This window comes from Streptosporangium amethystogenes (assembly GCF_000721075.1).
Lineage (GTDB): Bacteria > Actinomycetota > Actinomycetes > Streptosporangiales > Streptosporangiaceae > Streptosporangium > Streptosporangium amethystogenes.
Window position 1 is genome coordinate 1 of sequence record NZ_JOEQ01000027.1, and the last position, 57,671, is coordinate 57,671.

A 57,671-nucleotide genomic window follows, 5' to 3' on the forward strand; every position below is an offset into this window, starting at 1 on the left:
CGAGGACATCTCACGGCTCGTCGGGCACCGGAACACGGTGGTCACGGAGACGGTCTACCGGAAGCAGATCCGGCTGGTGCTCATGCAAGGAGCCGAGGCCATGGACGACATCTTCGGGAGTCAGTCACCCAGTTAGTCACTCACGCCCCGTTCTGAAGATCAGGAACGGGGCGTTTTGGCTGGTGGGCACTACTGGGTTCGAACCAGTGACATCTCGCTTGTAAGGCGAGCGCTCTACCACTGAGCTAAGCGCCCGGGGTAATCCCGTAGGACAGACGGGACAACACCTTACGCCACCCGGGGGGATTTCAGCACATCGAGAGACCAGGTGGCCCCCGCGTCGGCGAAACCGGCGGCGCGCCAGCCGAGGAGGGCGGCGCCGAGCATGCCGGCTGATATGCCGAGGGCGGCCTGACGCAGAGGCGGGGCGTCGCGGAAGGCGAGGCGTTTCTGAAGGCGCTCGGCCAGCGGGACGGAGAGGAGGGGGCCCGCCTCGGCGAGGCCGCCACCGAGGACGATGGCCGAGGGGTCCAGCAGGAGCGTGTAGGTGGCCAGGGCCAGGGAGAGCGCCTCGACCGCTTCGCCCCAGATTTCCATGGCGAGAGGATCTCTGGAGGCGGTCAGGGCTGCGACCTGCTCGGCGGTGACGGGAGCGGGTGAGGCGGTGGTGGTGGCGGGCGAGGCGGTGGGGACGGTGACAGGCGGGGCTGGGGCGGGCGAAGCGGCAAGGGGGGTGGCAATGGCGGGCGACGCGGCAGTGGGCGAGGCGGGGGTGGCGGGAACGGTGTCAGGCGAGGCTGTGCCAGGTGAGGCGGGGGTGGATGAGGTGGCGCGGGTGGAGTAGCGACGGGCTACGGCGGAGGCGGAGGCGTAGGTCTCCAGGCAGCCGATCTGGCCACAGGCACACGGCTCACCCTCCGGGAAGACCGGGGTGTGGCCGATCTCGCCGCCCCAGCCGGCGTTCCCGCCGTACGGCTCGCCGTGCAGGATCACGGCGCCCGCGATGCCGGTGCCGATGGGCAGGAACAGGAAGTCGGAGAGCTCGCGACCGGCGCCGAGGACGCTCTCCGCGAGGCCTCCAGTGCGGACGTCGTGGCCGAGCATGACGGGGACGTCGAGCGGGACGAAATCCGTCGCGGGGACGTCCTTCCAGCCGATGTTCGCGGAGTAGAGGGCCGCATCGGTGGTGACCAGGCCGGGCACGGCGAGTCCGACACCCGCGGGGGTGCCGCCGCCCGCGGTGGCGAGGTCGTCGATGAACGATCGAATCGTCGCGACGACGGCGGCGGGGCCCCGATCCCGCGGGGTCGCGCGGCGGTCGGTGCGGATGATCTCGCCGGAACGGGTGACGAGGCCGCCCTTCATCGACGTTCCACCGACGTCAAGGGCAACAACGAAGGAGCTCATGCACCCATCCAGCGGCTCGAAGGAGCGGGACCGAGCCCGACCCTAGCGCACGGCATATGCGTTCGGATGAGGGAGATCCACCGATACGACCAGGAAGCCCGGCCACGGCCTCATGCGCGGCTTACGGGTATCCGAGGTGATCACCGACGGGGTCACACGCGGTGAAAGGACGGCGGAAGAACAGGTCGCGTCCATGGACGTGGGGGTATGCGCGTTCGGACCCGGGGGCCGGTCTCGCGTGAAGAGCGCGGCGAGGGAGGTGGGGCCTGGTGCCGCCTATCGGTGCTCACACCGTGTGGGAAGGTCAGCAGCACAGCGGTGATCAACCAGCCCGATCCCGAACACTCGTACACCAGGTACGCGGACGTGACCGGTCGGGTAGCCCCGGGCGAACGCGACCCCTCAGGGGACCCGGCGCAGCACCCTGGCCAGGGCGGCCTCCACCTCGTCGGCCAGGCCCGGGGCGCAGGCGACAGCCGGTCGGCCGTCGGCACGGGCGAGCCGCACCGAGCCGCAGGACCGGCACTCCACCTCGCCGAGCCTGCAGATGAGCGCGACGGAGCCGCAGGAGGAGCACGTGTCGAGCTCGACTTCATGGGTGCGCCGGCAGTCCGGGCAGATCAGCACCTGCGTCTCGTCGCGTACCCCGCGCGTCCACGGGCTGGCACCACGAATCGGGTCGGTCTGCCTGGCCCCGCAGGAGAAGCAGGGCATGATCGCCTCCGAGAGGTCGGACCGGCGGGCGCCGCGCGAACGGGCGGTCGCCGGATCACCGCTTAGGGAAGTTCGGCGAGCGCCTTGCGGTACTCGGCGATGTCGCGGGCCTGTGAAATCGGATTCACGACACGCCAGCGGACCACGCCCTCGCCGTCGATGATGAAGGTTCCGCGCCCCGCGAAGCCCTTCTCCTCATCGAACACACCGTACGCTCGCGCGACCTGTCCGTGCGGCCAGAAGTCGGAGAGCAGCGGGAAGGTGTAGCCCTTCTGATCCGCCCACGCGCGGTGAGCGAAGATAGAGTCAATCGAGATGGTGAGAACTTCAACGTCCTCGGGCATGTCGGCCAGGAACTCGTCGCGGATGGCGTCGAGTTCGCCGCCGCAGACGCCGGTGAACGCGAGAGGGTAGAAGATCAGCACGATCTTTTTGCCCCGGTGGTCGGAAAGCTTGACCGGGGTGCCGTGCTGGTCGCTCAGCTCGAAGCCCGGAGCCTGGGTACCCACCTCGATCGCCATGGCCGGGGTTCCTTTCGTCGCATGAGGCATGCGCCATCATCCTGCCGTACGGCTCACGCGAGCCGTACGGCAGGGCGGACCCTTAGCGGCGCGCCTTGGGCGTCGCCAGACGCGTCCCCGACCAGTCGGGGGCCGCACTGATGCTGCTGGTCTGCGAGAGACCCGCAGTGGTGGCGTCTTCCCCGATGTCGCTCGGCTCCACGTGCCCGTCCCGGCCGGCTTTGGGAGTGAGCAGCCAGATCTGGCCACCATCGGTGAGGTTGGTCACCACGCTGCTCAGGGCGTCGAACAGATCACCGTCACCGTCACGCCACCAGAGCAGCACGACGTCGACGACGTCCTCGAAGTCTTCATCGACCAGCTCGTTACCGGTCAGCTCCTCGACGGAGTCGCGCAGGTCGTCGTCAGCGTCCTCGTCCCATCCGACCTCCTGCACCACCTGACCCTGCTTGAGGCCGAGTCGTTCGGCCAGGCCGCGTTCGCCCTGGGCCTGACCCGCGGTCGCGCTCACGTTTGTCCCTCCTGCTTGGATGGCCCCGCAATCACACGGTGCTCAAAGTGCTTCGGCACAGTCCACACGCTGTGACCCTTAGTCGTCAACGGTCGCCACGGCAACGACTGGGCTACGTATGAATTAGTCCGACAAAAATGACAAACGGACCTGGCGTTCCAGATTGTCGACGTTGAGATCCACCACGGCGATGGACTGCCAGGTTCCCAGCGCGAGCCGCCCCGACAGGACCGGGACGGTGGCGTACGGCGGAATGAGGGCGGGCATGACATGCGACCGTCCATGCCCTCTTGAGCCGTGCGCATGCCTCCATCTGTCATCGGCGGGAAGCAGGGCCTCCAGCGCCACGAGCAGATCGTCGTCACTGCCTGAGCCCAGCTCCAGCAGCGCGACCCCGGCGGTCGCGTGGGGCACGAAGACGTTCAACAGGCCGTCGCCCCCGCATGACCGGACGAAGCTCTCGCACTCGGAGGTGATGTCGTGCACCCGTTCCCGGGAACCCGTTACCACCTCGATCGTCTGAGATCTCACATACCGATCCTACGATCCATCGTGAGCTGCGATGACGACCGCACCCGGCGCGGGGCGCATCAGGCGCCCCATCCGTCACGCGCCCGCACCGGGTAGATCACCTTATACGGGACGCTCCAGCTCTCCATGGGCGTACGAAAGGGGCGCGGAGGGCACTATGAGAGAGGGCCACTCGTTACACATATGCAAGGTTTCAGTCACCCTTCCCCACCCTGGGAGCCTCCCTCTCGTGAGGGTTCCGGACCAGGCCAGACGGCGGGACCCGGATTCACAGGGAGGGGACCTGTAAAAAAGAGGGAACCTCGATGTAACCTTTGACGACAATTCGTCCTACCATCGGTGGTCTAGGCCACTTTTGTACCCCTGCCAGCAGGGATCTCCTGGTTACCGGCAAGTAGAGATGCACTTTCCGGGGTAAGCGACCAGGATGGAAGACGACCTACACCAGACAAAAGTCCATCCTCGGAAGGCGAGACCCAGTGGCTTCCGGACGCCAGCGTTTCTCGATCATCAGCGACGGCCTACCCAGCCAGCTTCCTGATGTCGACCCCAGTGAGACCCAGGAGTGGCTCGAGTCGCTCGACAACGTCATCAAGACGGAAGGTCGCACTCGTGCTCGTTACCTGATGCTTCGGCTGTTGGAACGGGCCCGCGAGCACCAGGTCGGTGTGCCCGGCCTGCGTAGTACCGACTACATCAACACCATCCCGCCGGAGCGTGAACCCTGGTTCCCGGGCGACGAGTACGTCGAGCGCCGGATCCGCGCCTACACGCGCTGGAACGCGGCGGTCATGGTGACCCGGGCCAACGCCCGCACCAACGTCGGTGGGCACATCGCCACCTACGCCTCGGCCGCGTCGCTCTACGAGGTGGGTTTCAACCACTTCTTCCGCGGCAAGGACCACGGCGAGTCCGGAGACCAGGTCTTCTTCCAGGGCCACGCCGCACCTGGCATCTACGCCCGCGCCTTCCTTGAGGGCCGCCTCAGCGAGGCCCAGCTCGACGCCTTCCGCCAGGAGCTCTCGCACGGTTTCAAGGGCCTGCCCTCCTATCCGCACCCCCGCCTGATGCCCGACTTCTGGGAGTTCCCCACGGTCTCCATGGGTCTCGGCCCGATCGGGGCGATCTACCAGGCCCGGTTCAACCGCTACCTGCTGAACCGGAAGATCAAGGACACCAGCCGGAGCCACGTCTGGTGCTACCTCGGTGACGGCGAGATGGACGAGCCCGAGTCGCTCGGCGCGATCGGCCTGGCGGCCCGTGAGGAGCTCGACAACCTCACCTTCGTCATCAACTGCAACCTGCAGCGTCTCGACGGCCCGGTACGCGGCAACGGAAAGATCATCCAGGAGCTGGAGTCCTACTTCCGCGGCGCCGGCTGGAACGTCATCAAGGTCGTCTGGGGTCGCGACTGGGATCCGCTGCTGGCGGCCGACGTCGACGGCGTGCTGGTCAACAAGATGAACACCGTCCCCGACGGCCAGTTCCAGACCTACTCCGTCGAGTCCGGCGAGTACATCCGCGAGAACTTCTTCGGTGACGACCCGCGCCTGCGCAAGATGGTCGAGCACCTGTCGGACGAGGACATCCGCAAGCTGTCGCGCGGCGGCCACGACTACCGCAAGGTCTACGCGGCCTACAAGTCGGCCCGCGAGCACGTCGGCCAGCCGACCGTCATCCTCGCCCAGACCATCAAGGGCTGGACCCTCGGCAAGGACTTCGAGGCGCGCAACGCCACGCACCAGATGAAGAAGCTGTCCAAGGCCGACCTGAAGGAGTTCCGCGACCGGCTCTACCTGCCGATTCCCGACTCCGCCCTTGAGGCCGACCTCCCCCCGTACTTCCACCCGGGCGAGAACGACCCCGAGATCCAGTACATGAAGGAGCGGCGCGCGGCCCTGGGCGGTTTCCTGCCCAAGCGCGTGATACGGGCCAAGCCGGTCAAGCTTCCCGGCGACGCCGCCTACGCGCAGCTGAAGAAGGGCTCCGGCAAGCAGAACGTCGCCACCACCATGGCGTTCGTCCGCCTGCTCAAGGACCTCATGCGCGACAAGGAGATCGGCCACCGGTTCGTGCCGATCATCCCTGACGAGGCGCGCACCTTCGGTCTTGACGCGATCTTCCCGACGGCGAAGATCTACTCGCCGCACGGTCAGACCTACGAGGCGGTCGACCGCGAGCTGCTGCTGTCGTACAAGGAGTCGACCGAGGGTCAGATCCTGCACGAGGGCATCAGCGAGTCGGGCTCGATGGCCTCCACGATCGCGGTCGGCTCGTCGTACGCCACGCACGGCGAGCACATGATCCCGATCTACATCTTCTACTCGATGTTCGGCTGGCAGCGCACCGCCGACCAGATGTGGCAGCTCGCCGACCAGATGGGCCGCGGCTTCCTGCTCGGCGCCACCGCCGGCCGCACCACGCTGAACGGCGAGGGTCTGCAGCACGAGGACGGCCACACCCCGCTGATCGCCTCGACGAACCCGGCGGCGGTCTCGTACGACCCGTCGTGGGGGTTCGAGGTGGCCCACATCGTCAAGGACGGCCTGCGGAGGATGTACGGCGAGGAGCCGGAGAACGTCTTCTACTACCTGACCGTCTACAACGAGCCCTACCTTCAGCCCGTCGAGCCCGCGAACCTGGACGTGGCGGGCCTGCTCAAGGGTCTGTACAGGTTCGCCCCTGCTCCGGCCGTCTCGGGCCCGAAGGCCAACATCCTGTCGTCCGGCGTGGCCGGGCCGTGGGCCGTGGAGGCCCAGCGGATGCTGGCCGAGGACTGGGGTGTGGCGGCCGAGGTCTGGTCGGCCACCTCCTGGACGGAGCTGCGCCGCGAGGCGCTCGCCGCCGAGGAGCACAACCTGCTCAACCCCGAGGCGGACAAGCGCGTGCCGTACGTCACGCAGGCGCTGTCGAAGGCCCAGGGGCCGTTCGTGGGCGTGAGCGACTACATGCGGGCGGTTCAGGACCAGATCGCCCAGTGGGTCCCCGGTGACTGGAGCTCGCTCGGCACCGACGGCTTCGGCCTGTCGGACACCCGGTCGGCACTGCGCCGCCACTTCCACGTGGACGCGGCCTCGATCACCCTGGCCGTGCTCACCCAGCTGGTCGAGCGCGGTGAGCTCGACCCCGAGGTGCTGGGCGACGCCATCTCCATGTACCACTTGAAGAACGGCGTGACCGAGGCCGGGGGCGCCGAGAGCAACGACACCCAGTCCATGGGCGTGTGATCCTTTCCGGGCGGGTTCTCCTTTTCCATGGGGGCCCGCCCGGTTAGGGTGGAATCGCTTCCCCCGGCGAACGATTCCAGGGGGAGCTTTTTCATGGCAAGAATCCTTAGGGCGGCCGCGACGGTCGCGGCCCTGTCGACCGCGCTCGCCGCCTGCGGCGACGGTGGCGGAAACAATGTCGCCGCGGGCACCTCCGTGCCGACCGCCACCACGTCGACGGCCGCGCCCTCGGGGACGCCCTCGGCCGCGCCCTCGGGGACGATCGCATGGGGCCCGTGCACCGACATCAAGCGACCCGGCGGCCAGCCTCCCGCGCAGTCCGAACGCGCGCAGCAGTGCGGGAAGCTCAAGGTGCCGCTCGACTACGCCAGACCGGACGGCGAGTCCATCGACGTCGCCGTCATCCGCGTCAAGGCCTCGGGTCCCGGTAAGCGGATCGGCTCGCTGGTCTTCAACTTCGGCGGCCCCGGCGCCTCGGGGGTCGACACCCTGGCCCAGGCCGCCAAGGCCTTCACCAGTCTGAACCGCCGCTACGATCTGGTCAGCTTCGACCCCCGCGGGGTCGGCCGCAGTTCGGGCGTCCGGTGCGACGGCAACGCGATGATGGACAAGTTCACCTCGATGAACACCCTGCCCACCAACGACGCCGAACGCGCCGAGATCCGGCAGACCACCAAGGAGTTCACGACGGCCTGCGGGCAGACCTCGGGCAGGCTGCTGCCCTATGTCGGCACGGTGAACGCCGCCGCGGACATGGACCGCCTCCGCGAGGCCCTGGGCGAGAAGAAACTGAACTACTTCGGCATCTCGTACGGGACGCAACTCGGCGCGGTCTACGCGACCAGGTTCCCGAAGAACGTGGGCCGGTTCGTGCTGGACGCCCCGCTGGACCCGAGCGTGTCCCTGGCCGATCGCACGATGGTCCAGACCAAGGGCTTCCAGCAGGCCTACGACGCCTTTCTGAAGGACTGCGTGAAGGAGCCCGGCCAGTGCGAGATCGGCACCGACGTGACCATCGCGAACAAGAACGTCGAGAAACTCATGGACGATCTGAAGGACGAGCCGCTCAAGATCGGTGACCGTACCCTGACGCAGGGGCTGGCGGGCACCGGCATCGCCGCCGCGCTGTACTCGGAGATGACCTGGCCACTGCTTGACCAGGCGCTGGGTCAGGCGATCAAGGGTGACGGACGGATCCTGCTGGCGATGGCCGACAGTTACAACGGCCGCCTGCCCGACGGCAGCTACACGACGCTCATGAGCAGTTTCCCGGCGATCAGTTGCGTCGACACCGCGGAACGGCCCACCCCCGAGCAGCTGGCCGCGGTCGAGGCCGAGACGATGAAGGTCTCCCCGCTGTTCGGCGGCAGCGGGATGGGCCTGATCTGCTCGATGTGGCCGGTCCCGGGCAGTGACGAGGCCAGGCGGGTCAACGCCACGGGCTCGGCCCCGATCATGGTGATCGGCGGCACCGGCGACCCCGCCACCCCGTACGAGTGGGCTCCGAAACTGACCTCGGAACTCAAAACGGGCGTGCTGGTGACCTACAAGGGCGAGGGGCACGGCGCCTACCTGTCCGGTGACGCCTGCATCGCGAAGGTGACCGACGCCTACCTGATCGACGGGAAGGTCCCCGCGAAGGGGATCACCTGCTCGAACTCCTGACGTTTGAACCCGCTGCCCGCCGCCGGTCACCCTGGCGACGCCTCCCCGCGTTGCCAGGAGCGCGGGAGGGGGCCTAACAGGTCTCCAGGCGGGGCAGCGCGGTTTCGAAGCGGAAGTCGACCCTGCCCAGGTGACTTTCGAGCAGGCTCGCCAGGGTTCCGTCCGCGTACATGGACGTGATCACTTCGTTGATCTTCCGGCAGGCCACCGGATCGCCGGTTCGAAGTGCCACACCGTACCGTTCCGTGGTGAGCCTGACTCCGACGATCTTGACCTTGATACCGCGCAGGCGGGCGCCGAAGCCGGCGATCAGCAGGTCGTCGCCGACCATGGCGTCGGCGCGGCCGTCGGCCACCTGCACCGCGCACTGGGCGGGATCGTCGGCCCGCACCGCGACGAAGTCGACGCCCCTGTCCCGGATCATCGTGCCCGTGGTCTGGCCGGTCGACAGGCAGACCCTCCTGCCGCGCAGGTCCTTCAGATCGTCGATCTTCGCACTGGCGCGGACCAGCACGTCGCGATGGGCGACGTAGTACGGCCCGGCGAAGGCGGCCCGGCTGCGGTCGGCGTCGTCGATCGAGAGGTTGGAGATCACCAGGTCGACCTTGCCCCTCTGGACCGCCTCCTCCCTGGCCGCGTAGCCCACGGGCACGAATGTGAGACCGCCCGCGCGCACCGACAGGGCCTTCGCCAGGTGGGCGGCCACGTCGGCCTCGAACCCGCGGGGCGGGTCGTCGCCCAGTGAGATCCCCGGCAGGCCACCGCGGTAGCCCACCCGGAGCCTGCCGGTGGTCTTGATCCGATCGAGCAGGGGCGAGCCTGTGGAGACCTTCGTGACCTCGGCCGCGACCGAGGGGGGCGATGACGGCGGACGGGTGGGCTCGGCCCGCCCGCCGGGTGGGAAACCGAACTGGACGGCCAGGAAGGCGCCGACCCCGCCGAGAACGACGAGCCCGCCGGCGATCGCGACCCGCCTCCGGCCGCGACTGACCGGCTCCTGTGGCCGCGTCAGATCCACCGTGGCGGCCTGCACGCCCTCGGCCAGCACCTCCTCGGACGCCTCCGCCTCGTCCACCGGGTGGCCGAGCAGGCGTTTCAACAGCACGTCCGAGGTGGGCCTGAGCTTCTGGTCCTTGTTCAGACAGGCTGCGACGAGCTCGCGCAGCCCGTCGGGCAGGGCGCTCAGGTCGGCCTCGTGGTTGATGACACGGTTGAGCGTCGCCACGATCGTGTCGCTCCCGAAAGGCGCCTTTCCGGTGGCGGTGAAGACGATGGTCGAGCCCCAGGCGAACACGTCGGCGGGGAACCCCACCCGCTCTCCGGCGATCTGCTCCGGCGCCATGTAGGCGGGGGTGCCGACCGCGCGAGTGGTGATCGTCCCGCTCTCGTCAATGATCTTCGCGATGCCGAAGTCGACCACCCGGGGGCCGTCCGTGGCGAACATGACGTTGTCGGGCTTGAAATCCCGGTGCGCGATGCCCGCGTGGTGGATCGCGGTCAGCGCGGTGGCGGTGCCGATGGCCAGGCGCTCCAGTGCCTCACCGGACAGCGGCCCGTCGCGTTCGACGACCCGGCGCAGCGACGGGCCCTCGATCAGTTCGCTCGCGATGTAGGGCGTCTCGCCGTCGAGGTCGGCGTCGAGCACCCGGGCGGTGCAGAAGGGGGCCACCCTGCGAGCCGCCGCCAGCTCACGGGCGAAGCGGGCGCGCGCGTGGACCTCCTCGGTGAAGCGCACGTGCAGCAGCTTGATGGCGGCGCGCTCGCCGTCCTCGGACTCCCCGAGGTAGACGACCCCCTGACCGCCCTCCCCCAGTCTGCCCCTGAGCGAGTACTCCCCCAGTCGCGGCGGATCCCCCGGCCGCAACGGTCTGATCTCCGGCACCGCGGACCCCTCGTTCCCTGCGCTTTGCCAGAACATTACACATCGGACGGGGAACGATCATCCTTCCTCGCCGGGCCGATCGGACGAGATCTCCCAATGGGTGCACAGCGGTGATCCCCGCCATGGCTCCATCCGGCGGTTGAACCGACAAAACAGCATCGATAGCCTAGGGCGACGCATCTCATTGGAGCTCAATGGCCCGACCACCGGAACACCCACTGGCCGCACCGCAGAACCGTCCCGGCAAACCACCCGCCAAGCCCTCGGGGTTCAAGGCTTCCAAGGTGGTCACCATCACCGGGATCGGCGTCGTCTCCCTGCTTCTGGTCGGCTACTGCTCTGCGCAGCAGGACTACGAGGAGGTGGGCGCCGAGTGCGTCGATCTCAACAGCCGCCAGCCGGACGGCACGTACGAGGTGGTGGACGAGGACCTCTGCGACGACAACCACTACTACGGGTCACGAGGTGCCTACGGCTGGTACTACGGCGGCGTCAGGAGCGGCGTTCGTATCCGGCAGGGGACCACCGTGCGCCCCTCGGACGTCAGAATCACCAGCGGTAAGGGCACCGTGATCCAGCGGGGCGGCTTCGGCGGGCGCAGCGGGTCGGGTGGCGGGAGCTGATCCGGCAGAGATGAGACGCGAGACCTCGCTCCCCCGCGCCGACTGGGAGAGCATCATCGAAGGCCACGGCCTGGCCTACCACCGCTCGGCACACCCCGAAGGCCTCACCCGCCCGTACTGGGACGAGACCGTGCAGTACGTCTTCTCCATGGACGAGGTCCTGGACCTGGAGAACCAGGTCGAGGACCTGCACCGGATGTGCCTGCACGCCGTGGAGCACGTCGTCGAGAAGAACCGCTACGCCGACTTCGCGATTCCGGACTGGGTGGCCCCGGAGATCGCCGCCTCCTGGGAGCGGAGCGACCCGCATCTGTTCGGCCGGTTCGACCTGCGCTACGACGGGACCGGTCCGGCCAAGATGCTGGAGTACAACGCCGACACCCCCACCAGTCTGCTGGAGAGTTCGGTGGTCCAGTGGTTCTGGCTGCGCGACCGCTATCCCGACGACGACCAGTGGAACTCCATCCACGAACGACTGATCGCCAGGTGGCAGCAGATCTCGACCGGCCTGCCCACCGGACCCACGCACTTCGCCTGGACCACCATGGACACCTCAGGCGAGGAGGCGATGACCCTCGCCTACCTGCAGGAGACCGCCGACCAGGCCGGCCTCAAGACCGTCGCGTTGGCCATGGAGGACATCGGCTGGGACGACCTCAACCTCCGCTTCGTCGACATGGAGCGCCGGGTGATCCGCTCGCTCTGCAAGCTGTACCCGTGGGAGTGGGCGGTCGCCGACCCGTTCGGAACACGGGCGGTGCGCCAGCAGGTCTCGATGACCTGGATCGAGCCACTGTGGAAGATGCTGCTGTCCAACAAGGCACTGCTCGCGGTGCTCTGGGAGCTGTATCCGGACCACCCGAACCTGCTGCCCGCCTATCTCGACGGCCCCCGCGACATGTCCTCATACATCGCCAAGCCGCTGCTCGGCCGCGAGGGCGCGAACATGCGGATCGTCGCCCCCGGCGAGCGCGTCGAGACCTCGGGCGGCTACGGCGCCGAGGGGCACGTCTACCAGGAGTTCCAGGCACTGCCCGTCTTCGACGGCTGGCGTCCCGTGCTCGGCGCCTGGGTGGTCCACGACGAGGCGGCGGGTGTCGGCATCCGCGAGACCTCGGGGTTCATCACCGACGACACGTCGTCATTCGTTCCGCACCGCATCGAGCTCTGAGTCCCGGAAAGAGAAACAACACATGAGCCCCACCCCCGTGCAGACCACGACGTACGTGCCCGGCGCCGAGACGCTCTCGCTCGCCGAAATCCTCGGACGCGGCGCGCTCGCGATCGCCTCCTACGCCGCCCTCGGCGTGATCCTGCTGATCATCGGCTTCTACGTGATCGACCTGGCCATCCCCGGCAAGCTCAGCCGGCTGATCAAGGAGGACCGCAACCCCAACGCCACCCTGCTCGCCTGCTCCGGGCTGGCCGCCCTCGGATTGATCGTCGCGGCCTCCATCTGGTCCTCCGGCGGCGCCCTGCACGAGGGCCTGCTCGCGACACTGGTCTTCGGCCTGGTCGGCATCGCCGTGCAGACCGTGGCGATGATCGCGTTCGACAGGGTGGCCGGAATCTCGGTGCGCGAACTGGTCAAGGAGCCCGACCTCCAGCCGGGCGCCCGGCTGCTGGCGGTCACCCACCTGGCCATCGGACTGATCACCGCCGTCGCGGTCCTCTGAGCTCGGTCGCGTCCACCGCGAGGGACCCGGTCGTGCCGGATGTACAAGATCGAGGGGCGTGCGCTGTCAGGAACCATGGCTGGTGCATCTCCGACGACCTGGCACTCTTAGTGGCGTGAGGGAACGGAGCGAGCGAGCGGTCAGGCACAGCGACGTCGTGACCGGGTCGGACGAGAGGGATCTCGACCCCGACCGGGTCAGGGAGGACACCACGCGCCGGCTGGAACGGGCCATGGGCACGCTGAGCACGGCCGCCATGTCCCGGATGGACGACCGGCTGATGTGGTTTCGCGCGCTTTCCGCGGAGGACAGGTCCTGGGTCGGACTGGTCGCCCAGGCCGGGATCGCCGCCTTCGTGGAGTGGTTCCAGCACGCCGGCGAGGGCCGCCCGACGCCCAGCATCGAGTTCTTCGGCACCGCGCCCAGGGAGCTGAAGCGGTCCATCTCGCTGCAGCAGACGGTCGACATCGTGCGGGTCGTCGTCGAGGTGGTCGAGGCACAGACCGAGGAGCTGGCGGCGCCCGGCGGCGATGACCAGCTCCAGCAGGCGATGCTCCGCTACACCCGTGACGTCGCGTTCGCCGCCGCCCAGGTGTACGCGCGGGAGGCCGAGGCACGCGGCGCCTGGGACGCGCGGCTGGAGGCGCTGATCGTGGACGCCCTGGTCAGGGGGGAGGTCGACGACGGCCTGCACTCCTGGGCCGCCGCGCTCGGCTGGACCTCCACGCCCGTCGTGGTGCTGGCGGGACAGACGCCCGACGACGACCCGCAGGCGGTGATAGACGCATTGCGCGACCGTGGCCGCAGGTCCGGCCTGGACATGCTGGCCGGGGTGCAGGGCGACCGGCTGATCGTGATCGTGGGCGGTGCGGACAGCGTCGCCGCCGCGGCCAGGCACGTGGTGCCGCGTTTCGGGAACGGGCCGATCGTGATCGGGCCCGAGGTGGCGGACCTGCACTCGGCCGCCAGATCCGCGCGGGCGGCGATGGCCGGGCTGCGGGCGGCCGCGGGGTGGCCGGACGCGCCCAGGCCGGTCCACGCCGAGGACCTGCTGGCCGAACGGGCCCTCGACGGTGACGCCGACGCCAGAGCACAGCTGATCGAGAACGTCTACCAGCCGCTGATCGGCACGCCACTACTCGACACCCTGGCGACCTACCTGGAACAGGGCACCTCCCTGGAGGCGACGGCCCGGCTGCTGTTCGTCCATCCGAACACGGTGCGCTACCGTCTGCGTAAGATCACCGAGCTGACCGGTTACCAGCCGACCGAGGGGCGATCCGCCTTCACTCTGCAGGTGGGACTGATTCTCGGACGCCTATCGGAAACGCCGGTGACGTAGCAGGCTTTACTTAACTTCCGCGAAACCCCCACTGTAGGTTCCCTACAAAAAACTGGGGACAAACTTCGTCTGGATCTCTATCCGAGTATTGAACCTCTACAGGGCAGGCTGGATTTCGTGCTCGTCATCGTCGCTCCGGGCCAGGGTGCCCAGACTCCAGGCTTCCTCAGTCCATGGCTCGAACTACCGGGCCTGGCCGACCGGCTGACCGCTTGGTCAGAGCTGGCCGGACTCGATCTGATCGCCTACGGGACCACCGCCGACGCGGACGAGATCCGTGACACCGCCGTCGCGCAACCCCTGCTCGTGGCCGCCGGACTGGCCGTCGCCGAGTTCCTGGGGGCCTCTCCCGACATCGTCGCCGGACACAGCGTGGGCGAGTTCACCGCCGCGGCCCTGGCCGGGGTGCTCACGCCCGAACAGGCCCTCGGCCTCGTCCGCGAGCGCGGCCAGGCCATGGCCAAGGCCGCGGCCGTCACCGAGACCGGCATGTCCGCCGTCCTCGGCGGGGTCGAGGAGGAGGTCCTCGCGGCCATCGCCGCCGGTGGACTCACTCCCGCCAACGTCAACGGCGCCGGGCAGATCGTCGTCGGCGGCACACTGGAGCAACTGGCGGCCTTCAAGGCGGAGCCGCCCGCCCGCGCCCGGGTGATCCCGCTGTCGGTCGCCGGCGCGTTCCACACCGTGCACATGGCCTCCGCCGTCGACAGCCTGCGGGAGGCCACCTCGGGCCTCACCCCGGCCGACCCCGCCGTCACCCTGCTGTCCAACAGCGACGGCGCGGCGGTCACGAGTGGTGCCGACTTCCTGGAGCGCTTGGTCACCCAGGTCGCCAACCCGGTGCGCTGGGACGCCTGCATGGCCACGATGGCCGAGCGCGGTGTCACCACCATGATCGAACTTGTCCCCGGCGGCACGCTCACCGGCCTGGCCAAGCGTGCTCTGCGCGGGGTGACGACCGTCGCCCTGAAGACCCCCGACGATCTGGGAGCCGCACGAGCCGCTCTCCAGTCGAATGAGGAGCGGTGACAGACGTATGAAGACCCCTCAGGGTTCTCCGGGCGCGAAGATCCTGGCCTTCGGCCACTACCAGCCTTCCCAGGTGGTCACCAACGACGACCTGTCCGCGACCATGGAGACCGACGACGCCTGGATCCAGAGCCGAGTCGGCATCAAGGAGCGCCGGATCGCCCCGGACGGCGAGTCGGAGATCGACCTGGCCGTACAGGCGGGCGGCAAGGCGCTCGCCGCGAGCGGCCTGTCGGTCTCCGACATCGACCTGGTGATCGTCGCCACCTGCACGCTGGAGACCCAGATCCCCAACGCCGCCGGCCGGGTGGCCACGCGACTGGGCATCGACGCTCCCGGCGCGTTCGACGTCAACACCGCCTGCTCCGGCTTCTGCTACGCGCTCGCGGTCGCCAACGACGCGATCCGCGCGGGCTCGGCCACCAATGTGCTCGTCGTCGGCACCGAGAAGCTCTCCCAGTGGATCGACTGGACCGACCGCGCCACCGCGGTGATCTTCGCCGACGGCGCGGGCGCGGCGGTCGTCGGCCCCTCCGACACCCCGGGGATCGGTCCCGTGGTCTGGGGCAGCGCCGGTGACAAGTTCGATGCGATCATCATCAAGGACCGCGACTCCTTCCTGCACCAGGAGGGCCAGACCGTGTTCCGCTGGGCGACCACCGCGCTCCATCCCGTCGCCAAGGAGATCTGCGAGCGTGCCGGGGTGGATCCCGCCGACCTCGCGGCCTTCGTGCCCCACCAGGCCAATCTCCGCATCATCGAGACGATCGCCCGCAAGCTCGGCGCCGAGAACGCCGTCATCGCCAAGGACATCGTCCTGGCGGGCAACACCTCGGCCGCCTCGATCCCCCTTGCCCTGTCCCGGATGATCGAACGCGGCGAGGTCCGGTCCGGCGGGCTCGCCCTGCTGCTGGGCTTCGGCGCGGGCCTGACCTATGCCGGTCAGGTCATCGAGATCCCCTAGAACTTCCGCGCGGCCCCGCCGCACGGAAAGCCAGAAGAAAACCCATTTCAAGGAGAATACGCGACATGGCTCTGACCGAGCAGGAGATCCTCGCCGGCATTGGCAAGATCGTCAACGAGATCACCGGAATCCCGGCCTCCGAGGTCACCCCGGAGAAGAGCTTCGTCGACGACCTCGACATCGACTCGCTGTCCATGGTCGAGATCGCCGTCGCCGCCCAGGACGAGTTCGGCGTGGAGATTCCGGACGACCAGCTCAAGCACCTCAAGAACGTCAAGGACGTCATCAACTTCATCCAGAACTGAGACGTCTCGATCCTTACCCCTAAGACCAGCGATTCATAAGGAGCGCAGAACGTGAGTACAGGCCAGGTACGTGTCGTCGTCACCGGGCTCGGCGCGACAACGCCTCTCGGTGGGGACGTCGCCTCGACCTGGTCGGCGCTCCTCGCCGGTCAGTCCGGGGTCCGCGACATCACCGAGGACTGGGTCGACTCCGTCCCGGTGAAGTTCGCCGCCTTCGCCGCGGTGGACCCGACCGAGGTCCTGCCCCGGCCGGAGGCCCGGCGGCTGGACCGGGCCGAGCAGTTCGCACTGGTCGCGGCCCGCGAGGCGTGGGCGCACGCCGCGATCGACAAGGTCGACCCCGAGCGGCTCGGTGTCGTCGTGGGCAGCGGTATCGGGGGCATCACCACGATCCTCGCCGCCTACGACACCTTCAAGGAGAAGGGCTGGCAACGGCTCTCACCGTTCACCGTGCCCATGCTGATGCCGAACGGCGCGGCGGGCTGGATCGGCATCGAGGTCGGCGCCCGCGCCGGCGTCCATGCCACCGTGAGCGCCTGCGCCACCGGCGCCGAGTCGATCGGGTACGCCATCGAGATGATCCGCTCCGGCCGGGCCGACGTGGTCGTGGCGGGCGGTACCGAGGCCGCCATCCACCCGCTGAACATCGGCTCCTTCGCCGCCATGCGCGCCATGTCGACCCGTAACGACGAGCCCCAGCGCGCCTCCCGGCCCTGGGACAAGGGTCGAGACGGGTTCGTCCTCGGTGAGGGCTCCGGCATCCTGGTGCTGGAGTCGGAGGAGCACGCCCGTACGCGTGGCGCCACGATCTACGCGGTGGCCGCCGGGGTCGGCTACTCGGCCGACGCCCACCACATCGCCCAGCCCGAGCCGACCGGTGCCGGGGTCATGCTCGCCATGCGCCGCGCCCTGGAGAACTCCGGCCTCACCGGCGGCGACATCAAGCACGTGAACGCGCACTCCACCTCCACTCCCGCCGGCGACGTGGTGGAGACGGTCGCGATCAAGAAGGTCATCGGCGACCACCCGCTGGTCAGCGGCACCAAGTCGATGACCGGTCACCTGCTCGGCGGCGCCGGTGGCATCGAGTCCGTCTTCACGGTTCTCGCACTTCACGAGCGGATCGCACCCGGAACGATCAATGTGGACGACCTCGACGACGGCGTCGAGGTGGACATCGTGCGCGCTGAGCCACGTGCTCTGCCCGCCGGCCAGATCGCCGCGATCAACAACTCCTTCGGGTTCGGCGGACACGACGTCGCCGTGGCCTTCACCAGCATCTGACAGGGAGCTCGTGATGACTGTGCTCGACAACGGGGTGGTGAGCGAGTCCTCCGAACAGGAGCCTCTTGATCCCCGTGATCCCCAGGTGCGTCTCTCCGCTCTGCTCGACGAGGGCTCGCTCCGGCTGATCTCGCCGGTCGACCGCAGCGGCATGCTCGCCGCGACGGGCCGGGTGGAGGGTGTGCCGGTCGTCGCGTTCGTCAGCGACGCCCGCGTGCAGGGCGGTGCGATGGGCAGCGAGGGGTGCGAGCACATCGTGCACGCCTACGACGTCGCGGTCCGCGAGCGGGTCCCGATCATCGGCGTCTGGCACTCCGGTGGCGCCCGCCTCGCCGAGGGTGTCGAGTCACTGCACGCGGTCGGCCGCGTCTTCGCCGCGATGACCCGCGCCTCAGGGGTGATCCCGCAGTTGTCCGTTGTGGTGGGCCCCGCCGCCGGCGGCGCCGCGTACGGTCCGGCGCTGACCGACATCGTGATCCTGGCCGACGAGGGCCGTATCTTCGTCACCGGTCCCGACGTGGTCCGCAGCGTCACCGGCGAGCAGATCGACATGGCCGGCCTGGGTGGACCCGAGCCGCACAGCAAGCGCAGCGGCGTCGTCCACGTGGTCACCAAGACCGAGACCGAGGCCTACCTGCAGGCCCGCCGCCTCGCGGTGCTCCTCGGCCACCAGGGCCGGGTGCGCACCGAGGTCGAGGAGGTCGACTTCTCCGACCTGCTGCCCGAGAACGTGCGCCGCGCCTACGACGTGAAACCGCTCGTGGCGGGCCTGCTCGACGAGCCGGGCGTGGAACTGCACGCCAAGTGGGCACCCAATATCGTCACCACCCTGGGCCGTCTCGGGGGCCGGACCGTGGGCGTGGTGGCCAACAACCCGATGCGCCTGGGCGGCTGCCTCGACTCCGCCTCGGCGGAGAAGGCCGCGCGTTTCGTCCGGATGTGCGATGCCTTCGGGGTGCCGCTGGTCGTCCTGGTCGACGTCCCCGGCTACCTGCCGGGCGTCGGGCAGGAGCACGACGGTGTGGTCCGCCGCGGCGCCAAGCTCCTGCACGCCTTCGCTGAGGCCTCCGTACCGCGGATCACCCTGGTGACCAGGAAGGCGTACGGTGGCGCCTACATCGCCATGAACTCCCGCTCGCTGGGGGCGACCAAGGTGTTCGGCTGGCCGACGACCCAGATCGCGGTCATGGGCGCGGTCGCCGCGGTGCGCATCCTCAAGCGCCGCGAACTCGCCGCCGCCCCCGAGGAGGAGCGCGCCGCCCTGGAGACCAGGCTCGCCGAGGAGCACGAGGTCCTCGCCGGCGGTCTCGATCGGGCCGTCGAGCTCGGCGTGATCGACGAGGTCATCAAGCCCGGGGAGACCCGGGGCGCCATCGCCAGGGTCCTGGCCAAGGCCACCCCTGCCCGAGGCGCGCACGGCAACATCCCGCTCTGAACGTGGCTCGTCAAGCCCCCACCCGGCTCCTTCAGGCGGGGGCACCGTTGCGCGCGGGGAGAGCCCGAAAAGTTTTTGATCCTGCCGCCGTGGGGTGTGGCATCCGGTCTGACCTGTAGCCCCCTCATAGGTGTCACGCCCAGCACTGCGAACAGCATGACCTCCCCACGGATCGCGGTTGCCGCCCCCCTGCGCGGTGTCCGGGTGCTCCTCGCATGACGAAGACCCCGCGCCGTAGCCTGAGACCGCGGCATCGTCGGGGAAGGCGGCGCCTGTACGCGGCGCCACCACGGGCCGCATGATCAGGCACCGGCGCGAACGCCAGGGCATGAGTTCGCGGTGAGGCCCTTGCTGGTCGCCGAGGAGAAGGAGGGGACGCGGCGGGCGTGCCGGGCGCGAGCCGAGACCGTCGTGGGGCGGGAACGTGACGCCTGTCGGTCTGGGTCGCCTCGGACGCCGTAGCGCGCTCAACGCGCCATCCAGCGTATGGCCCGGCTTCCCTCCGGGCCCCTGGGCCCGGCCGTCCCGGACGGTTATCCAGCCTCCGCCCCGAGCTCCTGGCGCACGTCGAGGCACCCAACCCGCACGAGGCCACGCGTGGGCCGTCCGAAGCCGAAGGGCGGGGCCCGTCAGTTGGACGGACCCCGCCCCCGTTCCAGGGGACCGGCCTGCTACCCGGCGTAGGTCTCGAACTCGGCGACCTTCGGCGCGCCGGTCGATCCGGTGATCTTGAAGGTGATCTTGCTCAGTGAGGTCGCGGTGAAGGTGATGGTGCCCGCCCCGCTGCCGGATTTCAGGACGGCTCCGGTGGTGCCGTTGACGAGCTGCCAGGCCCCGATGCCGCCCGCGGAGCCTGACGCCTCACGGATGACGACCCTGGACACCGTCCTGGCGGAACTCCACTTGATCGAGATGTCGCCGGTCGAGCCGGCCGGCGACCAGTAGGTACTCAGGTTGCCGTCGCGTACGTTGCCATAGCTCGTCCCGTCGGCCTTGCTGGAGCCGTCGGAACCGGCCCCGATGCTGAGGTTGGTCCCGCCGGGTGAAGGGGTGACCGTGGGGGTGGGAGTCGGCGTCGCCGTGGGCGTGGGCGTCTGTGGCGAGCAGCTGCCGTTCGACACCCGCAGCCCCTTGTCGGCGCCCGCCGTCTGGCGGACGATGTCCGGCACGCAGCTCGCCCCGTCGAGGCTGTAGGAGTACGGGACGCTGACGGTGGTGTTGGACTGCGGGTTGGGTCCGGCGGGGGCGTTGTCGCTGCCGGGGGCCGACCAGGTCACGTTGTCGAAGATGTTGCCGGCGACCTGCCAGTAGCCGGCCTCGCTGGTGTAGAAGGTGCCCAGGACGTCCTTGGAGTCCTTGAAGTAGTTGTTCTCCACCTTGGCGCGGGCCCCGGCCCGGGAGTTGATGCCGGACTCGTGGAGGTTCACGTAGGAGTTGTTGTAGATGTGGGCGATGCCGCCACGCAGCAGGGGTGTGCGGGAGTCGATGTTCTCGTACAGGTTGTGGTGGAAGGTGATGAAACCGTTCGAGCGGTCGCTCTCGCTGGACCCGATGAGCCCGCCGCGGCCGGAGTTGCGCAGGGTGCTGTAGGACAGGGTCACGTACTGGGTGTCGTCCTTCATGTCGAAGAGGCCGTCGAACCCCTCCGACTCCCCGCCCGAGGCCTCCAGGGTGACGTGGTCGACCCAGACGTTGCGGACGGTGCTCTCCATGCCGATGGCATCGCCGCCGTTGGAGGTGGGCGAGCCCGACTTCTTGACGTTGCGGACGGTGACGTTCTGGATGATGATGTTGCTGGAGTCGCGGATGTGGATGCCCAGCTGGTCGAAGACGGCCCCGTTGCCGACCCCGATGATCGTGACGTTGCTGATCTGCTTGAGTTCGATCACGCCGGCGGCGGTGTTACAGCTTGGGCCCGACACCTTGCCGGTGTTGCCGTGATTGATGGTCCCCTCGACCTCGATGGTGATCGGGGTGCTGCTGCCGGCCCGGCCGCACAGGGCCGCGTGGATCGCGGTCCCCGTGGTGGCCCTCACCGTCTGCCCGCCCGCACCGCCGGTGGTCCCGCCGTTGCCGGTCGCGTAGCCGGTGGCGCCGCCGGCCGCCGCCGACGCCTGGATCACCGGTAGGGCCGCACCGACCGCGGCCGCGGAGGTGCCGAGCGCCCACCCGGACATGGCGACCGCGCCGGCGAGGGCGACCGCGGCGGCCCTCCTGTCGAACCTGTTTCTCACAGCCGAACTCCTTGCTGGTCCGGCAGGCCTGGGTGACCTGCGCTCCGGATTCCCCCCAGCGAGTGCGCACCGCTCACATGTGTGAACACGTCCGTGTTGGCGGACAGTCACACCATAGGAAAGCGCTTTCCAAGTGTCAATGAACCGGGAAACTTTCATTTCGTGACCTGACGGCGAGGGGTTGCGCCGCGAAATCCCCGAGGGCCCGCAGGGGGGCGAGAACGGGAATGTGACCAACGCCGGCCTGCCCACGGCAAGGCCGGCACCCACGGCGGCATCGTCCGGTCATCCCCCGATCTTCGCCAGGGCCTTCAGCGGCCGGCTGCCCGTGGTCCTGGCGGCTGAGGGTCTTGGCGACGACCGGGTGGGCGGCGAAGAACCGCCCGGCCGGGCGCCACACGGCGATCAGCAGGAGGAAGACCACGACGTACACGCTCATCCCGCCGATGCCCGCGGTGGCGAAGACCGGCACATGGACGCCGATGTTGTCGCGGCCGTTGGCGAAGGTGACCGCCGGCACGCCCGGCCCGCCGGAGGAGGCCCCCGGGCGGGGGCCTCTCGTTGTGGACCTGTGACCTCACGCGCCCCCGCTCGTACCGGTCTCGGGGCAGACCTCCCGGTAGGGCAGGTCGGGCAGGTAACGCGCCCACTCCTGGGTGGAGAGGTTCCCGCCGGCCCGTCCGCACACCGCCGTGACGACCCGTGGGGAGTCCAGAGGAAACTCCTGGAAGCCGCCGTCGCGCGCGGCGTGATACAGGCCGGTGCCGTCGGGGCTGAGCGAGATCGCCGCGACCTCGTCCGTGTGCCCGGTGACGGCGGAGCCGATCTGCCGGCCGGTGGCGGGATTCCAGAGCCGTACCGTTCCGTCTCGCCCGGCGCTGGCGAGCAGGCCCCGGTCGAAGAGCAGATCCGTGACGGCCCCGGTGTGGCCGACCAGGACGGGCCCGAGACGTTGCCATGTCCGGGCGTTCCATAGCTTGATCTGGCCGTTCGCCTCACCGGTGGCGACGGTGGCGCCGTCAGGGCTTACCGCCACCACGCTGTTGGAGTCGGCCGCTCCGCTCGGCCTGTTGACCAGTTCGCCCGAGACGACGTCCATGAGGCCGACGGCGCCCAGGCTGCCCACCACCAGGGTGCGCCCGTCGGGACCGAACGCCAGGCCCGCGCGACCGAACAGGGTGGGCTTGTCGACGAACCGGATCGGGCGCCCGCCCGGCAGGTCCCAGAGCGCGAGGGCGCCCAACGGCTCGGCGCACTCGGCGCAGGTGAGGTAGAACGTGGCGGCGAGGGTCCTGCCGTCCGGGCTGAGCGCGAGTTCCTCGATGCCGTCGTACCGGTACGGGCCGACCGCCGCGTCGGTTCGCGGCTTCTGCTCGCTGTACGGGAAGGAGGAGAGCATGCGCCCGGTGGAGACCTCCCATACGCTCACCGTCGTGCCGTATCCGACCACGAGGGTCTTCCCGTCCTTGCTGAAGGTCGCGGCGGCCCGCGCCAGGCGGTCGTCCGTGAGGTCGTCTCCCGGCACCCGGAGGGGATCGCCCAGCGGCCTGCGCAGCGCCGTGTCCCACAGCCGCACCTCTCCCCTGCCCTCCACCGCCATGACGCGCCCGTCGGGGCTGAACACCGCGTCGTGGCCGCCGGCGCCGCTGAGCAGCGGATGGGTGTAGGCGTCGATGACGAGTGTCAGCACCGAACCCCAGTCTCCGAGCAGACGGAGCGTGCGGTCCTCGGGGCCGAAGCGGGGCGTCACGCTCCCCAGGCCGGGAAGCGGATAACGGGCCAGCTCACGACGGTCGCTCAGCCGCCAGAGCGTCACCCTGGCGCTCTCGGCGTCGAAGCAGGCGAGGAAACGGCCGTCGGCGCTGAACGCGAACCGCGGAATCGACCGCGTCGGCGCGAACCTTCCGGCCGACCGCCTGCCGGAGGCGACGTCCCACAGCTCCGCACTCCACTCCGCCCGAGCCTGGTCGAACGTCGTGCTCACGAGCGTCCCGCCGTCGGGGCTGAACGCCACGGGGAAGGAGGCGCCCTGGGGAAGCCAGGGTGCCGGAACCGGCGTCCGTGTGCGGAGATCCCATAGCTCGGTCGCCGGGCCCGCGGGGCCGACACCACCTGGCGGGATACCCGATATGACTGCCTTGTCGTCGGTGGACAGGGCGGTCACGTCGAGGTAGGTCAGCGTCGTCGGCGGCAGGATCCGCTGCCGGCTGTCCACATCCCACAACTGGCCATGCGGCAGTTCGCCGCCCTTGCTGACCACGAGCACGCGTCCGCCGGGGCCGAACTCCAGTTTCTCCGCGATCCCGAGGAAGTCGACGTCACCGAACGTGGCGCCGACCTGCTTGCCCGAGACGAGATCCCAGAGCCGCAACCCGTCGCCGGCGGCGGTGGCGAGCCTGGTCCCGTCCGGGCTCAGGGATGCCGCGAAGGCCGCCTCGCCCTCCGTGGTGAAGGTGTGAAGCCGCTCTCGTGTGCCGACCTCCCAGACCCGGACCTCGTTCCCGTTCACGTCGGCACGCATCCGGCCGTCGGCGCTCAGGGCGTGGACCGTCTCGGCGGTGGCGTCCGGATCGGCGAACAGGTCCAGCTGTGGCTGGGCCAGCGAGCTGTAGAGGCTCGACCGGGCCTCGGCGACGGGAGCGGTCTGCCACGCGGCCACGCTCAGCAGCATCGCCGCCCGTGGGTCGGTGGCCCGCAGCGCGTCCGCCCTGCCCGCTATCGCCTGGGCCTGCGCCCGGTCCAGCTGCTCGGCCACCGTGCGGCGCTGCTGTTCCGCGAGGCCACCCGCGGCGACCGCGAGGGCCAGCGACGCGGCCAGGCTGAGGGTGACCAACCGGCGCCGTCTGCCCCGCCGGCGGACCAGCACGGTGCTGGCGGTGAGGAAGCTGCTCTCCGAGCCGGTGAGGTTCAGGTGGTGGCGGCCGGTGGCCGCCCACTGGAGCGCGGTCTCCAGCGCGCTTCCCTGGTAGAGATCCCCGTCTTTGATCCCGCCCGTCTTCCAACGCCGGGCCGCGGCGTTGAGCCGCCAGTGAACCGGCAGGCCGCCGCGTTCGGCGTCGACCCATTCGTGCAGGCGGGGCCAGGCCCGCAGCAGCGCGAGGTGGGCGATGGTCACGGTGTCGGTGTCCGGATCGGTGACGATGAGGCCGGCGGAGCCGTAGGCCGCGAGCACCTGCGCCACGAGGGCGGCCTCCTCCTCGGGCCTGCCGTCGGCGAACTCGGCACGCGGAGCCCGCCTGAGCGTGTCCTGGCTGCCCTCGTCGACGCCGACCATTCGCAGGAAGATCTCCGGCATCAGCCGCTGCGCGGCGGGCGGCAGGCTGAGGTAGACGGTCTCGGCGTGTGTTCCGAGGGCGGGATCGGCGGCGTTCAGCTGCGCGGGCGGGCGTATCCGCTCGGCCACCCGTACGCCGTCCCGGAGAAGAGCGCCGGTGTCGCCGGGGTTCCCGATCAGGCCCATCAGCAACTCCTGTGCCGACGGGCGCAGCTCTGGATCCTTCTCCAGTGCCCGTCCGACCAGGACGCGGAGCGAGCCGTCCAGGGCGCTCAGGTCGGGGTGGAAGGTCAGGACGCGGTGCAGGACCGCGGCGGTGGTCTCACCGGTGAAGACGTGGTGGCCGGTCGCCGCGAAAAGGATCACTGCCCCCCAGGCGAACACGTCGGCGGACGCCTGCGCACGCTCCCCTGACAACACCTCGGGCGCCATGTACGGTGGCGTGCCGGCGGCGAGGCCGTCGGTGGTCAGTGACGCCTCCTCCGTTCGTGCGATACCGAAGTCGATCACTCGCGGACCGTCCGGACCGAGCAGCACGTTCTCCGGCTTCAGATCCCGGTGGATCACCCCTGCCCGGTGGATGGAGGCGAGGGCGGTGGCGATGGCGGTGGCCAGGCGGTGGAGCCCGTCGCCGTGGTAGGGCCCGGCGGTCGCGACCGCCTGCTTCAGCGTCGGGCCATGGACGAACTCGCTGACGATGTAAGGCGGGGACGCCTCGGGGTGGGCCTCGATGACCCTCGCGGTGCAGAAGGAGGAGACCTTCTGGGTGGCGGCGACCTCCTTGGCGAAGCGTCCCCGCAGTTGCGGATCCACCCCACCACCGGTACGCAGAACCTTGATCGCGACCCTGCCGCCCGTCTCGTCGTAGGCGTCGTAGACGACTCCCTGCCCACCCTCACCCAGGCGCCCCGCGAGCCAGTAGCCACCGATCCGCTGAGGATCTCCGACACGCAGTGACACGCCCACTCCCGACGATCCAGATCCCGATACCCCTCTATGTCGCTCTGAAGGCATCAAAAGTTGCGGCATCCGGCGAGAAACCCAGCTGTGTCTCCCGGCGCGACGTACACATGATCATCCGCTGACCCGGCAGAGGGTCGTCAGGGCGGGTACGGGCCGGTCACCTCGACGGGAGCGCGCGAGACCGGCCGGGCCCGGCGGGATCAGACGGCGGCGTGCAACCAGCGGACCGGTGCGCCCTCCCCCGCGTAGCGGAACGACTCAAGCTCGGCATCCCACTGCTTGCCCAGCAGGCGATCGATCTCCTCCTCCAGCACCACGCGGCCCTGGCGCGCCATCAGCATGGCGGAGCGCAACCGGTCTTCCGGGATCAGGATGTCGCCCGTGGCCCCGACAACGGCCGTGAAGGCACCGAGAGACGGGGTGTAGGCGTGCCGGGACCCGTCGACACCCGGTGAGGCGTCCTCGGTGATCTCGAAGCGGATCCGCTGCCAGCCCATCAGGGATGAGGTGATGGCCGCCGCGGTCCCCACACGGGCCTCCCACTCGGCCTGTGCGCGCACGTGACCGGGCGCGGCGGGCTGTGGAGTCCAGGTCAGGTCTACGGGGACGCCAAGAACACCTGCGACCGCCCATTCAATATGAGGGCACAGCGCAGGCTGCGCTGAGTGGACGTAAAGCACGCCACGAGCAGACACCGGACCTCCCGTTTCGGTACGAGGTGCGCCTTCCCCAACGGCCTCGTCCCAGGATGATCACAAGTGACTGAAGGAGAGACTACCGTCGGTTGTGACGTCGCACCAGAGGGGGGTCATACCAAGATGTTGCGACGCGGACGCTTGGCCAGGGCATCCTCGGAGCGAAGAGAACCCCCCACAAGCTGGCGAGCACCCCGGAGGACCAGATGGATACCGATATAGAACGGGTCGAACCTATCCCTGGATCGCCCGCTCTGATCAGAAAAGGTCAGCTGCTGACCGACGCCTCGGGCATGGCTGCCACCACCCGCTGGGCCGACGCCGTCACCGAGGCCCAAGGGATCTACCGGGTGCGGCTCTCATCGGGCGTGGACGTCTGCGACCTGGTGGCGTCGCTACGGGAGCGGGGGCTTCCCGCCTCCCCCAACCATGTGCTGACCGGCCAGCCGCTCTATTTCGGAGGTCCGGCCTCCCGTCCCTTTCCCAGCCGCGCCCTCCCGATGCCCGAGCCCGCCGCGGACGGGCCCGCCGCGACCGCCGTAACGGTGGCGCTGGCCGACACGGGCCTGGCGTCGCACCCGTGGTGGCGGACGAGCCCGTGGTTCCTGGAGCGGGGGCAGGAGTCCGCGGAGGTGCCCGACTCGGATGGCGACGGCGAACTGGACCCCCAGGCGGGGCACGGCACGTTCATCACCGGGCTGGTCCTGCGCTCGGCCCCGGCGGCAAGGCCGCGGCCGATTCGGATGCTGAACAGCCACGGCATCGGAGACGAGGCCGGGCTGCTGCGCGTCCTGGGCCGGCTCAGGGCCGAACCGCCCCGGGTGCTCAACCTGTCCTTCGGCGGGCACACCTTCGACGACGGCCCCTCCCCGCTGGTCGAGGCCGCCCTGGCGGAACTGGCCGACACGGTCACGGTGGCCTGCGCGGGCAACACCGCCTCGGACCGCCCCTTCTGGCCCGCCGCCTCGCCCGGGGTGATCGCCGTCGGAGCACTGGACGCGGCGGAGCGGGCCAGGGCCCCGTTCTCGGCGTACGGCCCGTGGGTCGATGCGTGCGCCCGCGGCGAGTGGCTGTCCAGCACCTTCCTCGAACACGGCGCGTTCCGCGGCTACGCGTGCTGGAGCGGGACCTCCTTCGCCGCCGCCCTGGTGAGCGGGGCGATCGCCGCGGCGTCGGCGGACCGGCCCTCGCGAGAGGCCGTGGAACACGTCCTCGATCCGGTGGGGGCCAGGCGGATCCCCGATTTGGGAGTCGTGGTGCCCGCGCCCGACTAAAGTCTCACCCAAAGTATTCATTTGAATACCCACAGTGCCCCATGTGGTCCGGAGGTGCCGGTGAGCGACCAGCCCGTGATCGAGGCCATCCTGGCCGGCGACCAGGCGGCCTGGGACGCGCTGGTCACCCGCTTCGCGGGCGCGCTGTGGTCGGCGGTGCGCGCCTACGACCTGAACCCGGCGGACGCCGCCGACGCGGTGCAGGGCACGTGGCTACGGCTGCTCGAAAACCTGCACACCATCCGTGACCCGGACCGGATCGGCCCCTGGCTGTTCACCACGGCCAAGCGCGAGGCGTCCCTGCTCCGCAGGCGGCACCGGGGTGAGCGACTGGTCGCCGACCCGGTGGACACCGAACACGCGCGTTCCGCGCCGGCCGACGCCGGGCACGTCCACGCCGATCCGGTGCTGGCCGTGCTGACCGCCGACGAGAGCCGTCGTCTGTGGCAGGCCGTCGACCGGATGCCCGAGCCGTGTCGCTCGCTGTTCCGGCTGATGGCCACGGCCCCCGACGCGGGCGTCCGCCAGCTGGCCGGGCGTCTGGGCATGCCCAGCGGCAGTTACGGCCCCACCCGGGGACGCTGCCTGAACCGGCTACGCACCATGCTCACCACTCGGGAGGCGACACCGTGACGCGACATCCGACGACGATCGACGACGAGTCCCTGATAGCCGCGCTGCGCCTGGCCTCCGGGAGCGACCCGGTACCGGCCCAGGTGACGGCTGCCGCCCGCGCGGTCTTCGGTCTGCGGCTGCCCGATGCCGACACGGCCCGTCCCGTGGTCACCTCCGTGCCGCAGGGCGTCCGGTCCGCCGAGGAGCCCGGGCTGCTGAGGTTCGTCGCCGCCGGGCTCACGGTGGAGCTGGAGGTCACCTCCCCGGACGGTCTGGTCGATCTGGCGGGCCAGATCTCCCCCTGTCCCGGAGCGGGCACGCTGGTCGAGATCCGCACGCCACACCTCACCGAGTCGCGCCCCCTGTCCCCGACGGGCCAGTTCGCCGTCACCGGCCTGCCGCCGGGCTGGTTCAGCGTGGTGTGCCACCGGCCCGACAGCTTCCCGGTGGTCACCAGCTGGACCCGGATCCGCCCGTAGTTGACCTTCGACGAGGCGCTCGCCGCCGCCGAACGCGCGGTCGACCTCTCGGGTGGCGACCCGGCCCGAGCCCTCGATCTCGCCCGTACCGTGCTCGCCTCGCTCCCCGCGTCCTGCCGGGGAACGCCCGGTCAGAGGGGTGATCCGGACGGTGGCGGCGCGGTGCCGGAGCGGGCCTCGGACTGCCGGCACTGCGAGGCGGAGGCGGTGGCGCACCGGGCGCTGGCGGTGGCGGCACGTGAGCTCGGCGACCTGCCGTTCGCCGAGGAGCGGTTGCACCGGGCGGTGGAGATCTCGCTGCGGGCCGGGCTGCCGCACCGGGCGGCCCAGGCGCGCCTGTCGCTGGTCCACATCCGCACCGAGCTGGGCCACCCGGAGCAGGCGCTGGCCATCGCCACGGACGCCGAACCCGGTCTGACCTCGGCCGAACTGGGCAAGCTCGGCGTGCATCGCGCGATGGCCCTGGCGAGGCTCGGCCGCTACCGCGAGGCCGTCGAGCACTGCGACCGGGCCGTGACCGTCCTCGGCGACGACGTCAGGTTCGTGGCCGGGGCGATGCTGAACCGCGGGCTCGCCCGGGTGTTCCTCGGGGAGTTCGAGGCGGCGGAGGCCGACCTGGACCGGTGCGCGGAGCTGGCGAGGAACGCGGGCCTTGCGCATGTGCTCGCGCTCGCCGAGGGCAACCTGCCCTTCCTGGCCGCGCGGCGCGGCGACCTGCCCGCCGCGTTCACCGCCTACCGGCGTGCCCAGGACATCCTGTTCGACTACCCGGAGCGGCTGGCGACGGTCCGTTGTGACCTGGCCGAGGCGCTGGTCACCGCCCACCTGCCCGGCGAGGCCCGGGTGCTGCTGGACATGGCGGTTCCCGAGCTGGCGGCGGCGGGCGCCGGGGTGGCCCTGGCCGAGGCCCGCCTGCTGCTCGCCAGGGTCGAGCTGCGCACCGGAGATCCGCGCCGCGCCCAGGAGAGCGCGGAGCTGGCCGCTCGCGAGCTGGCCGCGCAGGGGCGGACGGTCCTGACGCCGCTCGCCAAGGAGATCCTGCTGCGGGCCCGGCTCGCGCTGGACCCGTCCTACGCCGGGCTACCGGCGGCGGTGCCGGAGATGCTCTCCTGTGCCGAGGCCCTCGACGCCGCCGGACACCGGGATGCCTCCGCGGCGCTCAGGCTCAGCACCGCCGAAATCGCGCTCCGGCTGGGTGACCGGCCGTCCGCCGAGGGGCAGCTGGCCCTTCTCGCCCGCTCGGGTCGCGGGGTGGTCGCCCGCCAGGCGACGGCGCTGCGGCGGTTCCTGGCCGGTGACCGGCGGGGGGCGTTCGCGGCGGTACTGGCGGGCCTCGCGGAGGTGGGATCCGGCACGAAGGCGTTCGAGGACCCGGTGGTGCGCGCGCACGCCGCCAGGGAGGGGGAGCCGCTGGCCGAGTTCGGGCTGGCCCTCGCCATGCGGACCGGGCGAGGCCGCACGGTCCTGGCGTGGGCCGAGCGGTGGCGGGCGGTCACCGGGGGTGCGGGCCGGCCGCTCGCGCCCGACCTGGCCGCGCTGCGAGCGGCACTCGGGGAGTCGGTCCTGGTGGAGTTCGTCCGCCACGAGGCGGAACTGGCCGTCGTCGTGGTCACCGGGGAGCGCGTGACGCTGCGCCGCCTCGGCCCGTTCGCGGCCGTCGCCGAGGCCACCGTCCGCCTCCGGTACGGGCTGCGCAGAACACACCTGCTCGATGGCAGGGCTCCGGAATCCGGCGCGGAGGCCGCGGAGCTGGAACGGCTGCTCTTCCGCCCGCTGCGTGACCGGCTGGGCGACCGACCGCTGGTGATCGTGCCGACGGGGACACTGCACACCTTGCCCTGGCCGCTGCTGCCGATGAACACCGACCGGCCGGTGAGCGTGGCGGCCAGCGCCGCCGCCTGGCTGGCCGGTCGGCAGGCGGCGGCCGTACGGGACGGGCGTGTCATGGCGGTGGCGGGGCCGGGGCTGCGGTGCTCGGAGGCCGAGGCCCGCATGGTCGGCGAGTACCACCCGGGGACCGAGCGGGTGGCGGCTCGGCGGGCGGAGGTGATGACGGCGCTGGAGCGGGCTGACGTGGCGCACCTGGCCGCGCACGGAATGTTCTCTCCGCGCAGCCCGCTGCTGTCGAGCATCGATCTCGACGACGGCCCGCTGATGGCGTACGACCTGCTCCGGCTGCGTACCCCGCCGGGCCTGGTGGTGCTGTCGGCGTGCGACGCGGGGATGGCGCACGCCCCGGCCGACGGGGCGCCGCTGGGGCTGGCGGGCACGTTCCTGTCGCTGGGGGCACGGTGCGTGGTGGCCAGCCTGGTGCCGGTGCGCGACGAGGAGACACTGGCTCTGATGACCGTCTTCCATAGATCGCTGGCCGCCGGTGCCCCGCCCGCACGGGCACTGGCCACCGCGAGCGGGAAGACCGGGGTGGCGGGCTTCGTCTGCTTCGGGTACGGAGATCAACCGGTGGCGACCGGCCCCGGGGAATCGATCACCTGACCGGCCCACGACCCGGCGTGGGGCGCGGGTCTATCTGGTGCTCACCTCCAGGAGGGGAACGTGCTGCTCGGCGGGTGTCAGCGAACCGTGACAGCCGACGAAGGCCGCCTCCTGCGGCTCGGCGACCGAGGCGACGATGGCGCAGTCGGTGTACGGGACGGCGAGGACGTCGCCGATCCTGGGCAGCCATTCGGGGCGGACTCTGGGGCCGAACCAGCCGGATTCGACCGCCTCCTGGCGGGATACCACCCATGCCTTTCCAGCGAGGACGTCGCGCCAGGTGTCGAGGACCGCTTCCGCGGCGCCGGGGACGGTGTAGAGGTGACGGGCCCTGGCCTCTCCGCCGAGCAGGGCGACGCCCTCGCGCAGCACGCCGAGCGTGTCGACATCGACGCGCTCGGTGACGTTGACCATGCCGTGGTCGGCGGTGACGTACATCGCCGAGCCGGGCGGGAGTGTCCCGGCCAGCCGCTCGGCCATCCGGTCGACCCGGGCGAGCTGGTCGAGCCAGGCCGGGGAGCCCCAGCCGGTCCGGTGGCCGGTGGAGTCGAGATCTCCGTAGTAGACCGAGACGTGGGCGCGGGGCTCGGTCAGCGCGTGGCGGACCCCGGCGATCCGGTCGTCGACCTCGTCGGCACCGACGAAGCGCACGCCTCGGTAGACGGCCCTGTTGAAACCGGTGGTCTCGAACTTGGCCGGGCCGATGTAGCTGACCGGGATGTCGGCCGCCGCCGCACGCTCGTACACGGTCGGAGCGGGCTGCCAGTCACCGGGTTCGACAAGGGGGCCCTGAGCGGTCCAGCGCAGGCAGTTGAGCATGTAGCCGGTGCCGGGCACGGCGAGCTGGTAGCCGAGCATGCCGTGCTCGCCCGGCGGCAGGCCGGTGCCGAGCGTGGCCAGGCTGGTCACGGTCGTGGCGGGGAAGCCCGCGGTGAGCACCCTGCCGAGCATGGCGGACATGAACGGCGCGGTCTCCGGGTGGGCGCGGAGCAGTTCGGCGCCCATGCCGTCGACGAGGAACAGCAGAACCCGCTCGGCCGGGGCGAGGCCCAGGGGGTTGTCGCCGTCCATCCCGACCGCGGCCAGCAGCGAGGAGGAGAGGTCCGCGAGAGTGGCCGTGCCGTACGCGGGGACCGGGGCCCTCACGAGGCGGCCGTGCGTGCCGTCGCCTCCGACAGGGCCTTGGCGAAGGCCAGCACGTGGGAGACGGCCTCCGGTCCGTCGGCCGCCTCGCTCACCCGCAGGGAGAGGTCGTCGGCCGTGATGGCGCCGGTGTATCCGTGGTCGGCCTCGCAGTTCTCGTCGCCGCAGGTGGCCGGCTCCAGGTCGACGTGGGAGATGGCACCCCAGCCGATGGTGAGCGTGACCTCCGTGGGCGGCACGCCGGGAACGTAGGAGGCGGGGTCGGGGACGACCCTGGTGACCGCGACCGACTGGATCCGGCTGAGCCGCACGGCCTCGGTGGTGGTGGAGGCGTGTGACGCCGACACCCCCTCCACGGGCGGGTGCTCGTCGGTGTGGCAGACGAGTAGCCGGGTGGGTGAGAGCACCAGCACCGTGACGTGCCTGCGCACCTCCATGGCCGGGTCGAAGGTGGCCTCGTGATGCACGACGTAGGCGCCCACCTGCTCCTTGCCGAGCGCGGACTCGACCGCGTCGGCGACCAGATCGGGATAGTAGCCACTGCGGTCGATGGCGTCGCGCAGGCCGGCGGACGAGAGTCGGGTTTCCCTCATGGGTCCATCCTGCCCTGTCCGGGGCAGCGCTTTCACCGGGAGCGCGCGACCTTTGGCAGGTGGTGCAAATCGTGATCCGGCCCACCATGGCCCTTTCCCGGCCGCGAGGACGTCCTCACCGGCCCTCGACTTTTCCCTTCGATCGGTTTGGCGTGATCCTTTCGGGGCTACCGGGAGCAGTGGCGGTGGCACGCCTGCCGTCCTGAGCCGCGACGGCGGGCGATTCACCGCACTCGGTGCCTGTTTCACATATCCAAGAATGTTTTTCACCGCATCGAAATTGGCGGCGGTGGATTCCCAGTGGAATCGGGGGATGAGGAAATATGACCGATGAACGTCAAGATCCGGCGGGACGGGCCGGGCCGATGCGACGAACCGGTCTCGTGCTGACCGTCGCGGCGGCCGTCGCGGCGACCGTCACGGGCGCGCCGCCCGCCCTCGGAGCGAGGTTCCCCGGCGACCTGGTCCTCACCACGGTCCATGACGGCCCGTTCGAGGCGGGTGGTGCCGGCACGTTCTCCATAGACGTCACCGCCGACCCCGCCTCCGCCGGGATCGGGTATCCGACCGAGGTCACCTACTACTTCCCCGCGGGCCTGACCCCGGTACGGGCCTCAGGGGCGGGCTGGAGATGCCGGATCACGGCCGGCAGCGTCGGCTGCGAAACGCGCGACCTGGCCTCCCCCGGCTTCCAGCTTCCCCGGATCACGGTCGGCGTGACCGTGGCGGGGGACGCCACCGGCACGCTGACCGCCTCCGGCAGGGCGGTTGAGGCCGTCCCCGCTGGGACCCGCCCTGCGACCGCCACCGTCGCCAGTACGGTCCAGATCGTCCCCTCGACGTCCGCGACCTGACCGAGGCCGGGGTGCGCCGTGCTCTCCTGTCGCGGGCCGCGGGAGAGCACGCTAGCCCAGGCGCCGGGGGCCGTCGTCGGGACGTGGTCCCTCGTGGCTGCGGAGCACGGCCCGGGCGCCCAGCACGGTCACCCCCGACTCCCCCACCAGCACCGGGTCGAGGGTGAGCCGCGCCACCTCGGGGAGGTCGTCCGCCAGCCGCCCGAGCCGGATCAGCAGGTCCTCCAGCGCCTCGACCGCGACCGGCGGGTAGCCGTACTCGCCGAGGAGCAGGGGGGCGGCGCGTGGCGACCTCACCAGTGCCGCCGCGTCCTCACGGGTCAGCGGGGCCAGCCGGTACGCCTCGTCGCGCAGCAGCCGCGCGGTGATCTCACCGAGCCCGAAGGAGACGACCGCGCCGAAGGCGGGGTCCTCCATCACACCGGCCACGGTCGGCACCGCGGGCTGCGGAGCCATCCGCTGCACCGTGAGCACGGCCCCGGGTTCGAGCTGGCGCGTCAGGTCGGCGTAGGCGTCACGTACCCCGTCGGGTCCCGACAGTCCCAGGCGCACGGTCCCGGCGCGCTTGGCCGCCTCGGATCCTGCGGCCTTCAGCACCACCGGCCAGCCGAGCCCGGTCGCGGCGTCTACCGCCTCCTGGGGCGAGGTCACCGTCTCCGACGGCCAGACCTCCACCCCATAGCAGGCGAGCAGCTGCGAGGCGTCCATCTCGGCCGGGGCGTCGCCGAGAGCGGCGAGCACGAGGCTCCGTGCCGCACCGGTGTCGACTCCCTCGATCTCCTCGGGCACCCCCGCGGGCTGCTCCAGCCAGCGCGCGTGCCGCACGACGTGGGCGAGCGCGCGGACCGCCTCCTCCGGCGCCGTGTACGAGGGGATGGAGCCCCGCTCGGGGGTGGCGCCGACCCGTAGTTCCCCGAGCATGCCGATCTTGCCCTCGAAGATGGCCAGCACCGGCTTGCCGCAGTCGCGAGAGACGCGCAACAGTTCGGCACCGACCTCTTCGGCGTTGCCCGGGATGGGCGGCATGTAGATCGCGACCACCGCGTCCACGTCCGGGAGCACCGAGGCCAGGGCCGCGCCGAACTCGGCGGCGCCCGCCTGGGCGCCGAGATCGACCGGCGGCCGGGGTTCCAGGCCGGCCCGCACGCAGGCGTCGGCCGCCAGCAGCGCCATCGCGTCTGAGTTGCCGACCAGGCCGACCCTGGGCCCGGCGGGCAGCGGCTGGTAGGCCAGTAGCTGCGCCACGTCGAACTGCTGGATCAGGTCGTCCACCCTGATCACCCCCGCCTGCTCGAACAGCGCGCTGAGCGCGGTGTCCGGCAGGCCGAGCACGGGCGCGGCGTGACCGGTGGGCACCCCCTGGGTGGTGCCGCCGCTCTTGACGACCACGATCGGCTTGCGGCGCGAGATGCGCCGCGCGAGGCGGGCGAACTTGCGGGGGTTTCCCAGCGACTCCAGGTAGAGCAGGATCACGTCGGTCCTCGGATCCTCCTCCCAGTACTGGAGCAGGTCGTTGCCCGACACGTCGGCGCGGTTGCCCGCGGAGACGAACGAGGAGATGCCCATGCCCCGCTGGGCCACCCGCTGCAGCAGCGCGGTGCCCAGGGCTCCGGACTGGCTGAAGAAGCCGACCCTGCCGCGCTCGGGGAGGGTGGCGGCGAGCGTGGCGTTCAGCCGTACCGATGGGTCGGTATTGGCGACGCCGAGGCAGTTGGGGCCGACGACCCGCAGGCCGTACGCGCGGGCGATGCGCACCATCTCATCCTGCCTGGCCCGCCCCTCGTGGCCGGTCTCGCCGAACCCGGAGGAGACCACGATCAGCCCGCGCACCCCCTTCTCCGCGCACTCCTTGACCACGTCGATCACCCCGTCGGCGGGCACCGCGAGAACGGCGAGGTCCACCTCCCCGTCGATGTCCGTCACACTCGGGTAGGCCCGCACCCCCGCCACGGCCCGCGCCTCGCGGTGCACCGGGTAGACCGGACCGGTGAAATCGGCGCCGAGCAGGTTGCGCAGCACGGTCTGGCCGACGCCGCCCGGCTCGCGGCCCGCTCCGACGACCGCCACCGAGCCCGGCGAGAGCAGGCGCTCGATCGAGCGGGACTCGGCGCGGTGCTCGCGGGAGGCGGTCACCTCCTGGGCGGTCTCGGTCGGGGTGAGGTCGAGGGTCATCCGGACCACGCCGTCGGCGAAACTGCTCTGCGCGGTGTAGCCGACCTGCTTGAGGACCGCCATCATCTTCTGGTTGGCGGGCAGCACATCGGCCACGAAGCGGGCGATCCCCCGCTCCCTTGCGGTGGCGGCCAGGTGTTCGAGGAGCACCGAGGCGACCCCCCGGCCCTGGTGGGCGTCCTCGACGAGGAAGGCGACCTCCGCCTCGCCGGGTTCGATCCGGTCATAGCGGACGACCCCCACCATCTCAGTGCCGATCGTGGCGATCAACGCCACGCGGTCCACGTAGTCGACGTTGGTGAACCAGATGATCTCCCGATCCGACAGCCGCGGCCGAGGGCCGAAGAAGCGGAAGTAGATCGACTCGGCGGACAGCCGGCTGTAGAAGGAACGCAACCGGTCGGCGTCGGCGGGCCGAATCGGGCGTACGTGGGCGGTTCCGCCGTCCGACAGGACGACGTCCGCCTCCCAGTGAGCAGGGTACTGAGCAGCCTCCACAGCCCCGAGAGTAGACGCGAATCTCATAAGACGGACCAGCGGCACGAATTCACGCAACGCTTGTGCATCGACTATGGTCCGGTGTCTGGTCAAGACCCCATACCCTGGCCGGAAGCTGTTAAGTTTTTCGCGGCTAGAGGTACGGCTTGAAGCACGGCCAGAGGCACGTCGGCATCGAAGGCAGCAAGGTGGTGACATCATGACGCGGGTGGTCGTGGTGGGCGATCTCATGACCGACGCGGTCGCGAGAGCTCGCTACCCGTTGGCGAGGGCCAGCGACACACCGGCGGTCGTCACCATGCACGGCGGTGGTTCAGGGGCCAACATCGCCTCCTGGCTCGCCGTCGAGGGCACGGAGGTCGCCTTCATCGGGCGGCGCGGCGCCGACATCACCGGCCGTAACCGCGACATGGAGCTGATGGGCTACGGCGTCGACGCCCGCCTCGTCATGGATCCCGAGCGACCGACCGGCACCTGCGTGGTGCTCGTCACCCACAAGGGCGAGCGCACCATGCTGTCCGACCCCGGCGCGAACGCGGCCCTGTCCCCCGAGGATCTGCCCCGCGACCTGTTCTCCCAGGGCGGGCACCTGCACCTGTCCGGCTACACGCTGATCAACGAGGGTTCCCGCGACGCCGGTATGGCGGCGCTGGAGATGGCTCGCCGCTCCGGGATGTCCGTCTCGGTCGACTGCTCCTCCTCCGCTCCCCTGGAGCGCACCGGCGCCGAACCCTTCCTGGAGTGGACGCAGAGCGCCAAGCTGCTGTTCGCCAACGCCGACCAGGCGAAGGTCCTCACCGGCCGCGACGATCCCGCCGCCGCCGCCAAGGTCCTCACCGCCTGGTTCCCGCAGGTGGTCGTCAAGCTCCGCGACGAGGGAGCGCTCTGGTACGGCAACAACCGCCCCGACCCGATCAAGGTCCCCGCCGCGAGCGTGGAACGCGTGGTCGACGGCACCGGCGCCGGTGACGCCTTCACCGCGGGTTTCCTGCCGGCCTGGCTCGGCGGCAAGCCCCCGGCCGAGGCCCTGGCCTCCGGCTGTCACCTGGCCTCCCGGGCCATCTCGCACCTGGGTGCCCGCCCCCGCCTCTAGCGGGCTCCGCCTGGCCGGGCAGGCCCGATTCGGCGGTCCTCTTCCAGATGGCCCGGCCGCCGAGTGGCTCTGCGACAGACCACGGTCGTGCTTCGTGATCGTCACCGGCCAGGCGTGCCCGCCGGTGGCAGGGCTTCGCAGTTCACCGGTGCCGCCGATCGCGGCGTGGAGGCTGCTGGAGGACGGCTGCGGGCCGGTGCGGCTTCGGCCTGTTTCGGCTCCGCTGGTCGACAGGCTCTGAACAGCTCTTTCCTGGCACCGGTTGCAGGAGGAACACAATACGGGGACGGAGAGCGTCCCACTTTCGACTGAGCCGAAATCCGCCGCACGAGGGACGAGACGGAGACGGGTTTCCGGCGATCATGGGACAAGGTCGTGAACCATCTTCGCCAGGAGGCAGTGTGCGGGGCAGCGAAACGGAGCACTCGGAAGGCGGGATCGAGAGGTACGGGCGACCAGGCGACGAACGGAGCGTCGAGTTCCGGGTTCTAGGCCCCTTCGAGGTCCATGCCGCCGAGGACTCCGTCAGCCTCGGCGGTCCGCGGCAGCGAGCCGTGCTGGCCCGGTTGGTGGCCGCGGCGGGTACGGTCGTCTCCACGGACACCCTGATCGACGACCTGTATCACGGTGCGCCGCCGGTGAACGCGCTGGCCTCGATCCACGTCCACGTGTCGAACCTGCGCCGGGCGATCGAACCGGACCGGACCCCGCGCACCCCGCCGCGGCTCCTGGTCGCCCGGCGGCCCGGCTACATGCTCGCCACCGCGAACATCGACGCGCTGCGCTTCGGCAGGCTCGTCTCCGACGCGGAACAGCGCCCGCCTGCGGATTCGCTCACCCTCCTGGAGGAGGCGCTGCGGTTGTGGCGCGGCCTGCCCTACGGCGAGTTCGCCGACGAGCTGTGGGCGATCGCCGAGGTGAACCGCCTGTACGAGCTGCGCCTGACCGCGGTCGAGCGCCGGGCCCAGGCGTTGCTGGATCTCGGCCGCCCGCAGACGGTGATCCACGAGCTGGAGTCCGAGATCGGGGAACATCCGCTTCGCGAGCGGCTGTGGTGGTTGCTCGCCCTGGCCCGCTACCGCAGCGGCCGGCAGGCCGACGCGCTGGCCACGTTGCGCCGGGCACGGAAGGTCATCGCCGAACAACTCGGCCTCGATCCGGGCCCCGAGCTGCAGGCGCTGGAGAAGGACATCCTCCAGCAGTCGCGGTCGCTCACCTTTCCGCCCGAGCCCGCCTCGCTGCCGCGTCCCCCCTCGCCTCCCGTGTCCGCCGAGGTCTCCCCGCCGGCGCCGGCCCACGGGCATCTGATCGGGCGGGATCGGCAGCTCGCGACGTTGACGAGCCTCCCCATCCTGAGGGACCGGAACGGCATGGTGACCGCCGCGATCAGCGGTGAGCCCGGCATCGGCAAGACCCGGCTGTTGCAGGCGTTCCGCGACGACTGCGCCGATCTCGGCTATCTGGTGCTGTGGGGGCGCTGCCACGAGGGCGAGGGGGTGCCGCCACTGTGGCCGTGGCTGCAGGTGCTGCGCGCCCTGGCCGAGTCCGTCCCGCCCCCGGATCGCCAGGCGCTGGGGGGGCTGCTGAACGACGAGCGGCTCACCAGCGCACCCGGGACGGCCTCGCGCCACAGCAACCAGCTCATCGCGCAGTGGCTCGTCGAGGCCGCGCGGCTCCGGCCTCTGGTGATCATCCTGGACGACCTGCACTGGGCCGACTCCGCCACGCTCGAACTGCTCCGGAACGTCGTCGTGTTGTCCGGGGCGCAGGCCAGGAACGTCTCGCTGACCCTGGTCACCGCGTTCCGCGAAGCGGCGTACCGCGACCTGACGGGTCACCCCGGCGCCTCCCCGAACGATGCCTTCAAGCTCTCGGTGGACGAGGTCCTCTACCATCTCGCCCGTTACGATCTGGTGCGCATCCGGCTGAGCGGCCTGACCACCACCGAGGTCCGGACCCTCGCCGAGGAGATGGGCGGCAAGGTGGACGGCCCCGCGGCCGAGAGGCTGGCCGAGCGGACCGGCGGCAACCCGTTCTTCGTCTGCGAGAGTGCCCGCCTGCTGGCCCAGGGCCAGGACCTGGACACCGTGCCGGACGCGGTGGCCGATCTGATCAGGCAACGGCTGGCCATGCTCGGGCCGCAGACCACCGAGGTGCTCGGCATCGCCGCGGTGATCGGCAGGGGCTTCGATCCCGGCCTGGTCGCGGAGGTGTGCCAGGCGTCGGAGCCGGGCGCGACGCACACCTATGGTCTGCTGGACCGGGCGGCGCAGGCCGGGCTCATCGTCACCGGCGACGGGTGCATGACATTCGTCCACGATCTGGTCAGGGAGACCCTGATCCGCGACGTCCCGCCGCTGCGGAAGGCGATGATCCATCGGGAGGTGATGGCCGCGCTGTCAGCCAAACCGAGCGCCGACGTGACGACCATCGCCCACCACTCGGTGGAGGCGGGCCCGGCGGCGTACCGGGAGACGGCGCACTGGGCCCGCGCGATGGCCCGGCAGGCGAGTTCCTGCGCGGCGTACGGGGAGGCCGCCGCCTGGTGGGGCCGGGCCGTCACCGCGCACGGCGCCTGGGGCGGCGACCCCGCCGAACACGTGGCGCTCCTGCTCCAGCAGGTGCGTGCCCTGCTGGAGGCGGGAGACGCGATGGGCGCCCGCCAGGTCCGCGCGCAGGCCCTGCGGGTCGCCGGCCGCGCCGGAGCGGGCCCCGAGCTGACCGCCAGCGCCCTCACCGCGCTGGACGCCCCGGCCGTCTGGACGCTGCGCAACCCGTACGAGCCGGTGGAACTGCGGCTGGTGGAGCAGTTCGAGCACACCCTGCGCCGGCTGCCCGAGACCGACAGCGCCGAACGGACGCTGCTGCTGGGCGGCCTGGCCCAGGAACTGTACGGCGGCGGCGCCGGAAACCCCCGCTGCCTCTCCCTGTCCGGCGAAGCGGTCGCGATGGCGCGCCGGATCGGTGACGCGCACCTGCTCATGCGAGCGCTCAACGCCCGCGCGCTGTCCGTGCCGCAGGTGACCCACATCGACGAGCTCATGGAGATCACCGACGAGCTGCACGAGCTCGCGCTGGGCACCGGGGCGCCGGGATTCGAACTGCTCGCTCACATGATGGCCACCCACTACAAGCTGGAGATGTCCGACCTGGAGGGGGCGGATCGAGCCGCCGCACGCTGCGACGTCATGTTGGACCACCTGCAACTCCCATGGCCGCGGTTCCAGCACACCATGTGGCGGGCCAACCGGCTCACCCTGGTCGGCCGGTTCGACGAGGCCGACGCCCTGTACGACGATGCCGAACACCAGGCCCAGCGGCTCGGCATGTGGTACGCGGGCGCGGTCGTGGCAAGCGGCCGCCTCATGCTGTGCTACCAGCGCGGCGCCATCGCCGACGCCGGAACGCTGATCGACCAGATCGCCGGCATCCATCCCAGCGTGGACCACGACGCCCGGGTGCTGGAACTGTGCGCCCAGGGCCGTCTGGACGAGGCTCGGGTCCTGGCCCGGGAAGGGTGGCCGGCCCCGCCGATGGACTGGTCGTGGCTGACCATGACCTGCTTACAGGGCGCGGCCCAGGCCGCCGTCGGCGACCTGCCGGCATGCCGGGCGACCTGGAGGAGGCTGCTGCCCTACGCCGGGCGGATCTCGGGCGGATCCGCGGTGGCCTGCATCGGTCCCGTCGATCACTTCCTGGGCCTGCTCGCCGCCGCCCTCGGCGAGACCGTCCCGGCTCCCGGACGCCCGGCGCCGCCGTAGCCGCCGTCGGGCCACAGCGGACAGCGGGGCCGGGTGCGGGCCCCGGGCTCACACGGGCTGCGCGGCCGGCCACAGCGGGCGGCGGTCGATGCGCGCGAGCACCTCCGGGGATCCGAACCGGCGGTCGATACGCCGGGCCGCCTCGGCCCAGTCGGTCATGGAGCGCACCGAGGACAGCGTCTCGACCACGAAGGGATCGCTCCACCGCTCGACGGCGCGCCCCCAGAGCACGTCCGGAGCCTCGGTCAGCAGGTTTCCCACGCACCCCTCGTAGATCGGCATGGCGCGCACCTCGCCGTCGGGCTCGATCTGCATCAGCGGGAACCCATGGCTCGCGACAAAGCCGGGGTGCATCATCAGGACGAAGTTGTCAGAGGTGGTCACCGCCAGCGACGCCGGCGCCAGCGACCGCAGCCGCTCGGTGTACTCCCTGCCGGTCAGGGTGCCGAGCTCCTCATTGCCGAGCAGTTCGGTCTCGGCGAAGCCCGGCCGGCTGGCCAGCCCGGACGGCACCGCGGCGGCCAGGTTGAGGAAGTGCATCCGCGGGAACCGGGGGGCGATGCCTGTGCAGAACTCCGCCAACTGGTGGAAATTGCTACGCGCAACCGAGCAGTCGATCCCGAAGAGCAGCGGGCTGCCGCCCTCTGCCGCGCGTCGGGCGGCGATGTCGTCCAGCAGGGCCAGGGCGTTCATCGCGCGGTCGAAGGAGCCGGCCCTGCCCCGTATCCGGTCGTGCACCTCCGCGTCGGCCCCGTCGACGCTGACGGTGATCCGCTGGAACACCCGGGCGGCCTCCTCGGCGGTCTCGGGGGTGAGTGTCCATCCGCCGGTGTAGAGGTTGACGGCGATCCCCGCCCGGCCGATGTGCCCGGCGACCTCGTAGATCCCCTTGACCACCAGGGGCTCGCCGCCCGCGAACTCAACCGAGTCCGGGCGCATGGCGATGATCGCGTCGGCGAGCCGCAGCATGTCGCCGTGGCTCAGTTGCCGGGCCGGGCGCCTGCCCGACTCGGAGTAGCAGTGGATGCAGCGCAGGGGGCAGGCATAGGTGACGTCCCAGATGATGTCGGTGGGCTTGTTCACAGGGGTGCTCATGAGAACCTCCTCGTCGAGAGCGGATACCCGGGACGGGCGCCGGGCACTCGGTCGTTCGTCCAGTGCCCGACCAGGTCGGCGTACAGGGGGGAGCGGGTCAGCAGGTCCGCGTGGGTCCCGGTGTGGGCGGCGGTGCCGTCCATCAGCAGGATGCGCCGGGCTCGGACCGCGGAGCTGATGCGGTGGGCGATGACGATGAGGGTGCCGGGCCGGGCGGCGAACGCGCTCTCGGCCTTCGCCTCGGCGGCGGGGTCGAGATGACAGGTCGCCTCGTCCAGGACGACCAGGCGGGCCGGAGAGGCGTAGGTCCGTGCCAGGGCGATCAGTTGCCGTTCTCCGGCCGACAGCGCGGCGGGTTCGTCGATCTCGGCGTCGAGGCCGCCGAGCCGTTCGACGAGCGCCCGCGCGCCCACCCGGTCCGCCGCCTCCTCCAGTCGGGCGTCCGCGGTGCCGGCCGGGCACAGGTAGCCGAGGTTCTCCCGGACCGCGCCGGCGAAGACGTATGCCTCCTGGGGCACGAGCGCCACCATGGAGCGCAGGTCGGGCTCCGCCATCGCCTCCAGCGGAAGCCCGCCGAGCAGGATCTCACCGTGGGTCGGCCGCCGCAGCCTGGTGAACAGCAGGGACAGGGTGGACTTGCCGATGCCGCTGGGGCCGACCACGGCCAGGTGGTCTCCCTCGGGGATCACCAGGTCGAGGTCGCGCACCACGGGCGTGGCCTGGGGGGCGTAGGCGAAGCCCAGCCCTCTGGCCCGCAGTTCGCAACCGGCGGGCGAGCCGGCGCCGGACGGCGGAGCGGGCACGGCGACCGCGTACGCGGCGTCGGCGGGCGCATCGTCGGCGGGCACCACGATGGTCTCGGCGATGCGGCGCAGGGTGACGGCGAGGGCCACACCCCAGCTCGAAAGGATGCCGACCAGCGACTGCAGAGCGGGCTGCAGGCCGGTCACCAGGTAGGTCACCGCGCCGACGACCTCGCCCACGCTCAGATGCCCCTGCCGCGTCAGCGGCTCGGCGGCGACGACCAGACCGAGCAGCGGCAGGTGCGCGCCGATGGCGACGATCAGCCGCCGGGACATGCCGGCCCGGGCCAGGGCGCGCATGGCCGCGGCCTGGGCGTCCACCGCGGCCCGCACGGTGGCGTACGCCTGCTCGCGCGCCCCGCAGGCGGCGATGTCACGTGTGCCCTCCAGGATCGGGGTCGCCTCGGCGGTGAGCGTCTCGTCGGCGAGGATCAGCCTGCGCTGCCGGACCAGCAGCACCCGCATCAGCCAGGCGCACACCGCCACCGCCACCAGCACGGGCCCGGCGACGATGGCCGCGGCCAGCGGCGAGAGCACCAGCAGCCCGGCCAGCGCGGCGATCAGCGAGATGCCCAGCCCGTGCGTGGTGCGCAGCAGTGCGGACACCAGGTTCCGCAGCGTCTCCACCTGCCCGGTGATACGGCTGACGGCGGCGGTGTCCGGCCGGTCGCCGCGGGCGGCGCGGGTCACCGTGGCCGTGACGACGACGCGCACGAGGTCGTCGCGCAGCGGCTCCACCACCGCGGCCAGGTGGGGGAACATCAGTCGGGTGGCCGCGGTCTTGAGCAGCATCGCGGCCGCGAGCAGGCCAAGCCAGGCCAGGCCGGTACCCGGGCGTCCGGCCAGGAAGCCGTCGTCGATGGCACCGGCGACGAGCAACCCGGACAGCAGCCCCGGGACAGCCTCCACCAGGGCCCAGACCATGGCGAAGGCCAGGGGCCGCCTGCGGGGGCGCAGCAACGCGAGCAGCAGCCGGAACCCGCCGGCGGGATGGCCGTCCTCTCCCAGGCCAAGGACGGGCACCGCCGTGAGCGGGGCGGATGCGGGGGTCACAGCCGAGCCGGGCACGATTCCTCACTCCATGAGCTGTCGTCGCCTGCGTCGCCGCCGGGGTCCGGGCCGATGGCGAACAGGGCGCGGTACGCCAGGTCCTGCCACAGTGCCCGATGCGTGCCCCGGCCCCGGATCCGGCCGCCGTCCAGCCACACCACCTGGTCGGCGCGGGCGGCGGTGGCCGCGCGGTGGGCGATGACCAGGCGGGTGGTCCCGCGCATGCCCTCGACCAGCGTGCGGGTCACCTGGGCCTCGGTCGCGGTGTCCAGGCTGGACGTGGCGTCGTCCAGCACGGTCAGGCGGGCCCGCCGCACCATGGCACGGGCCAGGCCCAGCCGCTGGAACTCCCCGCCGGACAGCGGGGCGGTGGCGGCGGGGGTGTCGTAGCCCTCGGGCAGGCGGCGGATGACGTCGTCGACATGTGCGGCCCGCGCGGCCTCGCGGACGCTGTCGCGGTCGAGCGCGGGCCGGCCGTAGGCGATGGCCGAGGCGAGGTCGCCGCCCAGGAGGACGGGGCGTTCGAAGGCGTAGGCGACCGCGCCGCTCAACGCCTCTGGAGCCACGTCGGCGAGGTCACGGCCGTCCAGCAGCACCTGCCCGCGCTCGGGGTCCAGCAGCCGCCCGGCCAGCATGGCCAGGGTGCTCTTGCCAGCCCCGGACGGCCCGACCAGGGCGGTCAGCACTCCCGGGGCGATGTCCAGGTCGATGGCGTCGAGGAGGTGGGAGCCCTCGCGGGTCACGGTGACGCCGCGGAACGACAGCGCGCCGGGGCCGTCCGGCAGCGGGCGGGTGCCGGGCACGAGGGGCGGCAGCACCAGGACCTCCTGGATGCGGCGGGCCGCGGCGCGGGCCTCGGCGACCCCCAGCAGCGCGTCGACCTGTTCGATGAAGCCCACGCCCATCGCCGCGTAGCCGGCCACGGCGAGCAACTGCCCGGGCTGCAACCGGCCGTCGGTGACGCCGAGCCCGGCCACGATGAGCACGAGCACCTCGATGACGGGCAGCAGCAGGGTGATCTGCCAGACGCCCCGCGCCTGGGCCCGCCACATGGCGTGACCGGCGTCCGACAGGTCGGTCAGCGGGCGCAGCACCCGGGTGATCTCGCGATCGGCGGTGCCGGACGCCCGCACCGTGCGGATGCCGGCCAGGGTGTCGGTCAGGCGCGCGGCCAGGCGCCCGTGCGCGCTCTGATACCGCTCGTACACCCCGGACAGCCGGGTGACGAAGAGCCGCACGATCACCAGCGCGACGGGTATCCCGACCAGGAAGGCGATGCCCGAGCGCCAGTCGGTCACCAGCAGCATGACGATGCCGCCGCTCGTGCTGATGATTTCGGCGGCCGTGTACAGCAGGGTGAGCGGGACGCGCCCGGCGCTCGCGGTGTTGCTCACCAGCCGGTTGGCCAGTTCTCCGGCAGGGAGGCGGCGGGCGGCGGCGGCGTCGAGCCGGAGAAGGTGGGAGGTGAAGCGCAGGCGCAGGGACGCCGTCGCGGACGCGGTGGTCACCGCGCCGGCGAGGGCGCCGATGAGATCGGCGCAGGTGGCAACGGCCAGGACGAGCGCGAGGAACCCGGCGGCTCGCGCGCCCTCGCCGGACACCACGCCGTCCACGGCGGTGGCCAGCGCGGCGGGCAGGGCCAGGGCGGCGGCCGTCGACAGGGCGACGGCCGCCGCGGTGACCGCCAGGGGCGCCCAGAGGCCGCGCGCCGTGGCGGCGAGGAGGCGGTCACCGTCCCGCCGCGTCACCTGCCCGGCGTGGGAGTCCGAGGCTTGGTCCGGCATTAGGGGACCACGACACCGGTTATGAAACTCGGCAACGTGCAGGCGCACCCGCAGGGATACAGCCTGGATTCCTGGGTGGCCGGGAGCAGGTCAAGAGTGGTGATGTCGAGTTCCATCGGTTCTCCTTTCTTCTTTTACGCCTCCGGATCGAGGCGGCTTGGGGACCTGCCCGGCCCGCGGAAGGGCACGGACCGAAATGTGCTTCCCGGGGAGCCGGTTCGGCGGCCCGCGCCTCAGCCGGTGCGGTCCTGCCCGCCGCACAGGAAGCCGAGCACGCGCCCCCTGATGGCATGCCCGCCGATGTCGGACAGCGGGTCGTGGCCCGCGCCGGGAACCTCCAGGTAGGTCACCGGCGCGGCGCCGGGCCGGCGGGTTCGCCGCAGCCGCTCGCGCAGGCGGCGGGAGTGACCGACCGGGATGATCGGGTCATGCTCGCCGTGCACGATGAGCAGCGGCAGCCGGATGCGGCCGGCCAGCCGGAGCAGATCGCGCGGCCCGAGGTCGTCATCGTGGATCTCCTCGCACCCGCCCAATCGGTCGATCAGGTTGCGAACGGAGGCCGGCCCGTCCTCGTAGAGCAGTCGGCCGGACAGGAACGGCGCGACGGCCACGGCCCGTTCCCACAGGTCCGGCTCCGCCGCCGCGGCCAGCAGCGCCAGGTATCCGCCGTAGCTCGCGCCGTAGAGCATGGGCCGCGGCCGGTCCGGGCCGCGCCCGGCCGCCAGGTGGCGGCCCAGGTGCAGGATGTCGGCGAGGTCGGGACCGCCCCAGACGCCCTGGATGCCCTCGCGGTGTGCCGCGCCGTAGCCGGTACTGCCCCGCTGGTTGGGCGCCACCACCGCGATCTCCTCGGTGGCGAGGCGCTGGAACAGCGGGTCGAAGCTGAGCTGCCACGCGGCCTCGGGGCCGCCGTGCAGCGCCACCACCAGGCGCTGGGCCTCGGCCGGATCGCCGTACACGACGGCCTCCGTGCTGCCCGCCGGTGCCGGATACTCCCGCGCCCGCGGCGAGGCCCACCCGGACCAGTGCTCGCCGGTCGCGGCGAGGACGCGCGGCCGGGACGGGTCCGGAATCGTGATGACGCCCGTCGGACGGTCGGCGGCGCTGTGCACCAGATGCAGGCCGGCGTCAGACCAGTGGGCCGTCGGATGCAGCGCGCCGGGCGGCAGCTCGATCTCGCCGGGGGCGTCCGCCGTCAGATCATGGATTAGCAGGTGGGAGCGGGCACGGCGGGTGACCGACAGGGCCAGGAGCCGCCCGGTGGGGTCCAGCGCCAGCGGGGCCACACTGCCCTCGACGGTGTTCAGTCGATCGGGGAAGGCCGTCGGCGCCGGGTCGCCGAGGCGGCGCACGCCGAGCCGGTAGCCGCCGGTACTCGACGCGGCGGTCAGCAGCACCCCGCTGGGGGGCGCGGCCAGCAGCAGGTGCTCGCCGGCGGGCAGACCGAGGGACGTGATGGTGCCGCGCGTCAGATCCAGGACCACGGTGTCCGCTCCCGGCTCGGCGGAGGACAGCGCGAGGGTGTGCCCGCGCTCGTCGAGCCAGATCGCTCCGCCGATCGGGTGCGGCACCCGGGTGATCTGTTCCGGCGGCGCGGTCCCGCCGGGCAGGCGCCACACCACGGTGCCCCCGTCCCCGTCCATCTCCAGCACCAGGGTGGGGGTCCGCGCCGTGCCGGGAAGGAGCCGCAGACCGCCTCTTCGGACGGCGATCAGCTCGGTCTCCTCGACCGGCCGCCCGCCCTCGGCACGGGACGCGGCGAAGGTGAGCCGCGAGCCATAGGTTCCAGACCTGCAGAGCAGCAGGTCGCCGTCGTCCGTGGGCAGCGGCACGCTCGCCGCGGTCTCGCCGTCCCGGGTGCGCACCGCCCGAGGCCGGGGCTCGGGGCCGGTGAGGTCCCACAGTTCCGGACACATCGCGGGGGCGCGGTCGTCGGCGGCCAGGCAGGCGGCGTACCTCCCCCCGGGGGAGAAGCGGAAGTTCAGCCGGTGGACGAACGACCGCTGCCGCCCGCCGGTCATCGCGGCGACCGGGCTCGTCGTCTCGGAGATCATCACGCCTCGCCGCCGCGTTTCCACACCTCGGCGCCCGTCTCGGCCATCCACCGGCGCGGACCGCCGTGCCGCAGCCGGTACAGGAAGTCCAGCACCCCGGCCAGCCCGGTGTTCCAGGCGACGGAGATGTCCTCGCCGGAGAGCTCGTCGGGCACCACCATGAGCCCGTCGCGCAGGACAGCGCGTGCCCACAGGGGCGCCGCCAGTTCCTTCGCCTGGTCGTGATAGGCGCGCTCGCCGAGCAGATCGGCCATGTCCAGCAGGAACTGTCCGTCGCCGGCGATTCCGTGACACGCGGCCGTCCCCGAGGCCAGCCGGCTGCCGTGGACGGCCAGCGTGGCCGCGTGGGCGGCGTCCCGGAAGCGCCGGTCCCCGGTCGCCGCGTACAGGCGCACCAGGTAGGTGCCGACGCCGGAGGAGCCGTTGCACCAGTGCGGCAGCTTCGCCCCGCCCTCCGGGCCCTCGGCCCACCAGGCGCTCTCCCCCTGGTGGTCGGCCGCGCCGAGCAGGGTCTCCCCGGCGAGCAGGGCGGCCTCCAGGCAGTCGTCCCGGTCGAGCGCGACTCCGGCGGCCAGCAGGTACGCGCCGACCCCGGCGACGCCGTGCGCGAAGCCGTAGTGCTCCGCACCCGCCAGCGCGGAGGCGAAGTCCGCGGGGATGGGCCACAGCACGCCGTCCGGGGTCCGCCGCGCCGCCTTGAGCAGACCGTCGGCGCAGGCGTCCGCCCGGTCCCGGAAGCGCGTGTCGCCGGTGGCGCGCCACAGGTGCAGCAGGGCCGTCCCCGTCCCGGCCGCGCCGTGGCAGATGTCCGGGTTGGGCCAGGCGACCGGCAGGTCCAGCCCCAGCTCCACGCCGGCGGTGCGCAGGTCCTCCTCGTCGAGCGCGCGGCCGGCGTCGTGCAGGGCCACGGCGATGCCCGCCCGGCCGAAGTACAGACCCGGGGAGGGCCGCTGTTCGCGTGCCAGCCGCCGCACCGTCCAGTCCGCCGCGTCCCGCAGGGCGGCGGCCAGGCGGGCCCGAGTGTCCGCCGGCAGCGCGTCGTCCGCCCGAGCGGGGTCCAGCACTGCGGCCCACAGAGCGATCACCCCGGCGGAACCGTACTGGACGGCGCACGGGTCGGCGGTCGGGCCGAAGCCCCAGTTGGGCCACAGGCGGGCGACCGGCTGCGCGCCGGTGCCGGGTGACATGGTGCGCAACGTGTAGGCGAGCCCGTCGTGGAGCAGACGGTCCTGCTCGGCCGCGCCCAGGCGGAAGCCGGCGGTCCGGGTGGCGGGCCCCAGGGCGGCGACGTCCACGTCCTCCAGGAACTCCCGCACCCGCGGCAGGTCCCAGCGCCGCGCGGGATCCTCGCGCATCAGGCCCAGGATCAGCGGCGCCAGCGCGGTGGCCAGCGGGTCACCCGCGGTCGCCACCCGCACCACCGTCTCCACCCGCTCATCCCAGGACCGTGCGTCGACGGGCCGGTCCTGAAGGTGGGGCGGCTGGCAGGAGGTGGCCGTGAACAACGTCGTCGCCCCGAACGCGTACAGGTCGGCCTCCACGCCGGGCGCGGGAGCATACAGGGCGGAGTTCACCTGCTCGGGCGGCGCGTAACCGGGGGTGAACGCGCGCCCGGCCGGCGTGCCGGGCACGACGGCCATCTCCAGGTCGATCAGGCGGCAGTCGCCGTCCTCCGTCACCATGATGTTGTTGGGCGTCAGGTCACGCAGCACATGGCCCTGCTCGTGCACGACGGCGACCAGTGCGGCCATCCGGCGCAGGACGCCCAGCACCGCGCCGGGCCGGTCGTGCTGAGGGGCCTCCCAGCCGTTCAGCGGGGTGCCCGCGATGTGTTCCTGCGCCAGGAACAGGTTGTTGTTCTGCTCGAAGAGGAGCACCTTGCGCGCCGTGACGCCCAGCGGTCCGAAGATCTCCAGCATGCGCGCCTCGTGGCGCATCCGATCCCGCTCGTCGGTTCCGTCGAGCCCGGCGCCCAGGTGGGGACGCGCCTGCTTGATAACCACCTGACCGTCGTCCACTCGGTCCTCCGCCAGGAACACCCCGCCCTTGGCACCGTGCCGGATGGCCTCGCGTACCACGAACCGATCGGCCAGCAGCACCGCCTGCGGCGCCGTGGTCCGCACCGGAGTTTGGCCCGACTCGAAGGGGCACACCGCCCAGGCCGGCGGGGAGTACCACGCGTTGCGCTCGTCACGCACCTGGGTGCCGTCGGGCGCGGTCAGCCGGGAGGCGTAGGAGCCGTCGTTGTCGAGCACGCTGGACGCCGAGAACACCCCCAGGCGGTAGTACACCAGGCTGCCCGGCCGGTAGATCCGGTCGGAGAGGATCGGCGCGCCCGGCAGGCCGTAGGTGGCCTTGTGCAGTTCCTCCGCGATCTCCACCGCGCTCGCGTCGTCAGGTGGGTAGACCGTGATGAACTTGCCCACCGACCCACGGTCCTGGTCTCGTGCCACGAGCCGACCCAGCTCGTCGAAGTCGGTGGCGTACTTGAAGGGGCAACGGCGGCGCCCCAGCACCCGCACCGCACGCGCCAGCACCACCGAGGCCGACAACGGCGTCGCCGCCACATGCAGCTTCCAACCCTGCACCCGCGTGGTCGCGCCGGTCGGTGTCACATACGTCCAAGGCGAATCGACCTGGAAATCCCAATCCGGGACGCTGTCGAATTCAAGCATCGAGTCTTTATCACCCACTGTGCGATGCAATGTCGCACGGGCAATGTCCTCCAGGATATGACGGTCTGCACCGAAGACGCCGTCCCCCGCCGAACCACGTTCATTCACGACGCCGAATCTCCATTCGTGTTCTCCGCCATGGGCCGATGCCGAGCCATTGGCGCGAAATGACTGCCCGGATCCCGCCCGTGACCGGTTCTGCCGGTAAGCCTCCGGACGCGGAACAGCCTGCCAGCGGCACCTAATGACCGCCTTAAGGTCTCCACGCCCGCAGACCGGCCCGTGCCGGGGTGCGCATTAAGAGTGGCTAAGCGACCCGTAAGAACCCCCGATTACCGTCGGCGTCGTCAGGAATACACGCCGACGGTTCCCCGGCTCCAAGGTGAGAGTTCGTTGAGCGCCACGTTGGACGAGTACAAAGCGGTGCTCGGGGAAAGCCGCCAGAGATTCACCGCCGATCCGGCCATGGCCCCGCTGTTCTCCGCAGGCTGCGAGCTCCGGCCTTTCACCCGGTGGATGCCGCGGTACGACGCACACGGCATCCACCTGACGCATGACGTCGGGCGCTGGATCGCCGGCGCGGGCGAGCGCCGTGGGCGAACGGGGCGACGAGTTGAGCATGGGCAGGCTCGGAAAGGCGCTCACGGTGCGTTCCCGTGCGGAGGTCGGTCACGACCGGCCGACGGCCGACGACGCGAAGGCGATCGCTGACCGCGCCCACGGACTCCGCGGGCCCCGCCGGCGGACATCGAGACCCCAGCATCACCGGCGGGGGTTTTCCCCCGATGAAAGGAAACTCACCATGGAACTCGACGTCCAGGCCCTGGACATGCTTCCCGCCCAGGCGGAGAGCCGGGCACCCGCCACGGAGACGGCGTGCTCCTCCTCGATGAGGATCCGCAGCCCGTCGTGCGGCGTCACGCGGGTGATCTCGGCGGTGTTCACGAACGGACCACCTCGCCCGGGGAGAGCAGCAACTGCCCGGCGACGAGCTTGAGGTACTCAATGAGGACATCGTGCCATTTCATGTAGGCGGCGAAGTCGTGCAGGTGGGTCAGGAAGCGCAGCGCGGCCGTCCTGCCCACGGCGGCGAGGTCCAGATCGGCGGTGTAGCCCTCCAGGACGCGGCCGATGAACATGTCGAAGTCGAAGTCCCGGCGCGCGCCGAACCGGCGGACCGACGCGCGGAGCTCCACCAGCTCGCCGACGATCCACCCCACGTCGGACTCCGGCGGACCGGCGGCCAGGTTCTCACCGGTCAGCAGGCCGCCGTCCATGTCGGGGGTCAGGGGCAGCAGGATGCCCAGGCTGGGGCCGCCGTGCAGCAGGGCGTGCGATGCCTCCGGCGCCGGGACACACCACGCCGCCACCGTGGCCATCCGGTCCCGGCCCAGTATCTCGGCCGCGCGGCGGTGCAGATCGGGTGCGGCGCCGGGCCCCAGCCCGTCCCCCAGCCAGGGAGCAACCGCAGCAGGCCGTCGGGCAACGGTAGATCGGCCCGCGGCAGGGGAACGGCGTGCAACCGGGCGAGGGCCGCGCCGGTCTCCGCGAAGGTGTCCGCCGCGATCCGCGCGATGTCGGCGTCGCTCCCGCCCGACCTCGGACCGAGGAGCATGGCCGCGAGCGAGCGGACCTGGCCGGTCCGGTACGTCACGCCGCCGGCGTCCGCCCGCTCCGGAAGCGTGAACCCGACCCGCCCGCGGCCCACCATCCGGACGGCGTCCAGGACGGCGGGTTCCAGCGTGCGCAGCGCGCCACCCCTGTGCGGCCCGGGACGCCGGGCCCACCGGTAGTCCCCCTCGGCCGACCGGGCTCACCCATCGGCGTCCGCCATGGCGTGGAGCAGGCACTCGGCGTCCGCGAGCGCCGCCCGGAACCCCTCGGTCCCCGCGACGCCGGCGAGGTTGAGGATGATCTCGTCGACACCCGCCTCGCGGTAGCCGCGCAGCCGTTCGACGACCTCCTCCGGCGTGCCGTACACGTAGACACCCGCCTCGACCAGGGCCGCGGCGCCGGCGCGCGGGTCGGCCGGGTCGGCGGGCACCCCGGCCCGGCGGAGCATGTCGGTGTAGTGCGGGGCCCGCAGATGGTCCGCGGCCGCGCTGTGCGCGAGTCTGCGGGGATCACGGCCGGGGCCGGCCAGTGCCACATGCACGACGGTCGCCACGCGGGGCGGCGTGCCGCGGCCGGCGGCTCCGGCGGCCAGGGCGGGAAGCAGCGTGTCCCGGACGTAGTGGGGCGGCGTCATCCAGGTGATGGCCACGTCGGCGACGGCGCCCGCCGCCCGCGCCATGCCCGGCCGGATGACGCCCAGACCCACCTCGACGGGCGGGTGGTGCATCGGGGGCAGCGCGGTGGCGGCGACGCAGGCCTCGCAGGCGTGCTCGACGGTGCCGCCGTCGAGGAAGGCGCGCACCGCTCGGGCGTACCCGGCCGCGGCCGGACTCTTGTCCGCAGCTCTGGTCAAAAGCCGAGACGAACCTCGCGAGAAGCGCTCCGGCTCGCCTTTCTCCTGGTCACGGCGGTGTCCGAGATGCTTACGAAGGCTAAAGGGCTCTCACATCGTGAGACGGGGACCGAGGCACGGACCGGACACCGGCGGCCGCGGCGACGGCGCGGGGCACGGCCGAAGGTGGGGCCTACTCCCGATTCGGCAGGCCGGGACAGGTGGTGACCGCCCTCCGAATCGCCAGGCCCCGGCTCAGCCCGTTCCCCCGGGAACCGCGAGCGCACCGCCCGGCGCTCTCCTAGCTGGTGACCGCCAGGGCGAGGGGCAGCACGGCGGGGGCTCCGGCGTGGCGGAGCATGGCGGCTCCCAGGGTCATCGTCCAGCCCGTGTCGATCCGGTCGTCGACCAGCAGGAGCGGTCCCTCGGCCGAGGCGACGGCCGCGCCCAGGGCGGAGGGCATGGCGAGGGTGCCCCGGATCGCCTGGACCCGCTGCGCGCTGTTGAACTGCCGTCCCGGCGAGCCCGACCGGTAGCCGAGATCGCCCAGATAGGACAGGCGCCCCACCTGGGCCAGCCGCTCGGCCAGGCTGCGGACGAGCTGCGGACGGCTGCCCGAGGGCACCGCGACCACGCCCACCGGGCGCTGCGCCCACTCCCAGGACGACAGCACCTTGACCATGGCGGCGAAGACGTCGTCGGGGATCGGCCCGTCGGAGGCGCCATCGGCCAGCAGGCCGCGCAGGCGGTTGCCCCAGCCGATGTCGGTGAGCCTGCCCAGCACCCGCCCCGGCTCGGCGCCCAGTTCCGGCCTGATCCGGCCCTTGAGATCGGTCAGCCCCGTCGGCCACTGCCTGCGCGCCTCGACCTCCACCCCGGGCCTGCGGAGCCGGTCGGCCGCCGAACGCACGGCCTGGGAGTCCACCTCGGGTGAGCGGTGCGCGCCGGTGCAGTTGTCGCAACGCCCGCACGGGGCGGCGGTGTCGTCGTCCAGGCGGCGGCGGAGGAACTCCTCGCGGCAGCCGTTGGTGTCGAGGTAGTCGAGCATGGCCTGTTGCTCGGCCTCCCGCTCGGCGGCGACCCTGGCGTAGCGCGGGGCGTCGTACTCCCAGGGCTCGCCGGTGAACTCCCAGCCGCCCTTGACCCGGCGCACGGCGCCGTCGACGTCGAGGACCTTCAGCATGGTCTCCAGCCGGCTCCGGCTGAGATCCACCCGGTTCTCCAGGGCGGCCGTGGACATCACTCCGCTCTCCTCCAGCGCGGCCAGCACGGCCCGCACGACGGGCTCCGGCGGAAAGGCCAGCGAGGCGAAGTACGCCCAGATGTCGCGGTCCTCGGCGCCGGGCAGCAGGATCACCTCTGCCCGCTCGACCCCGCGGCCCGCTCTGCCGACCTGCTGGTAGTAGGCCACCGGGGACTGCGGGGCCCCGACGTGGATGACGAAGCCCAGGTCGGGCTTGTCGTAGCCCATGCCGAGCGCGGAGGTCGCGACCAGCGCCTTGATCTTGTTGTCCAGCAGCGCCTGCTCGGCGGCGAGCCGCTCGCTCTGTTCGGTCTGCCCGGAATAGGCGACCACCTCGTGGCCCTGCTCGCGCAGGTAGGCGGCGATCTCCTGGGCGGCGGCCACGGTGAGCGTGTAGACGATGCCGGAACCTGGGAGCTCGTGCAGCGTGCTCGCGAGCCAGGCCAGGCGCTGCTCGGCGCCGCGCAGGCGCACAACCTCGAGATGGAGGCTGTCTCGCTCCAGCGCGCCGCGCAGCACCAGCGTCTCCTCGCCCATCTGCTCGGCGACGTCGCGGGTGACCCTGGCGTTGGCCGTGGCGGTGGTCGCGAGGATCGGCACCCCCTCGGTGAGCTCCCCGAACAGCGTGCGCAGCCGCCGGTAGTCGGGACGGAAGTCATGGCCCCAGTCAGAGATGCAGTGCGCCTCGTCGACCACGATCAGGCCCGCGCTCTCGGCCAGTTCGGGCAGCACGTGGTCGCGGAAGTCGGGGTTGTTGAGCCGCTCGGGGCTGACCAGCAGCACGTCGACCTCACCCTCGGCGACCTGGTTGTAGATCTGCTCCCACTCCTCGGGGTTGGCCGAGTTGATCGTGACCGCGTTGATCCCGGCACGCTCGGCGGCGGCGATCTGGTTGCGCATCAGGGCCAGCAGCGGGGACACGATGACGGTGGGCCCCTCACCCAGCTCGCGCAGGAGCGCGGTGGCGATGAAGTAGACAGCCGACTTGCCCCAGCCGGTGCGCTGCACCACGAGCACCCGGCGCCGGTCCATGACCAGTGCCCTGATGGCCGACCACTGGTCCTCGCGCAGCCGGGCGTGCTCCCCGGCGAGCGCCCGCAGCCGCCCCTCGGCCTCTTCTCGCAGCATCTGCTCTTCGCTCACCGGTCATTGGTACCAGGTCCAGCCGACTGTTTCACTCCGGACTCCGTCGGCGCCCTCCGCCCGGGCGGCGTCGCGCGGTGATGACAGAACCTTGACCGAACCGCCGGAGCCTCTTCGGTTCCACTCGCGACCACCGATAGGACAGTGGGATCACCAACCGGGCACACCAGGGAGAATCGCGCTCCACCCACATGCCGAACCTCAGCAGACTGCGCGCCGACACGGTGGCGGGGATCACGACGGCCTGCGTCGTCCTGCCCCAGGCGGTGGCCTACGCCACCATCGCCGGGCTGCCCGTGCAGGCGGGCCTGTACTGCGCGCTGGTCCCGATGATCGCCTACGCGCTGCTCGGCACCTCACGTCCGCTGTCGGTCAGCACCACCTCGACCCTGTCCGCGCTGACGGCGGCCGCCCTCGCGGCGACGCCCCCGGGGACCGCGCCGATGACGGCCGCCTCGACGCTGGCCGTGCTGACCGGGGTGATCCTGCTGGCCGCGAGCGTCCTGCGCCTGGGGTTCCTCGGCGACTTCATCTCCGACCCGGTGATGACCGGCCTGAAGAGCGGGATCGGCCTGACCATCGCGGCCGGCCAGCTCGGTACGGTGATCGGCGTCCACGCGGAGGGGACCAAGGTCTTCGACCGGCTGCTCTCCGCGGCCGGCAGGCTGGGTGAGGCCAACGTGCCGACGATGCTCGTGGCGGCCGGGGTGATACTGCTGCTCGTCGTGCTTCGGCGGTTGCCCCATGTACCGGGCCCGCTGGTGGCGGTGACGGTCGTCACGCTGATCAGCTTCCTGGCGCACCTGTCCTCGTACGGCGTGGCCACGATCGGCAGGGTGCCCAGCGGCCTGCCGCCCCCGCTCCTGCCCGACCTCGGCCTGGTCAGGACACTGGCGCCGATGGCCCTCGGCATGGCACTGCTCGCCTTCGTGGAGTCGATCAGCGCGGCGAGGATCTTCCGGCACCGCGACGACCCGCCGCTCGACGCCGACCGGGAACTGCTCGCACTCGGACTGGCGAACGCCCTGGGCGGGATCTTCCGTGCCTATCCGGCGGCGGGTGGAATGACGCAGAGCGAGATGAACGACGCCTCCGGGGCCCGGAGCCAGCGGGCCGAGATCGTGACCGCGCTCTGCACCGCGGTGGTGCTGCTCCTCCTCGCCCCGGCCCTGGCCCCGCTGCCCACGGCCGTCCTGGGCGGGATCGTGCTGACCATCGCGGCACGCCTGGTCGACGTCCATGGGCTGGCGGCGATCTGGCGGGCCAGCCGGCCGGAGTTCGCGCTCGCCTGCGTCACGATGCTGGTGGCGGTCGGCCTCGGCATCATGCAGAGCGTGCTGGCCGCGGTCGTGATCTCGATACTCCTGCTGCTGCACCAGGTGGACAACCCGCCGATCTACCCCTTGGGCCGCGATCCGGAGTCGGGGGCCTATCGCGACCTCAGGCGTCACCCGTCGGACGAGACCGAGCCGGGGCTGCTGATCGTGCGTATCGAAAGCCGCCTGTACTTCGCCAACGCCCGGCGGGTGGCGGATCGGGTGAGAGCGCTCATCGAGGCCACCACCCCCCTGCCCCGCGCGGTGCTCCTCGACCTGACCGGCGTGCCTGGCATGGATCTCACCTCGGTGTCGGCGGCCAAGGAGTTCTACGGCCTGGTGCGACAGCACGGCATCGACCTGTGGATCGCCCTCGACAGCCTCCAGCCCCTTGAGCTCCTCGGGCGTATGGGCATCGGGGGGTGGCTGTCCGACCGGGGACGGCTGCACCCTGACGTGAAGGCCGCCGTCGCGGCCTACCGCGCCCGCGGCTCCTAGACGCTGCCTCTTGGATCTGCCGCCCACCACGGTCGGGCGGCGCCTCGCCGCGTTGTCGTCGGTCACCACGGCGAGACCCGCCGGGCAGAGCCTAGACGTCCAGGTGTTCGGGGAAGGCGTTGATCGTCACCCGGTGCATGCGGCGGCGCTCGGTGTAGTCGGCGACCGCGTAGTGCTGGGTGCTCCGGTTGTCCCAGAAGGCCAGCGTGCCCGGCCGCCAGTTGAGCCGGACCTGGTATTCGGGAGAGCGGATGTGGTCGATCAGGTAGGGCAGCAACGCCTCGTTCTCCCGGTCGGACAACCCCAC

General features: G+C 71.4%; 44 protein-coding genes and 1 tRNA gene (1 of these 45 running past the window's edge). 20 read left to right on the plus strand and 25 right to left on the minus strand.

The genetic code is table 11. The annotated features are described in order from the left end of the window. Positions 1 to 180: 180 nt before the first annotated feature. From IG98_RS0130825 to IG98_RS0130850, 6 genes are all read right to left on the minus strand, one after another. A tRNA-Val gene (locus IG98_RS0130825) sits at positions 181 to 255 on the minus strand. A gap of 33 nt (positions 256 to 288) precedes the next feature. After that, on the minus strand, positions 289 to 1,407 hold the full coding sequence (locus tag IG98_RS49210; RefSeq protein ID WP_030920112.1) for an ROK family protein: 1,119 nt from the start codon (positions 1,405 to 1,407) through the stop codon (positions 289 to 291). A 402-nt stretch (positions 1,408 to 1,809) separates the two neighbouring features. Further along, positions 1,810 to 2,121 (minus strand): hypothetical protein, encoded by a 312-nt coding sequence (locus tag IG98_RS0130835; protein ID WP_030920115.1) that lies wholly within the window; start codon positions 2,119 to 2,121, stop codon positions 1,810 to 1,812. A gap of 62 nt (positions 2,122 to 2,183) precedes the next feature. Beyond that, complete coding sequence (locus tag IG98_RS0130840; RefSeq protein WP_030920116.1) at positions 2,184 to 2,642, minus strand: peroxiredoxin; 459 nt, start codon at positions 2,640 to 2,642, stop codon at positions 2,184 to 2,186. Between the two features lie 82 nt (positions 2,643 to 2,724). Further along, positions 2,725 to 3,153 (minus strand): DUF3052 domain-containing protein, encoded by a 429-nt coding sequence (locus tag IG98_RS0130845; RefSeq protein WP_030920118.1) that lies wholly within the window; start codon positions 3,151 to 3,153, stop codon positions 2,725 to 2,727. A gap of 123 nt (positions 3,154 to 3,276) precedes the next feature. Next, the gene (locus IG98_RS0130850) at positions 3,277 to 3,684 is read right to left on the minus strand and encodes a secondary thiamine-phosphate synthase enzyme YjbQ (RefSeq protein ID WP_030920120.1); all 408 of its coding nucleotides are present in this window, start codon (positions 3,682 to 3,684) and stop codon (positions 3,277 to 3,279) included. Positions 3,685 to 4,163: 479 nt separating this feature from the next. Here IG98_RS0130850 and aceE point away from each other — a divergent pair, with 479 nt between their 5' ends. Further along, on the plus strand, positions 4,164 to 6,911 hold the full coding sequence (gene aceE / locus IG98_RS0130855; RefSeq protein WP_030920123.1) for a pyruvate dehydrogenase (acetyl-transferring), homodimeric type: 2,748 nt from the start codon (positions 4,164 to 4,166) through the stop codon (positions 6,909 to 6,911). Between the two features lie 93 nt (positions 6,912 to 7,004). After that, positions 7,005 to 8,576: an alpha/beta hydrolase gene (locus IG98_RS0130860; RefSeq protein WP_030920125.1), complete on the plus strand. Its 1,572-nt coding sequence runs from the start codon at positions 7,005 to 7,007 to the stop codon at positions 8,574 to 8,576. Positions 8,577 to 8,649: 73 nt separating this feature from the next. Here the strand turns inward: IG98_RS0130860 and IG98_RS47515 are convergent, their stop codons facing one another. Beyond that, the gene (locus IG98_RS47515; protein WP_169750213.1) at positions 8,650 to 10,458 is read right to left on the minus strand and encodes a serine/threonine-protein kinase; all 1,809 of its coding nucleotides are present in this window, start codon (positions 10,456 to 10,458) and stop codon (positions 8,650 to 8,652) included. A gap of 194 nt (positions 10,459 to 10,652) precedes the next feature. Between IG98_RS47515 and IG98_RS0130870 the strand changes: the two genes are divergently transcribed. The 9 genes from IG98_RS0130870 (at position 10,653) to IG98_RS0130910 (ending at position 19,116) form a co-directional block, all read left to right on the plus strand. After that, positions 10,653 to 11,081: a hypothetical protein gene (locus IG98_RS0130870; protein WP_030920131.1), complete on the plus strand. Its 429-nt coding sequence runs from the start codon at positions 10,653 to 10,655 to the stop codon at positions 11,079 to 11,081. A 10-nt stretch (positions 11,082 to 11,091) separates the two neighbouring features. Continuing rightward, entirely contained in the window at positions 11,092 to 12,252 is a 1,161-nt protein-coding gene (locus IG98_RS0130875; RefSeq protein WP_030920133.1) for a glutathionylspermidine synthase family protein, read from the plus strand. 22 nt (positions 12,253 to 12,274) lie between these two features. After that, on the plus strand, positions 12,275 to 12,757 hold the full coding sequence (locus IG98_RS0130880; RefSeq protein ID WP_051753201.1) for a DUF350 domain-containing protein: 483 nt from the start codon (positions 12,275 to 12,277) through the stop codon (positions 12,755 to 12,757). A 232-nt stretch (positions 12,758 to 12,989) separates the two neighbouring features. After that, entirely contained in the window at positions 12,990 to 14,099 is a 1,110-nt protein-coding gene (locus tag IG98_RS0130885; protein ID WP_051753216.1) for a PucR family transcriptional regulator, read from the plus strand. Positions 14,100 to 14,216: 117 nt separating this feature from the next. Further along, on the plus strand, positions 14,217 to 15,128 hold the full coding sequence (locus tag IG98_RS0130890) for an ACP S-malonyltransferase (RefSeq protein ID WP_030920143.1): 912 nt from the start codon (positions 14,217 to 14,219) through the stop codon (positions 15,126 to 15,128). A 7-nt stretch (positions 15,129 to 15,135) separates the two neighbouring features. Further along, positions 15,136 to 16,092: a beta-ketoacyl-ACP synthase III gene (locus IG98_RS0130895; protein ID WP_030920146.1), complete on the plus strand. Its 957-nt coding sequence runs from the start codon at positions 15,136 to 15,138 to the stop codon at positions 16,090 to 16,092. A gap of 65 nt (positions 16,093 to 16,157) precedes the next feature. Beyond that, positions 16,158 to 16,397 carry an acyl carrier protein gene (locus tag IG98_RS0130900; RefSeq protein WP_030920149.1) on the plus strand — a complete coding sequence of 80 codons (240 nt, stop codon included), beginning with the start codon at positions 16,158 to 16,160 and terminating at the stop codon, positions 16,395 to 16,397. A gap of 51 nt (positions 16,398 to 16,448) precedes the next feature. Continuing rightward, positions 16,449 to 17,681 carry a beta-ketoacyl-ACP synthase II gene (gene fabF, locus IG98_RS0130905; RefSeq protein ID WP_030920152.1) on the plus strand — a complete coding sequence of 411 codons (1,233 nt, stop codon included), beginning with the start codon at positions 16,449 to 16,451 and terminating at the stop codon, positions 17,679 to 17,681. A 13-nt stretch (positions 17,682 to 17,694) separates the two neighbouring features. Next, the gene (locus tag IG98_RS0130910; protein WP_030920156.1) at positions 17,695 to 19,116 is read left to right on the plus strand and encodes an acyl-CoA carboxylase subunit beta; all 1,422 of its coding nucleotides are present in this window, start codon (positions 17,695 to 17,697) and stop codon (positions 19,114 to 19,116) included. A 671-nt stretch (positions 19,117 to 19,787) separates the two neighbouring features. Here IG98_RS0130910 and IG98_RS0130915 read toward each other — a convergent pair. The 4 genes from IG98_RS0130915 to IG98_RS0130935 form a co-directional block, all read right to left on the minus strand. Continuing rightward, positions 19,788 to 21,350, minus strand: a complete 1,563-nt coding sequence (locus IG98_RS0130915) for a pectate lyase family protein (protein WP_030920159.1) — start codon at positions 21,348 to 21,350, stop codon at positions 19,788 to 19,790. Positions 21,351 to 21,486: 136 nt separating this feature from the next. Further along, a complete protein-coding gene (locus IG98_RS50985; protein ID WP_157594606.1) occupies positions 21,487 to 21,870 on the minus strand; it encodes a cadmium resistance transporter in 384 nt (127 codons plus the stop codon). Positions 21,871 to 21,927: 57 nt separating this feature from the next. Then, a complete protein-coding gene (locus IG98_RS0130925; protein WP_169750214.1) occupies positions 21,928 to 25,584 on the minus strand; it encodes a WD40 repeat domain-containing serine/threonine protein kinase in 3,657 nt (1,218 codons plus the stop codon). A 203-nt stretch (positions 25,585 to 25,787) separates the two neighbouring features. Further along, complete coding sequence (locus IG98_RS0130935) at positions 25,788 to 26,282, minus strand: DUF3145 domain-containing protein (RefSeq protein ID WP_030920167.1); 495 nt, start codon at positions 26,280 to 26,282, stop codon at positions 25,788 to 25,790. Positions 26,283 to 26,575: 293 nt separating this feature from the next. Between IG98_RS0130935 and IG98_RS0130940 the strand changes: the two genes are divergently transcribed. From IG98_RS0130940 to IG98_RS54400, 4 genes are read left to right on the plus strand one after another with little or no spacing between them, the layout of a single operon-like run. Continuing rightward, positions 26,576 to 27,556 carry a S8 family peptidase gene (locus tag IG98_RS0130940; RefSeq protein ID WP_245651788.1) on the plus strand — a complete coding sequence of 327 codons (981 nt, stop codon included), beginning with the start codon at positions 26,576 to 26,578 and terminating at the stop codon, positions 27,554 to 27,556. Between the two features lie 60 nt (positions 27,557 to 27,616). After that, positions 27,617 to 28,189 (plus strand): RNA polymerase sigma factor, encoded by a 573-nt coding sequence (locus IG98_RS0130945; RefSeq protein ID WP_030920173.1) that lies wholly within the window; start codon positions 27,617 to 27,619, stop codon positions 28,187 to 28,189. Beyond that, positions 28,186 to 28,650, plus strand: a complete 465-nt coding sequence (locus IG98_RS0130950; protein ID WP_030920176.1) for a hypothetical protein — start codon at positions 28,186 to 28,188, stop codon at positions 28,648 to 28,650. Before IG98_RS0130945 ends, IG98_RS0130950 begins: the two co-directional genes overlap by 4 nt. Beyond that, positions 28,651 to 31,143, plus strand: coding sequence for a CHAT domain-containing protein (locus tag IG98_RS54400; RefSeq protein WP_030920178.1), 2,493 nt, complete (start codon positions 28,651 to 28,653; stop codon positions 31,141 to 31,143). Positions 31,144 to 31,173: 30 nt separating this feature from the next. Here IG98_RS54400 and IG98_RS0130960 read toward each other — a convergent pair whose 3' ends face one another. Both IG98_RS0130960 and IG98_RS0130965 read right to left on the minus strand, forming a co-directional pair. Next, on the minus strand, positions 31,174 to 32,289 hold the full coding sequence (locus IG98_RS0130960) for an alkaline phosphatase family protein (RefSeq protein ID WP_030920181.1): 1,116 nt from the start codon (positions 32,287 to 32,289) through the stop codon (positions 31,174 to 31,176). Beyond that, positions 32,286 to 32,879, minus strand: a complete 594-nt coding sequence (locus IG98_RS0130965) for a DUF5998 family protein (RefSeq protein ID WP_030920184.1) — start codon at positions 32,877 to 32,879, stop codon at positions 32,286 to 32,288. Before IG98_RS0130965 ends, IG98_RS0130960 begins: the two co-directional genes overlap by 4 nt. A gap of 323 nt (positions 32,880 to 33,202) precedes the next feature. On the opposite strand from IG98_RS0130965, the gene IG98_RS0130970 reads away from it, so the two are divergent. Further along, a complete protein-coding gene (locus IG98_RS0130970) occupies positions 33,203 to 33,733 on the plus strand; it encodes a hypothetical protein (RefSeq protein WP_157594607.1) in 531 nt (176 codons plus the stop codon). A 51-nt stretch (positions 33,734 to 33,784) separates the two neighbouring features. Here IG98_RS0130970 and IG98_RS0130975 read toward each other — a convergent pair whose 3' ends face one another. Then, complete coding sequence (locus IG98_RS0130975) at positions 33,785 to 36,430, minus strand: bifunctional acetate--CoA ligase family protein/GNAT family N-acetyltransferase (protein WP_051753202.1); 2,646 nt, start codon at positions 36,428 to 36,430, stop codon at positions 33,785 to 33,787. Between the two features lie 172 nt (positions 36,431 to 36,602). Between IG98_RS0130975 and IG98_RS0130980 the strand changes: the two genes are divergently transcribed. The 3 genes from IG98_RS0130980 to IG98_RS0130985 all read left to right on the plus strand — a co-directional run bounded on the left by IG98_RS0130980 (position 36,603) and on the right by IG98_RS0130985 (position 41,257). Further along, positions 36,603 to 37,496: a carbohydrate kinase family protein gene (locus IG98_RS0130980; RefSeq protein ID WP_030920194.1), complete on the plus strand. Its 894-nt coding sequence runs from the start codon at positions 36,603 to 36,605 to the stop codon at positions 37,494 to 37,496. Positions 37,497 to 37,590: 94 nt separating this feature from the next. After that, on the plus strand, positions 37,591 to 37,737 hold the full coding sequence (locus IG98_RS50990) for a hypothetical protein (RefSeq protein ID WP_157594608.1): 147 nt from the start codon (positions 37,591 to 37,593) through the stop codon (positions 37,735 to 37,737). 160 nt (positions 37,738 to 37,897) lie between these two features. Then, positions 37,898 to 41,257, plus strand: coding sequence for an ATP-binding protein (locus IG98_RS0130985; protein ID WP_030920197.1), 3,360 nt, complete (start codon positions 37,898 to 37,900; stop codon positions 41,255 to 41,257). 48 nt (positions 41,258 to 41,305) lie between these two features. Here the strand turns inward: IG98_RS0130985 and IG98_RS0130990 are convergent, their stop codons facing one another. The 10 genes from IG98_RS0130990 to IG98_RS0131035 form a co-directional block, all read right to left on the minus strand. Then, positions 41,306 to 42,352 carry a radical SAM protein gene (locus tag IG98_RS0130990; RefSeq protein ID WP_037971706.1) on the minus strand — a complete coding sequence of 349 codons (1,047 nt, stop codon included), beginning with the start codon at positions 42,350 to 42,352 and terminating at the stop codon, positions 41,306 to 41,308. Next, positions 42,349 to 44,223 (minus strand): ATP-binding cassette domain-containing protein, encoded by a 1,875-nt coding sequence (locus IG98_RS0130995; RefSeq protein WP_051753203.1) that lies wholly within the window; start codon positions 44,221 to 44,223, stop codon positions 42,349 to 42,351. The genes IG98_RS0130990 and IG98_RS0130995 overlap by 4 nt, the downstream gene beginning before the upstream one ends. Further along, on the minus strand, positions 44,205 to 45,989 hold the full coding sequence (locus IG98_RS0131000) for an ABC transporter ATP-binding protein (protein ID WP_051753204.1): 1,785 nt from the start codon (positions 45,987 to 45,989) through the stop codon (positions 44,205 to 44,207). Before IG98_RS0131000 ends, IG98_RS0130995 begins: the two co-directional genes overlap by 19 nt. After that, positions 45,989 to 46,105: an ALQxL family class IV lanthipeptide gene (locus tag IG98_RS52710; RefSeq protein ID WP_211264176.1), complete on the minus strand. Its 117-nt coding sequence runs from the start codon at positions 46,103 to 46,105 to the stop codon at positions 45,989 to 45,991. Before IG98_RS52710 ends, IG98_RS0131000 begins: the two co-directional genes overlap by 1 nt. A gap of 117 nt (positions 46,106 to 46,222) precedes the next feature. Further along, entirely contained in the window at positions 46,223 to 48,043 is a 1,821-nt protein-coding gene (locus tag IG98_RS0131010) for an alpha/beta hydrolase family protein (RefSeq protein ID WP_030920209.1), read from the minus strand. Beyond that, complete coding sequence (gene lanL, locus IG98_RS0131015; protein ID WP_084195775.1) at positions 48,043 to 50,718, minus strand: class IV lanthionine synthetase LanL; 2,676 nt, start codon at positions 50,716 to 50,718, stop codon at positions 48,043 to 48,045. Before lanL ends, IG98_RS0131010 begins: the two co-directional genes overlap by 1 nt. 762 nt (positions 50,719 to 51,480) lie before the next feature. Further along, the gene (locus tag IG98_RS0131020) at positions 51,481 to 51,663 is read right to left on the minus strand and encodes a hypothetical protein (RefSeq protein WP_030920214.1); all 183 of its coding nucleotides are present in this window, start codon (positions 51,661 to 51,663) and stop codon (positions 51,481 to 51,483) included. Next, a complete protein-coding gene (locus tag IG98_RS0131025; RefSeq protein WP_030920216.1) occupies positions 51,660 to 52,097 on the minus strand; it encodes a hypothetical protein in 438 nt (145 codons plus the stop codon). Before IG98_RS0131025 ends, IG98_RS0131020 begins: the two co-directional genes overlap by 4 nt. 434 nt (positions 52,098 to 52,531) lie before the next feature. After that, positions 52,532 to 53,185, minus strand: coding sequence for an LLM class flavin-dependent oxidoreductase (locus IG98_RS0131030; RefSeq protein WP_084195776.1), 654 nt, complete (start codon positions 53,183 to 53,185; stop codon positions 52,532 to 52,534). Between the two features lie 280 nt (positions 53,186 to 53,465). Next, positions 53,466 to 55,535: a RecQ family ATP-dependent DNA helicase gene (locus IG98_RS0131035; protein WP_030920220.1), complete on the minus strand. Its 2,070-nt coding sequence runs from the start codon at positions 55,533 to 55,535 to the stop codon at positions 53,466 to 53,468. Between the two features lie 206 nt (positions 55,536 to 55,741). Here IG98_RS0131035 and IG98_RS0131040 point away from each other — a divergent pair, with 206 nt between their 5' ends. Beyond that, positions 55,742 to 57,364 carry a SulP family inorganic anion transporter gene (locus IG98_RS0131040; protein ID WP_030920223.1) on the plus strand — a complete coding sequence of 541 codons (1,623 nt, stop codon included), beginning with the start codon at positions 55,742 to 55,744 and terminating at the stop codon, positions 57,362 to 57,364. 91 nt (positions 57,365 to 57,455) lie between these two features. Here the strand turns inward: IG98_RS0131040 and IG98_RS0131045 are convergent, their stop codons facing one another. Continuing rightward, positions 57,456 to 57,671, minus strand: the 3' end of a protein-coding gene (locus IG98_RS0131045) for a TauD/TfdA dioxygenase family protein (protein ID WP_030920226.1). The gene runs 606 nt beyond the window's last position; 216 of the gene's 822 nt are visible here — the last part of the coding sequence; the start codon falls outside the window, past its right edge — the gene reads right to left on this strand; the stop codon is at positions 57,456 to 57,458.

Excerpts from the sequence above, each read along its gene's own strand:
- IG98_RS49210 (WP_030920112.1), bottom strand. The coding sequence starts at position 1,407 with ATGAGCTCCTTCGTTGTTGCCCTTGACGTCGGTGGAACGTCGATGAAG.
- IG98_RS0130835 (WP_030920115.1), bottom strand. The coding sequence starts at position 2,121 with ATGCCCTGCTTCTCCTGCGGGGCCAGGCAGACCGACCCGATTCGTGGT.
- IG98_RS0130840 (WP_030920116.1), bottom strand. The coding sequence starts at position 2,642 with ATGGCGATCGAGGTGGGTACCCAGGCTCCGGGCTTCGAGCTGAGCGAC.
- IG98_RS0130860 (WP_030920125.1), top strand. The coding sequence starts at position 7,005 with ATGGCAAGAATCCTTAGGGCGGCCGCGACGGTCGCGGCCCTGTCGACC.
- IG98_RS0130870 (WP_030920131.1), top strand. The coding sequence starts at position 10,653 with ATGGCCCGACCACCGGAACACCCACTGGCCGCACCGCAGAACCGTCCC.
- IG98_RS0130875 (WP_030920133.1), top strand. The coding sequence starts at position 11,092 with ATGAGACGCGAGACCTCGCTCCCCCGCGCCGACTGGGAGAGCATCATC.
- IG98_RS0130880 (WP_051753201.1), top strand. The coding sequence starts at position 12,275 with ATGAGCCCCACCCCCGTGCAGACCACGACGTACGTGCCCGGCGCCGAG.
- IG98_RS0130885 (WP_051753216.1), top strand. The coding sequence starts at position 12,990 with ATGGGCACGCTGAGCACGGCCGCCATGTCCCGGATGGACGACCGGCTG.
- IG98_RS0130895 (WP_030920146.1), top strand. The coding sequence starts at position 15,136 with ATGAAGACCCCTCAGGGTTCTCCGGGCGCGAAGATCCTGGCCTTCGGC.
- IG98_RS0130900 (WP_030920149.1), top strand. The coding sequence starts at position 16,158 with ATGGCTCTGACCGAGCAGGAGATCCTCGCCGGCATTGGCAAGATCGTC.
- IG98_RS0130910 (WP_030920156.1), top strand. The coding sequence starts at position 17,695 with ATGACTGTGCTCGACAACGGGGTGGTGAGCGAGTCCTCCGAACAGGAG.
- IG98_RS0130940 (WP_245651788.1), top strand. The coding sequence starts at position 26,576 with ATGGCTGCCACCACCCGCTGGGCCGACGCCGTCACCGAGGCCCAAGGG.
- IG98_RS0130965 (WP_030920184.1), bottom strand. The coding sequence starts at position 32,879 with ATGAGGGAAACCCGACTCTCGTCCGCCGGCCTGCGCGACGCCATCGAC.
- IG98_RS0130970 (WP_157594607.1), top strand. The coding sequence starts at position 33,203 with ATGACCGATGAACGTCAAGATCCGGCGGGACGGGCCGGGCCGATGCGA.
- IG98_RS0130975 (WP_051753202.1), bottom strand. The coding sequence starts at position 36,430 with ATGAGATTCGCGTCTACTCTCGGGGCTGTGGAGGCTGCTCAGTACCCT.
- IG98_RS0130980 (WP_030920194.1), top strand. The coding sequence starts at position 36,603 with ATGACGCGGGTGGTCGTGGTGGGCGATCTCATGACCGACGCGGTCGCG.
- IG98_RS0130990 (WP_037971706.1), bottom strand. The coding sequence starts at position 42,352 with ATGAGCACCCCTGTGAACAAGCCCACCGACATCATCTGGGACGTCACC.
- IG98_RS0131000 (WP_051753204.1), bottom strand. The coding sequence starts at position 45,989 with ATGCCGGACCAAGCCTCGGACTCCCACGCCGGGCAGGTGACGCGGCGG.
- IG98_RS52710 (WP_211264176.1), bottom strand. The coding sequence starts at position 46,105 with ATGGAACTCGACATCACCACTCTTGACCTGCTCCCGGCCACCCAGGAA.
- IG98_RS0131010 (WP_030920209.1), bottom strand. The coding sequence starts at position 48,043 with ATGATCTCCGAGACGACGAGCCCGGTCGCCGCGATGACCGGCGGGCGG.
- lanL (WP_084195775.1), bottom strand. The coding sequence starts at position 50,718 with ATGCTTGAATTCGACAGCGTCCCGGATTGGGATTTCCAGGTCGATTCG.
- IG98_RS0131025 (WP_030920216.1), bottom strand. The coding sequence starts at position 52,097 with ATGGCCACGGTGGCGGCGTGGTGTGTCCCGGCGCCGGAGGCATCGCAC.
- IG98_RS0131035 (WP_030920220.1), bottom strand. The coding sequence starts at position 55,535 with ATGCTGCGAGAAGAGGCCGAGGGGCGGCTGCGGGCGCTCGCCGGGGAG.
- IG98_RS0131040 (WP_030920223.1), top strand. The coding sequence starts at position 55,742 with ATGCCGAACCTCAGCAGACTGCGCGCCGACACGGTGGCGGGGATCACG.